A 56445-nucleotide genomic window follows, 5' to 3' on the forward strand; every position below is an offset into this window, starting at 1 on the left:
GGCGAGCGGCGCGGGCACGGGGAGGGGCGCCCCGGCCGGGGGCGTTGGGTCATGGGAGGGGGCAGGGCTCTCGCCAGGCGTCCAGCGCCCGGTCCTTGCGCATAGAGGCGAAGCCGTAGCCGACCGTGGTGACGCAAAACGTCGCCGGGTCGCCGGTGTACTCGACGTGGAAGACCGGCTTGTGCGCGTCGGCGAAGGGCAGCAGCTTGGCGCACTCGCGCCGGCGTACGCACTCCTGGTTGACGGCGAAGTCGAAGTCGGGGGCCAGCGCGGCCACCTGCGGCACGTCACCGACCAGCCCGGGGGAGAGGTCGAGCTGGCGGGCCAGGGCGGCCAGCCGCCGGTTGAACAGCAGTTGGTCGTCGAAGTCGAGTGGGAAGCCGGGCCGGTGCAGGTAGCCGTCGGCGTCGTCGAGCGCCACCGCGCCGAAGCCCTTGCCCCGGCACAGCCGGAGCCGGTCGGCGAGCACCGGCTTCAGCGTGTCCCAGCGGCGGACGTCCAGCCAACGGTGGTCCGGGCGGCCGGTGACCGGGCCGCCGCGCAGGTCCGCCGGGAAGCGGCTGGCGTCCGGGTCGCTCGGCGCGTACGTGCCGACGCTCACCTGGCAGACCAGCCGGCGGTCCCGGGCGCGCAGCGCGGCGGTCTCGGCGGAGGTGGTGCGGACCGGGTCGAGCAGGAAGACGTCCGCGTCGGCGGTCACGTCCAGCGGGCCGGTGAGCTGCCACTGCCACTGCCAGCGTCGGGCCAGCTCGGCCGGCCAGGGGGTGGGCGCTCCGGGCGGGACGAGCGGTCGCTCGCACCCGGGCACCGGGGCGAGCAGCAGCACCGCCATGACGGCCGCCACGCCCCGGCACAGCCCGCGGGGGAGGACGCGGGCTGGCCGGGTGCGCGGCGCGGCCGGCGCCGGCCGGATCCGCATCGACAGCTCCCGGGTCGCGGGCGGCACTCCGCCGCCCCCAGCCGGTACGCCGATCCGGCCGTCAGCCGGTCCGGGCGTACCTCACCCGGTCAAACGAACGCGGACCCGGTCACGACGCGCCGGTCAGCGCGGGGTGCCGAAGTCCTGGGTCCAGTAGGGCCCGTTGCTCCGCGCGACACCGACACCGATCTCGGTGAACGAGCAGTTCAGGATGTTGGCGCGGTGGCCCGGGCTGTTCATCCAGGCGTCCATCACCGCGGCCGGGGTCTGCTGGTTCCAGGCGACGTTCTCGCCGTACGCCCGCCAGGCGTAGCCGACCCGGTCGAGCCGCTGGCCGGGGTCGCTGCCGTCGCTGCCGTCGTGCGACATGGTCTTGTGGTCGGCCTGGTCCTGGCTGTGCCGCTGGGCGGCCAGCATGAGCTTGTCGTCGACGGCCAGCGCCTTGCAGCCGGCCTTGGCCCGCTCCTTGTTGACCAGGTCGACGACCTGCTGGAGCTCGGCGCTGATGCCGCTCGGCGCGGCGGCGCTGCGGGCGGCGGTGGCCGGGGGCGCGGCGCTGCGCGTCAGCTGCCGGGACGGCGCGGTGGTCCGGCTGGGCTTCGGGGCGGCCGTGCGGGTCGGGCTCGGCCGGGCACTGGTCGGGGCGGCGGTGGGGGAGGTGGGCGCCGCGAGGGCGTCGCCGGGCGCGTCCCCGGCGCTGTCCGGCACGACCGGGGCGGCGGCCACCGGCTCCTCCGCGGAGGTCGACTCGGTTCGCTGGTCACCGCCGGGCAGCAGCACGGCGGCCACGCCGAGGCTCACCACGAGGGTCGCCGCGGCGGCGGCCCCGCCGACCAGGAGGGGGCGCGGGAACCGGCGCTTCTGCCGGTGCCGGCCCGTCCCCTCGGCAGGGCTGTCGGTCACCGGCCGCCAGGCGGGCCCATCGGTGGGGTGCGGGCCAACGGCCGACACCTCCGGCTGCCAGCTGACGGTGGGTTCCTCGGTGGCGTGCCAGCCGGCGTCGGGCTCCGCTGACGGGTTCCAGGTGGCACCGGGGTCCGCTGCGGGAGGCCAGCCGGCGGCCCGCTCGAACGGGGCGGCCGGCGCGCCCGGCTCGAACGGCGGCTGCCCGCCGGTCCGGTCGGCGGCCGGGGAGTGGCCGGTCCAGGCCGGGCCGGGCAGGTAGCGCTGGTCGGTCCAGTCCGGGCCAGGCTGGGGGAGGTCACCGGTCCGGTCCGCGGCGGAGCGGAATCCGGGCCCGTCCGCCTCGGCGGGGCGGAAGCCGGTCCCGTCGGAGGTCGGCCGGGGGTCCGCCGGGGCGGCCGGCCACGGGGCGTCCGGAGCGCCGGCCGGCCAGACGCCGGTCGGCGTGTCAGCCGAGTCCGCGCCCGGCTGCTCGGGGTCGTCCCCGAACAGGTACGCCGACCGCGGCTCCGGCCGGTCGGTGAGCCAGGCCGGGCCCTCGTCGGCCGGCTGCTCGGGGCGTCGGGGAACGCCGTCCGGTTCGGTCGGGTCGGTCCAGCGATACACGCCTGTCCCCTCCACGGGTCGGTTGCGGGCCGGGCTGACGCTACGGGTGGGCCGCGACCTGCGGCAACGCGGCTAAGAAAGAGTTAAGGGGAACCCGACACGGAGGGTGAGGCGTTCACACATTTCCGGGCGTACAGTAAAGGCGTCCGGACAGAGCGTGTCCGCGCCTCACGGCAGCCCCCCGACAAGTGGACAGGTCGACGTCGAGATGATCTACGGCCTGCGAGAACTTGACGAAGGAGGGGTTTAAGGCTCAATATATAGGTGTCGCCAGTCGCGCCCAGCCATGCCCGCATTTTGCTGGCAGGGCAGCCGCGAACATCATGGGCGCGCGTTGGCCGGCCTTTCCGGCAGCGCATATCAAGGAGTCAGCATGGCGAAGGCCCTCTACGGCCACGTAGGTGCAGCGCCCGACCGGCGCATGCTCGACGAGGTCACCCGACTGCGTGCCAGGGTTCAGGCACTGGAGTTCGAGATCACGCGTCTGCGTGCCGACAATGATCGGCTCGCGGCGGCTGCGGCGGAGGCGGACGACCTCCTCCGGCTGGCCGAGCCGGCACTGACCTGATCTCGATCCGTCGGAAAACTGAATCGCACCACCCGAAAACGCGCGCCGACACCGCAGTGCCGGCGCGCAGCTTTGTGTGTGGGTTTTTGTTTTCGCGCCGCATCTTCCGAACTGGTGAGGCGCCCCGAAATTGCCGTCGGCGACCGGAGCCGCGAATACGATCTTGCAGTTTCGGGACGCCGCCGGGAACCGGACATGACCGGCGTGGGGCGGGTCGCGTACCGGGGTCTCCCCGGCCGCGGGTTAGTCTGCGGGTTCACCAGGTCCGCGCAGCCGGCGACGGTACGGCGGCCACCGGACGAGGATCGAGAAGGTGCATCTCAAGAGCCTGACGGTGAAGGGCTTCAAGTCCTTCGCCTCCGCGACGACGCTGAAGCTGGAGCCCGGGATCACCTGCGTGGTCGGCCCGAACGGCTCCGGCAAGTCCAACGTCGTCGACGCCATCGCCTGGGTGCTCGGTGAGCAGGGCGCCAAGGCGCTGCGCGGCGGCAAGATGGAGGACGTCATCTTCGCCGGCACCGCCGGCCGGGCGCCGCTGGGCCGCGCCGAGGTCACCCTCACCATCGACAACACCGACGGCGCGCTGCCGATCGAGTACACCGAGGTCTCCATCACCCGCCGGATGTTCCGCTCCGGCGAGAGCGAGTACGAGATCAACGGCGACTCCTGCCGGCTGCTCGACATCCAGGAGCTGCTGTCGGACTCCGGCATCGGCCGGGAGATGCACATCATCGTCGGCCAGGGCCGGCTCGACGGCATGCTGCACGCCAAGCCGGAGGACCGGCGGGCGTTCATCGAGGAGGCGGCCGGCGTCCTCAAGCACCGCAAGCGCAAGGAGAAGGCGCTGCGGAAGCTCGACGCGATGCAGACCAACCTCAACCGGCTCACCGACCTCACCGCCGAGCTGCGCCGCCAGCTCAAGCCGCTGGGCCGGCAGGCCGAGGTGGCCCGCCGCGCCGCCGCCATCCAGGCCAACCTGCGCGACGCCCGGCTGCGCCTGCTCGCCGACGACCTGCACACCCTGCGGACCACGCTGGATAAGGAGATCGCCGACGAGACCGCGCTGCGCGAGCGGCGGGAGCAGATCGAGGCGGAGCACACCGAGGTGCAGGCCCGGCTCGGCGAGCTGGAGAGCGCCCTCGCCGAGGACGCCCCGCTGCTCGCCGCCGCCCAGGACACCTGGTACAAGCTCTCCGCCCTCCAGGAGCGGTTCCGCTCCATCGAGCAGCTCGCCCGGGAACGGCTGCGCCACCTGAGCACCACCGGAGACGACGAGCGCCCGGGCCGCGACCCCGACCAGCTGGAGGCGGAGTCGCAGCGGGTCCGCGAGCAGGAGGAGGAGCTCCGCGCGGCGCTCACCGAGGACCAGATCCGGCTGGCCGAGGCGGTCGAGCACCGACAGGAGCTGGAACGGCAGCTCGCCGCCGCCGAGCGGGAACTGGTCGCGGCGGCCAAGGCCATCGCCGACCGCCGCGAGGGGCTGGCCCGGCTGACCGGCCAGGTCAACTCGGCCCGGGCCCGTACCACCAGTGCCGGCGAGGAGATCGAACGGCTCGCCGCCGCGCACGCCGACGCGCTGGCCCGCGCCGAGAAGGCGCAGGCGGAACTCGACGCGGTCGCCGAGCAGTCCACCGAGGCGGACCGGGACAACGCGGACCTGGACGCCCGGCACGCCGAGGCGGTGGCCGTCCACGAGCAGGCGCAGGCCGCGGTCCGCAGCCTCGCCGACGCCGAGCGGGCCGCCGAGAAGGACGCGGCCACCTGGAAGGCCCGGGAGGAGGCGCTCGCCCTCGGCCTGCGCCGCAAGGACGGCGCCGGGGCGCTGTTGGCCCGCGCCGACCAGGTGCCCGGCCTGCTGGGCAGCCTTTCCGGGCTGCTCACCGTCGCGCCCGGCCACGAGGCGGCGCTCGCCGCCGCCCTCGGCGGGCTCGCCGACGCGGTCGCCGTCAGCGGCGTGGACGAGGCCGTCGAGGCGATGCGGCTGCTCAAGATCTCCGACGCCGGGCGGGCCGGCCTGCTGGTCGGCAGCCCCGCCGGGCCCGGCATGGACGGCCCGGCCGACGCACTGCGCCCGAAGCTGCCGGACAACGCCCAATGGGCACCCGACCTGGTGGAGTGCTTCGCCGAGATCCGGCCGGCGGTGCACCGGGCCCTGCGCGACGTGGTGCTGGTCGAAGACCTGTCCGCCGCGGCCGAGCTGGTCGCCGGCAACCCGGAGCTGCGCGCGGTCACCCCGGACGGCGACGTGGTCGGCGCGTACGCGGCGGCCGGCGGGTCGGCCAAGGCGCCCAGCTACATCGAGGTGCAGGCGGCCGTCGAGGAGGCCCGGGCCAACCGGCTCACCGCCGAGCGGACCAGCGCCGAGCTCCGCGAGCAGCTCGTCGACGCGCGCGCCGAGGTGGCCGCCGCGAAGGACGCCGTCCAGCACGCGGCCGCGGCCAAGCGGGAGGCGGAGAGCCACCGCAACGCCGCCGCCCGACGGCTGGCCGAGCTGGGCGCCGCCGCGCGGTCGGCGAAGGCCGAGACCGACCGGCTCGGCGAGTCCCGGGCCCGCGCCGAGGCGGCCCGGGAACGCGACCTGCAGGCGCTGGCCGAGCTGGAGGAGCGGCTGCGGCTGGCCGAGAGCACCCCGCTCGACGCCGAACCGTCGACGGAGGAGCGCGACCAGCTCGCCGCGATGGTGCCGCAGGCCCGGCAGAACGAGATGGAGGTCCGACTCGCCGTGCGTACCGCCGAGGAGCGGGTCTCCTCGATCGCCGGCCGGGCCGACTCGCTGGCCCGGCAGGCGAACGCCGAGCGGGCCGCGCGGGAGCGCGCGGCGGCCCGGCGAGCGGCCCGCACCCGCGGCGCGGCCATCGCCCGGGCCGTGGTGGGCGGCGCCCGGGAGGCGCTGACCCGGCTCACCGTCTCCCTCGCCCGCGCCGAGGAGCAGCGCGACGCCGTGGCCCGCGACCGCGCCGCCCGCGAGGCCGAGCTGTCCGAGGTACGCGGCGCGGCCAAGCGGCTCGGCGGCGAGCTGGACCGACTGACCAGCCAGGTGCACCGGGACGAGGTGGCCCGCGCCGAGCAGCGGCTGCGCATCGAGCAGTTGGAGGCGAAGGCCGCCGAGGACTTCGGCCTCGACGTGGCGACCCTGGTCGCCGAGTACGGCCCGGACCAGCTCGTCCCGCCCACCGACGCGGACGTGGCGGCGGCGGAGAAGGAGGGCCAGCCGGTGCCCGAGCCGGTCCGCTACGAGCGGCCGGTGCAGGAGAAGCGGGCCGCCAAGGCGGAACGGGAGCTCGCCCTGCTCGGCAAGGTCAACCCGCTGGCCCTGGAGGAGTTCGCCGCGCTGGAGGAGCGCTACAAGTTCCTCTCCGAGCAGTTGGAGGACCTGAAGGCCACCCGCCGGGACCTGCTCACCGTGGTCAAGGACGTCGACGACCGGATCCTGGAGGTCTTCGCCAGCGCGTTCGAGGACACCGCGCGGGAGTTCGAGCAGGTGTTCACCGTGCTCTTCCCCGGCGGCGAGGGGCGCCTGGTGCTCACCGACCCGGAGGACCTGCTGACCACCGGCGTCGAGGTCGAGGCCCGCCCGCCGGGCAAGAAGATCAAGCGGCTGTCGCTGCTCTCCGGAGGGGAGCGGTCGCTGACCGCGGTGGCCATGTTGGTGGCGATCTTCCGCGCCCGACCCAGCCCGTTCTACATCATGGACGAGGTGGAAGCGGCCCTCGACGACGTGAACCTGGGCCGGCTGATCACGCTGCTCGCGCAGCTGCGGGAGAAGAGCCAGCTCATCGTGATCACCCACCAGAAGCGGACCATGGAGATCGCCGACGCGCTCTACGGGGTGACCATGCGCAGCGGGGTCACCCAGGTGATCAGCCAGCGGCTCAACCGGGCCGACGACGACGGGCAGGAGACAGACGAGTGAGTCGGGAACGCGCGACGGCGCTCCTGGTGGACTTCGACGGCGTGCTGCGCTGCTGGGATCCGGCGGTGGCCGCCGGCGTCGAGCAGGAGTACGGGCTCACCGAGGGCGTCCTCGGCGAGATCGCCATGTCGTGGGGGCTGCTCCAGCCGGTGCTCACCGGCCAGGTCAGCCACGCGCAGTGGATGGCCAGCGTGGCGGACGCGCTCACCCCGTCGGTGGGTGCCGAGCGGGCCCGCGCCGCGGTCGAGGAGTGGCAGCGCTACCGGGGCGAGGTCGACCTGGAGGTGCTCGCGTTCATCCGCCAGGTGCGGGAGGCGGGCGTACGGGTGGGGCTGGGCACCAACGCCACCGACCAGCTCGACGCCGACCTGGCCGCCCTGGGCCTCACCGACGACTTCGACGCGGTGGTGAACTCCTCGGTGGTCGGGGTGAGCAAGCCGGCCAAGGAGTACTTCCAGGTGGCCTGCGCGGCGCTGGAGACGTCGCCGTCGCGGGTGCTGTTCGTCGACGACGAGGACCGGTCGGTCTCCGGCGCCCGCGCGGCCGGCCTCTCCGCGCACCGCTGGACCGGCCCCGGGGACCTGCGCTACCTGCGCGCCGCGCTGGCGTTCTGAGCCGGGCTGCCTGACCTGGGCTACCGCACCACCCGCTGGAGCAGGTTCAGGGTGGCCCGGGCCAGGCGGGGATCGGCGGCCGCCGGGTCGGCGAGCACCCGGGTCCAGCCCAGCGTGCCGGCGATGAACACCCAGGCTCCGGAGGGTGCCCGGTAGAGGTGGGTGTGCTGCCGGTGCGTCTCGCCCTGCCGGGAGTAGGGGGAGTCGGCGAGCAGGGTCCGCTCCACCGCTCGGGGCTGCGGGACCCCGGGCGTCCGCTGGTCGGCCTCGCCCCACACCACCTCGGGGATCAGGTCGCCGTCCCGGAGACCGGTGCCCGCCCAGAACCAGTGGTCGCTGGCCCGGACCACCAGCGGCGCCTGGCCGTCGATCATGCTGACGTACTGGGCGCCGATCAGTTGCTGCTCCGGGTGCCCGGCCGACCGCCACTTGACCTCGGGCGGGATCGGGCCGGACGACGGCATGGAACTCTTGGCGCACCGGACCAACCGGCCGCCGGCGCCGTAGTCGATCCGCCAGTAGCAGTTGTTGGCGGCCAGGAAGACCAGGCTGGTGCCGCCGTTGCGGGCCGCGGTGACGGACCGGCGCATCGGCGCCGACCAGTACTCGTCGTGGCCGGGGAAGACGACGGCCCGGTACCGGGCCGGGTTCACCCGTCCGCTGTGCAGGTCCTCGCTGGTGGCGTACGTGACGTCGAGGCCCTGCCCCTCGACCCACTGGACGAAGTCGACTTCCTGGTTGGCGAGGTGCGGGATCCCGTTGCCGGCGTACGGCCGGTCGTGGCTGACCGCCCGGGCGCGGTGCCCGGTGGTCCAGCGCCCGGCGTCGTCGTAGCCGTAGTAGAGGTTGGCTCCGGTGCGCCCGTCCATCGGCCAGCCGTTGTACGCCTGCCAGGTGCTGGTGGGCAGGATCACCAGCCCGCCCGCCCGCTGCGCCGGGTCGCGCACCACGAAGGGGACCCACTGGTGCTGCCCGGCGGCACTGGCGAGCAGGGCGAGGTAGAGGCCGCTCACCAGGTCCGGGGTGACGGTCAGCCGCCAGCCGGTGCGCCACGCGCAGGAGACCGCGCCGGTGTCGGGGTCGACGTCCGGCGCGGCCTGCCGGAACCCGTCGAGCCACGGGCTGACGATCACCGCCCGGGCCCCGCTGCCGGCGTAGTGGCCGACCCGGAAGACGGTGATCTGGTAGCGCTGGGGGCGGGAGACCGAGACCCGGAACTCCAGCTCCTCGCCGGGCGCCACGCTGGTGGCGTGGACGTAGCCGGCGATCTCACCGCCCTTGTCGGTGGCGAACCGGTGCCCGGTCAGGCTGAAGTCGGCGGCACCGGATCGGGCGTTCTCCGCCACGACGGGCGGGCGGCCGGAGCCGGGGGCCGGGGCGGTCGTCGGCGCGGGCCCGGTCGGGTCTCCTGGATAGTGCGGGTCGGCGGGCGGGGTGGTCCGGGCCGGCTGGCCGCACGCCTCGCCACCCAGCAGCACTGCCGCCCCGACCGCCCCGAGCATGCCCAGAGTGCTTCTCCGGGTGTGCGTCGTCCATGCCCCGTCGACCATCGTCGCGCTCCCGCCTCGGCGGCCCCCGTGTCCGTCGCGGCGTCCGGAGCGGACGGGTCAGCGGCGGGGACGGGCCCGGCCACGACCCGTCCACCCGCTAGACGGGTGGCCGCCGCGCCGGGTTGCCGGTGGCGGCGGACTGTGGACGGTCGGCCAAGATCATGAGAGCTGTTCGTCCGGTGCCGCTGGCCGGTCGGGGGAAGGAGCGCGGATCAGTCGCCGGTGACGCCGTCGATCCGCTCCCGGATCAGGTCGGCGTGCCCGTTGTGCCGGGCGTACTCCTCGATCAGGTGGACGTACACCCAGCGCAGGTTGAAGGTCCGCTTTTTCGGCCCCACCTCTGTGAAGGTCTCGTCGAGTGAGCGGCCGGCCGCAGCGGCCCGGGCCAGTTGGACCTCCCGGTGGTACGTGGCGAAGTCTGCCTCGGCGTCGGCGCCGCTGACGTCGTGGTCGGCGTCCGGCGTCTCCGGCGCGAAGTAGGGGTAGTCCACCTGCTGGCCGGCGAGGTTCTCCCGGAACCACCAGGCCTCCACCTCGGTCAGGTGCCGGACGAGGCCGAGCAGGGTGAGGCCGGACGGCTCGACGCTCGGGGTCTTCAACTGCTCGGCGATCAGGCCCGCACACTTCAGCAGCAGGGTGTCGCGGTGGTAGTCGAGCCAGCCTTCGAGCATGGTGCGCTCGTCGCCGACGTAGGGCTCGTTCTTCCGGGTGATCTCCGGTGCTCTCCAGGTCATGCCCGCCATCCTGGCGAGCGCGTCCGGCACCGGCGACCCGATTACGCGGCATTGCGAAGGGGCCCCTTCACCACGCCAGGCGTAAGGAAGGGGCCTTCCGTCAGGGCACCACCACGACGGGCCAGCGGCCGGCCCGCACCAGGCGGGTGGCGACCGAGCCGACCAGGCGGTGCCCGGCCTGCTCGGACGCCCCGACCACCACCAGGTCCGCGCGGGTCTCGTCGGCCGCCGCGCAGAGTTCGGTGTACGCGTCCCCGCGCCGGCAGAGGAAGGTGACCGGCAGGCCCAGTTCCTCGGCGCCGCGGCGGCACTCGGCGCGCAGTTCGGCGGCCAGTTCGTCGTGGGTCTGCTGGACCGCCCCGGCCACCACCCCGGTCATGATCCCGGCGTACGGGACCGGGGAGCTGACGAACACCACCACCAGGCCGGAGCGCTGCCGGCGGGCCAGCCCGGCCGCGTACGCGGCGGCCCGCAGCGAGGTGCGGGTGCCGTCCACGCCGACCAGCACCACCCGGGGGCCGTCCGTGCCGCGTTCGAACGGCAGCGGCCGGGCCTCCGGGCCGTACTTCTCACGCTCGACGGATGCGCTCATGCCGTCGCCTCCCTACGGTCGGCGAAGCCATGCGGCATCGACGCGCTGAGCTGGCTGATTCGCTCGCTCCGCTCGCTCATGGGTCACTCCTGGATGCCGGTCCGGACCACCGGGGCGCCGCCGCCGGCCGCGACGGTCGACTCCCGCTCGATCTCGGCGGAGAGGGGGTCGCCGTTGTGCCGGCGCAGCGGTACTTCCTTGATGAAGACGACCGCGATCAGCGCGATCAGCCCGAACGGGGCGGCGGCCAGGAAGATGTCCCCGGCACCGTGCCCGTAGGCGGCCTCGACGACCGCCCGGATCGGGGCGGGCAGCGTGTGCACGTCGGGCAGGGTGCCGCCGCTGCCCGAGCTGGACGCCTTGATGCCGAGTCCGGCCAGCCCCTCGGCGAGGTAGTCCTTGACCTTGTGGCCGAGCACCGCGCCGAGCGCGCTCACGCCGATCGCGCCGCCGAGGCTGCGGAAGAAGGCGACCACCGAGCTGGCCGCGCCGAGTTCGTGCGTGCCGACCGTGTTCTGCACGGCGAGCACCAGGTTCTGCATGGTCATGCCCAGCCCCAGGCCGATCAGCGCCATGAAGATGGCGATCCGCCAGTACGGGGTGTCGGCCCGCAGCGTGCCCATCAGGGCGAAGCCGACGGTGAGCAGGGCGGAGCCGGCGACCAGGTAGCGCTTCCAGAGGCCGGTGTTGGTGATGATCCGGCCGACCACCGTGGAGGCGACCAGCAGACCGCCGATCATCGGCAGGGTCATCAGGCCGGACATGGTCGGGCTCTCGCCGCGGCTGATCTGGAAGTACTGGCCGAGGAAGACCGAGGCGCCGAACATGCCCACGCCGACCGCGATGCTGGCGACCACGGCGAGGCTGATGGTGCGGCTGCGGAACAGTCGCGGCGGGATCATCGGCTCGCTGGCGCGCTGCTCCACCCGGATGGCGAGCGCGCCGAGCAGCACCGCGCCGGCCACCATGACGGCGCTCTGCCAGGAGATCCAGGCGTACCGGTCGCCGGCGAGGGTGACCCAGATGAGCAGCAGCGAGACCGCTGCCGTGATGAGGGTGGCGCCCCACCAGTCGATCTTCGCCGGGCGCTTCACCACGGGCAGGTGCAGGGTCTTCTGGAGCACGATCAGGGCGAGCGCGGCGAACGGCACGCCGACGTAGAAGCACCAGCGCCAGCCGAGCCAGTCGGTGTCGACGATCACGCCACCGATGAGCGGGCCGCCGATGGTGCCGACGGCCATCACGGCGCCGAGGTAGCCGCTGTAGCGGCCGCGCTCGCGCGGGGCGATCATCGTCGCCATGATCACCTGGGCGAGGGCGGTCAGGCCGCCCGCGCCGACGCCCTGGAGCACCCGGCAGGCAATGAGCTGACCGGTGGACTGGGAGAGCCCGGCCAGCACCGAGCCCAGCACGAAGATGCCGAGGGCGAGCTGGACCAGGAGCTTCTTGCTGGTCAGGTCGGCGAGCTTGCCCCAGATCGGGGTGGTCGCGGTGGTCGCCAGCAGTGTGGAGGTGACCACCCAGGTGTACGCGGACTGGCCGCCGTGCAGCTCGGTGATGATCCGCGGCAGCGCGTTCGAGACGACCGTGGAGGAGAGGATCGCGACGAACATGCCCAGCAGCAGGCCGGAGAGTGCCTCCAGGATCTGCCGGTGGGTCATGTCGCCGGCGGTCGCCCGGGTGGGCGCTGTCGCCTGGGTCATCGTGATTGCCTCCGGAGCAGGTCGGGGGATGGGTTGCCTCAGGCAACCGTAGGACCTTGGTTGCCTCAAGCAACAACCGGGTGAGCGCCGAAGCTATTCCGGGACGCCCAGATCAGAAGGTCTCGTTGAACTTGTGCATCAGTCGGGCGAAGTCCTCGACGTCCTGTTTCGGCCAGCTTTCCATCGTACGCCGGATCTGCCCGAGTCGGGCCGCCCGCGCCGCGTCGAACCGGCGGGTGCCCTCCTCGGTGAGGCTGAGCTGGGCGGCCCGCCGGTCGGTCGGGTCCGGGTCGCGCCGGACCAGGCCCAGCCCCTCCAGGCCGTGGATCTGCCGGCTGAGCGTGCCCTTGCCGATGCCGAGCCGCGCGGCCAGATCGGTGAGCCGGATCGAGCCGCACCGGCGCAGCCAGAGCAGCAGCCCGTACGCGTTCGGCTCCAGGTTGGGGTGGACCTCCCGGGCGATCTCCCAGGACAGCGCCCGGCCGCGGCGCAGCAGCGCGGTCAGCTCGTGCTCCACCGCGCGCAGGGTCTCCGGCAGGTGATCGTCCACGGAGGAAGCGTACTCACGCCGGCTCGCTGAGCGGCTGCCGCGCCACGGTACGCAGGTGGCCGTCGCTGGTGGTGCCCTCGATCACCACCTCGGCCGACCGGCCCCGGTGGGTCAGCGTCGCCACCGCGTTGCCGAAGTACGGCCCGGCCAGCTTCCGCCACCGCACGGCCGAGCGGGGCACCCCGGCCGAGCGGGCCAGCGCGCGGGCGGCCCCGGCCGGCCCGGGATTCCAGCCGAGCCGCATCAGCGGGCGCATCCCCGCCGGCACCTGGTTGTGGATCGGGGAGCAGGTGAGCTGGTGCACCGGGGTGCGGACGCTCCGGTCGGCGAACCTGGCCCGGGCCACGTACGAGTGGTGCACGTCCCCGGAGAGCACGCTGATCGAGGCCGGCGCCGGGTACGCCGGACCGGCGCCCACCCGCGCCCCGGGCCCGGCGGGCGTCCCGCTGCCCAGCCGGGCGAACAGTTCGGCCAGGGCGTCGAAGGAACGCCGGAACGCGCCCCAGTGCTCCAGGTCACAGGCCCGCCGGATCCGCTCGGAGAGCCGCGCCACCCAGGGTCGGTGGGAGTCGGCGAGCTGCTCGTTCCACGTCTCGACGTGGTGGATGCCCGGCGGCAGCAGCCAGGGCAGCGACGCGCCGACGACGAGGTGGTCGTAGACGCCGTGCGCCCGGTCGAGGAACCAGGACCACTCGCCCGGCGGCAGCATCGCCCGGTGGCCCGACTCCAGCACCCGGCTGGAGCGGTTGTCCAGCATGACCAGCCGGGTCCGCCCCAGGTCCAGCGCGTAGCTCCACTGATACTGCACGGCCCGCCAGCGCTCGGTGTCGTGCGCGAGATCGGCCTCCTTGTCGATCCGCTCGCCGAACTCGTGCAGCACCCCGGTGGCGTCCTCCGCGGCGGTGACCTTGGCGTACACCGGGTCGGCGGCGATCTCGTCCGGGGAGAGATTGCCCAGGTGCTGGTAGACCCAGTAAGAGGCGAGCCCGCTGCGGATCCGCTCCGCCCACCACGGCTGCACGCGCACGTCCGCCCGCCACGAGGCCGAGGTGTTCCAGTCGTCGATCACCTCGTGGTCGTCGAAGATCATCACGCTGGGCACGGTGGAGAGCAGCCAACGGATCTCCGGGTCGCGCCAGGACTCCAGGTAGAGCTTCGTGTATTCGTCGAAGCTCACCACCTGGGTGGCCGGGGCGCCCGTCGGCCGGCGCCGGCGCCGCTTGAGCAGCCGGCGCACCGTCGGCGAGGTGATGTCCGCGTAGACCTGGTCGCCGAGGAGCACCAGCAGGTCGGGCCGGGCGGCGTCCGGGTCGGCCATCAGCCGCCGGGCGTACGCGTCCAGCGCGTCCGGGGGCAGCTTCCGGGCGGTCGCGTGCTGGGTGGTCTCCCGGCACGAGCCGAAGATCAGGGTCACCGGCTGGTCCCGGTCGTCCGCCGCCCGGGTACGGATCACGCTGGGCGGGAAGCCGCTCTCCGGAACCGGCCAGGCGACCTCGTCGTCGACCAGCACCTCATAGGTCGTGGCGCTGTCCGGGGTCAACCCCGCCACCACCACGATCGCGTAGTGGTGGTCGTACGCCGAAAAGGTCGGGGCGCTGCCTGTGGCGCCGTCGGCCGTGCGGACGGTGACCACCGCGGGCGCGCTGGTCTCCACCCAGACGGTCGCCCGCGTGCCGACGACCCGCCGCAGCAACGGACCGATGAGCAGGCGGGAGCTGGGCACGGGCACCTCCGAGGGGAAACGATTCACCTTCTCCTACCCGGCCGGCGGGTTCGGCACGCCTGGCTGCGGCGAGCGTACCCGCAGCTCCACCGCGTGCGGAGGCGGTGAGCGGGACGCCGCCGCCGGCATCTGACAGGATTTCGGGCATGAAGGAATACCTCCTCGTCATCATCGCCCTGCTCGGCGTGCTGATCATCGGCGGCCTCAGCCTCGTGGTGCCCCGGCTGCGCCGGCGCCCCGAGCCGCCGCTGCCGAGGACGGAGGTCGAAACCCGGGCCGAGGAGGACCTGGCTGGCCCGCCGGTCCAGGCACCCGAGGCGGAGATGTCCACCGGGGTCCTGGTCGAGCCGCCGCCGGTGGTGGAGGTGCCGCCGGTGGTCGAGGTGCCGCTCGAGGTGCCCGAGCCCACCGCCGGCCGGCTGGTCCGGCTGCGCTCCCGGCTGTCCCGCTCGCAGAACGTCTTCGGCCGGGGCCTGCTCGGCCTGCTCAGCCGGGAACGGCTGGACGAGGACGCCTGGGAGGAGATCGAGGACAGTCTGATCACCGCCGACGTCGGCATCGAGGCCACCCGGGAGATCGTCGACCGCCTCCGGGAGCGGACCCGGGTGCTCGGCACGCGGTCCACCGGGGAGTTGCGCGACCTGCTCGCCACCGAGCTGGTCACCGCCCTCGACCCGACGCTGGACCGGTCGCTGAACGCCGACCCCAAGGTGGGGATGCCTGGGGTGGTGCTGGTGGTCGGGGTCAACGGCGCCGGCAAGACCACCACCTGCGGCAAGATCGCCCGGGTGCTGATCGCCGATGGGCACACCGTGCTGCTCGGCGCGGCCGACACCTTCCGGGCCGCCGCCGCCGACCAACTGGAGACCTGGGGCAGCCGGGTCGGCGCGGAGACCGTCCGCGGGCCCGAGGCCGCCGACCCGGCCAGCGTCGCGTTCGACGCGGTCAAGCGGGGCATTGACACGCAGGTCGACACCGTGCTGATCGACACCGCCGGCCGCCTGCAGAACAAGGTCGGCCTGATGGACGAGCTGGGCAAGGTCAAGCGGGTGGTGGAGAAGCACGGCCCGATCGACGAGACCCTGCTGGTGCTCGACGCCACCACCGGCCAGAACGGCCTGGAGCAGGCCCGGGTCTTCACCGAGGTGGTGAACGTCACCGGCGTGGTGCTGACCAAGCTCGACGGGACCGCCAAGGGCGGCATCGTGATCGCCGTGCAGCGCAAGCTCGGCATCCCGGTCAAGCTGGTCGGCCTCGGCGAGGGCCCGGACGACTTGGCCCCGTTCGAGCCGGCGCAGTTCGTCGACGCGCTGCTCGGCACCGAGCCGCTCGCCCGGGACGCGTAGCCTCGACGTGACGACTGACGATCGCGCCTACGCGGGGTGGCGCGACCCCAGCCACCCGTCGCCGCGCCTCGGGAGACCGTACGTGACTTCGCAGGAGATCCCGCTGCACGGCGGGAACGTGAGCACCGTGGTCCGGGTGGGCGACACGGTCCGGCGCAACGCCGGCCCGTGGACCCCCTCGGTGCACGCCCTGCTGCGGCACCTGGAATACGTCGGCTTCACCGGCGCCCCTCGCGCCCTCGGCATGGACGAGCGGAACCGGGAGGTCCTGTCGTACCTGGAGGGGGAGTGCGGGGAGTATCCGCTCGCCCCGCACTGGGTCACCGACGAGGCCCTGGTGACCGTGGCGACCATGCTGCGGATATTCCACGACGCCCAGTACGGCTTCAACCCGCCGCCGGGGGCGGTCTGGCGCTCGTTCGGCCCGCCCCCGCCGGACACCGAGGTGATCTGCCACCACGACGCCGCCCCGCACAACGTGATCTGGCGGCCGGACGGCACGCTCGGGCTGATCGACTTCGACCTGGCCTCGCCCGGTGCCCGGATCTACGACGTGGCCTACGCGGCCTGGACCTGGGTGCCGATCTTCTCCGACCGGGACTCCATCACCCTCGGCTGGAAGCACCCCGACCGGCCCCGCCGGCTGCGGCTGTTCGCCGACGCGTACGGGCTGATCCCGCGCGATCGGCACCGGCTGATCCGCACCATCCGCAAGCGGATCGTCGACCACGTCGAGGGCATCCGGCGGATGGCCGCCGCCGGCGACCCGGCGTTCGTCCGGATCGTGCACAAGGGCCACCTCCGCCGCCCGATGCGCGACCTGCGGCTGCTCGACTACGAGCGGCACGCCCTGGAGTACGCCCTGCGCTGACCTCGCTCTCCTCGCAAAGAGTGGCCGGTTCCTCCCCGGGACGGCCACTCTTTCCGTTTCCCCCGCCATGATCGACGTTCTTCACACGCCGGAAACAACCCGTCACGCGTGCGAAATCGAGCGGTGTCGGTGCAGGAAACAGCCGCCGAGCAAGCTTCCGCGCAACCGGCTGACGGGCGACGCTGCCAGGACTCAGTCGGAGGGAGGACATCCACACCGAGAGGAGGCAGCGTGGAGATCGACACCGGCAACACCGCCTGGTTGCTCCTGTCGTCTGCGCTCGTGCTGCTCATGACGCCGGGTCTCGCCCTGTTCTACGGCGGGCTGAACCGGTCCAAGGGCGTACTCAACATGATGATGATGAGCTTCTCGTCCATCGGGCTCATCAGCATCCTGTGGCTTTTCTACGGCTTCACCGTCGCCTTCGGCGAGGGCGGCAAGTTCATCGGCGACCTGGGGCAGTACCTGGGCACCAAGACGTTCGTCGGCGAGAGCGACCTGTGGGGCGAGACCGGCATCCCGCTCTACGTCTTCATCGCCTTCCAGATGATGTTCGCCATCATCACCGTCGCCCTGATCAGCGGGGCGCTCTCCGACCGGACCAAGTTCGCCGGCTGGCTGGTGTTCGCCTTCGGCTGGGCCACCCTGGTCTACTTCCCGGTCGCGCACATGGTATGGGGCGGTGGCCTGATCGGCGGCGACATCGGCGCCCTGGACTTCGCCGGCGGTACGGCGGTGCACATCAACGCCGGTGCCGCGGCGCTCGCGCTGGTGCTGGTCCTCGGCAAGCGGGTCGGCTGGCCCCGGGAGAGCGCCAAGCCGCACAACGTCCCGCTGGTCGCGCTCGGCGCCGGGCTGCTCTGGTTCGGCTGGTTCGGCTTCAACGCCGGCTCCGAGCTGACCGCCGACGGGGTCACCGCGCTGGCCTTCATCAACACCCAGGTGGCCACCGCCGCCGCGCTGCTCGGCTGGCTCGTCGTGGAGTGGGTACGCGACGGCAAGCCGACCCTGGTCGGCGCCTCCTCCGGCGCGGTGGCCGGGCTGGTCGCAATCACCCCGGCGTGCGCGTTCATCACCCCGGCCGCGTCGGTGCTGCTGGGTCTCGTCGCCGGCGCGGTCTGCGCCCTCGCGGTGGGCCTGAAGTACCGGCTCGGCTACGACGACTCCCTCGACGTGGTCGGCGTGCACTTCGTCGGCGGGTGGATCGGCTGCCTGTGGATCGGCCTGTTCGGCACGGCCTCGGTGAGCTCCCTGGTGGCCAGCGACGGCCTGCTGGTCGGGGGCGACGCCACCCTGCTCGGCAAGCAGGCGCTGGGCGCGTTGATCGTCACGGTCTACTCCTTCGTGGTCGCCTACGCCCTCGGCTTCGTGATCGACAAGACGATCGGGTTCCGGGTCTCCGCCGAGGCGGAGGTCGAGGGCATCGACGTCGCCGAGCACGCGGAGAGCGCGTACGACCTGTCGCCCACCACCGGTGGCAGCGCCGGCGGCGCGTTCGCGATGGCCGGGATCGGCACCGCCAAGCCGGCCCCGGAGCCCGCCGAGGAGGCGGCCGAGCCCGCCGCGCCGGTCAGCGAGAAGGTCGCCGGTTAACGTTCCTGTGATGGAGGGGATGGACATGAAGCTGGTGACCGCGGTCATCAAGCCGTACCAGCTGGACGCGGTGAAGGAGGCCCTGCACGCCCTCGGCGTGGCCGGCCTGACCGTCAGCGAGGTCCAGGGCTACGGCCGGCAGAAGGGGCACACCGAGGTCTACCGGGGTGCCGAGTACACGGTCGAGTTCCTGCCCAAGATCCGGGTCGAGGTGCTCACCGACGAGATGGAGGTCGACAAGATCGTCGACGCCATCGTGGGTGCCGCCCGCACCGGCAAGATCGGCGACGGCAAGGTCTGGGTGACCGCCGTCGAGGAGGTCGTCCGGGTCCGCACCGGCGAGCGCGGCCTGGACGCCCTCTGAGGACGCCCCCGATGACCTCGTTGATCAAGGAGAACGCGTCCGGACACCCCGGGAACGGCGACGCGAACCCCTTGGTCAACGAGGTCGTCGGCGTACCCGGGGGAATCGGGGCGGAGGCGCGGGCGGCGCGGGCCGAGGCGATCGACGTCTGGTTGCGGTCGGTGTTCCCGCAGCGGGCGGGGCTCGCGCTGGTCGCGGTCGGCGGACTGGGGCGGCGGCAGTGCGCACCGTACGGCGACGTCGACCTCGTGCTGCTGCACGCCGGGGTGCCCGGCATCGACGAACTGGCCGCCTCGCTCTGGTATCCGATCTGGGACGCCGGGCTGCGGCTCGACCACTCCGTCCGCACCGTCGCCGAGGCGCTCTCCGTCGCCCAGGACGACGTCAAGGTCGCCCTCGGCCTGCTCGACGCCCGCCACGTGGCCGGCGACCCGGGCCTCGCCGACCAGCTCGTGTCCACCGCCACCGACCACTGGCGGCGTACCGCCGTCCGGCAGCTCCCGCGCCTGCGGGAGATCACCGCCGCCCGCTGGGAGACCCACGGCGAGCTGGCCTTCCTGCTGGAGGGCGACCTCAAGGAGGCCGCCGGCGGGCTGCGGGACGTGGGCATCCTGCGGGCCATCGCCACCGCCGGGGTGACCGACGCGCTGCGCCCCGCTGTGCACGCCGCCCACCGGCGGCTCCTCGACACCCGGGACGCGCTGCACCAGCAGGTCGGCCGCCGGGTCGACCGGCTCGTCGCCCAGGAACGCGACGGCGTCGCCGCGCTGCTCGGGCTGCGGCAACTCTCGCTCGACGGGTCCGGCGCGCCTGGCGGGGGTGCGGTGGCCGACGGCGACGCGTTGCTGCGCCGGGTCGCGGGGGACGCCCGTACCGTCAGCCACGCCCTCGACGACGCCTGGCGGGCCGCCGACCGGCTCCGCTCCGGCCGCCGCCGCGGTGCCGACGGCCGCCCGGTGCGCCGCCCCGTCGCCCGCGACGTCGTCGATCACGACGGCGAGTTGGTCCTCGCCCGCACCGCCATCGGCGCCCGACCCGACCCCAGCCTGTCCCTGCGGGTCGCCGCGGCGGCGGCCATCACCCGGCTGCCGATCGCCCGGGCCACCTGCGAGTGGCTGGCCGCGTACTGCCCGCCGCTGCCCGCGCCCTGGCCGCCGGCCGCCCTGGCCGCGCTGATCACCCTCCTCGGGGCCGGTCCTGGCCTGGTGCCCGCTTGGGAGACCTGCGACCGGTACGGGCTGGTCGACCGCTGGCTGCCCGAGTGGACCCGGCTGCGCAGCCTGCCCCAGCACAACCCGGTGCACCGGTTCACCCTCGACCGGCACCTGGTGCAGACCGCGTACGAGGCGAGCCGGCACACCCGCGAGGTGGACCGCCCCGACCTGCTGCTGCTCGGTGCGCTCCTGCACGACATCGGCAAGGGGTTGGGAGGCGAAGGTGCCGCCGGGCGGGCCGGCAGGCACGAGCCCGCCGGCACCTTCGTAGACCACAGCAGCGTCGGGGCGCCGATCGCCGAGGCGGTGGCCACCCGGATCGGGCTGCCCGAGGCCGAGGCCGGACTGATCGGCAACCTGGTCCGGCTGCACCTGCTGCTGCCCGACGTGGCGACGCGGCGCGACCTGTCCGACCCGAAGACCGTCGCCGGGGTCGCCGCGCAGGTCGGCGACACCACCACCCTGGAACTGCTGCACGCCCTGGTCCGGGCCGACGCCGCCGCCACCGGGCCGGCCGCCTGGTCGGACTGGAAGGGGCGGCTCGTCGCCGAGCTGGTCGCCCGGGTGCGTACCGCGCTGGACAGCGGCGTGCTGCCGGCCCCGCCCGCCCCGGACCCGGCGCTGGTCGCGGGGCCGCTGCCGGTCGTACACGTGGGGGAGGACCGGGTGTCGGTGGCCGCGGCGGACCGGCGCGGCCTGCTCGCCACGGTGGCCGGCTGCCTGGCCCTGCACCGGCTGGAGGTGATCTCCGCGGACGCCTCGACGGTCGACGGGCGAGCCCTGGTCGAGTGCCGGGTGCAGCCCCGCTACGGCCTGGCGCCCGATCCGGTCGCGCTCACCGCCGACCTGCGCCGCGCGGTCGCCGGCGACGTCTCGGTCACCCAGCGGCTGCGCGGCCGGGCCCTCGCCGCCCGCGGGCAGGGCGCCGCGCCGCGGGTGGTCTGGCACCGCACGGCGGCCACCGACGCGGTGCTGCTGGAGCTGCGCGCCGCCGACGCGGCGGGCCTGCTCTACCGGGTCACGTGCGCCCTCGACGAGGCCGGCGCCCAGGTACGGGCGGCCCGGATCTCCACCCTCGGCGCCGACGTGGTGGACGTGTTCTACCTGGTCGGCGGCGCGCCCTCGGAGTCGGACCGGGCCCGCGTCGAGGCCACCGTCCTCGCCGCCGTGTAAGGCAGGCCCCGGTTGACGCGTCACGTCGTCACGGGGCCCCTTCCCGACACCCCGATACGTCCTGGAGCGTAGGCAGGGTGCCGCTCGCGGGGCGACGCTGCGCGACCCGCTGAGCGGCACGCTCGGGGGTATGAACCTGCCAGTGCACACCGAAGGGCTCACCAAACGGTACGGGCCACTGACCGCCGTCGACGACCTCCACCTGACCGTCCACCCCGGCGAGGTGTACGGCTTCCTCGGCCCCAACGGCGCCGGCAAGACCACCACCCTGCGCATGCTGCTGGGGCTGGTCCGCCCCACCGCCGGCACGGTACGGCTGCTCGGCCGACCGCCCGGCGCCGGCCGGCTCACCGGGGTCGGGGCGCTGATCGAGGGGCCCGCCTTCTACCCGTACCTCTCCGGGCGGGACAACCTCGCGGTGCTCGCCCGCTACGCCGGGGTCGGCGCCGACCGGGTGGCGCTCGTGCTGGACCTGGTCGACCTCACCGACCGGGCCGGCGACCGGTACGCCGGCTACTCGTTGGGCATGAAGCAGCGACTCGGCGTCGCGGCCGCGCTGCTCAAGGATCCGCGCCTGCTGATCCTGGACGAGCCGACCAACGGCCTAGACCCGGCCGGTATGGCGGACATGCGCATGTTGATCCGCCGGCTCGGCGCCGGCGGCTGCACCGTCCTGGTCTCCAGCCACCTGCTCGGCGAGGTCGAGCAGGTCTGCGACCGGGTCGGGGTGATCTCCCGGGGGCGGCTGATCGCCGAGGGGAGCGTCGCCGAGCTGCGCGGCACGGCCGGGCTGCGGGTGCTCGCCGACCCGCTCGACGAGGCGGCGGCGCGGGTCCGGACGCTGGTCGGCGCGGAGCGGGTGCGGGTGGTCGACGGCGGGCTGGAGCTGGCCGTCGAGCCGGAGCGGGCCGCCTGGCTCAACGCCGAGCTGGTCGGCGCCGGGCTCGCCGTGCGCGAGCTGCGTCCCCGCGAACGGGACCTGGAGCAGGTGTTCTTCGACCTCATCGAGAAGGGAACGGCCGATGTCGCGTAGTTTCCGCGCCGAGCTGGTCAAGCTGGTCCGCCGCCCGGCGACCTGGCTGCTGCTGGCCATCACCCTGGTCCTCGCGGTGACCTTCACCTACGTCTTCCCGTACGCCAGCATCGCCGGTGGGACGAGCGGGCCGAACACCGACCGGACCCTGCCGATGCTGCTGCCCGACCGGCTGGTCGGGAACTCGCTCGGCGGCCTGCCGGTCTTCCTCGGCTCGATCGTGCTGATCCTCGGGGTGCTCACCGTCGGCGGCGAGTACGGCTGGGGCACCTGGAAGACGGTGCTCTCCCAGGGCCCGTCCCGACTGGAGGTGTACGCGGGCAAGCTGCTCGCCCTCGCCGCCGCCGCGCTGGCCGTGGTGCTCGCCGTCTTCGTGGTCGGGGCGGTGTCCAGCGTGCTGATCGCGCTCGCCGAGGGGCAGTCGGTGCACTGGCCCGCGGCCGGCGACCTGCTCACCGGGCTCGGTGCGGGGTGGCTCATCGCGACGATGTGGGCCATGCTCGGTGCCGTGCTCGCCGTCGCCCTGCGGTCGGTGGCGCTCCCGGTCGGGCTGGGGCTGGTGTGGATGCTGGCGGTGCAGAACCTGCTCGCCGCGATCGCCGCGCCGCTGCTGGACTGGGTGGCCCAGGCGCAGAAGGGGCTGCCGGGCCCGAACGCCGGGTCGCTGGCCGCGGCGCTGGGCGCGCCCGGCGACACCCCCGGCGTCGCGGCGACGGTCGGGGGCGGGCAGGCGGCGCTCGTGGTCGCGGCCTATCTGGTCGCCTTCGCGGTGGTCGGCGGGGTGCTGCTGCGCCGGCGGGACATCGGTTGAGGCTGGCGGGGAGGGACGACGTGGACCGGAACCGGAGCGGCTGGGGCGACCGGCTCTTCGACGCCCTGGTCGCCCTGGCCCTGGTCGCCTTCGGGCTGCTCGGCACCGGGCCGGCCGGCCTCAACCAGGGGATGGGCACCGGTCGGGCGACGTATCCGCTGGTCGTGGTGGCCGCGCTCGCCCTGGCCGGGTGCCGGCGATGGCCGCTGGCCGCCCTGGCGGTGGTCACCGTGGCCACCACGGCGTACCTGGTGCTCGGCTACCCGTACGGGCCGATCCTGATCTCGTTCTTCGTCGCGGTCTACACGGTGGCCGCGTACCGGCCGCTGCGGCCCGCGGCGGTGGCCTGCGGCCTCGCCCTGGCCGTGCTGCTGGTCCACGTCTTCGTGGGCGTCCGGTCGCTCGGCCTGCTCGGCCTGATGCCCGCCGCCGCCTGGGTGGTGGTGCCGTTCGCGGTCGGGACCACGGTGCGGCTGGGCCGGGAGAGCACGGCTCGCAACCGGGTGGACGAGGCCCGCCGGCTGGCCGACGCCGAACGGCTGCGGGTGGCCCGGGAGGTGCACGACGTGGTCGGGCACGGCCTCGCCGCCATCCACATGCAGGCGGAGATCGCGCTGCACCTGCTCGGCAAGCGGCCGGAGCAGGCCGAGGCGGCGCTGACCGCGATCAGCCGCACCAGCAAGGAGGCGCTGGACGAGCTGCGGGTCACCCTCACGGTCGTCCGGCGGGACGAGGCGGTCGACGAGCGGGCGCCGACCCCCGGCCTGGCCCAGCTCCCGCAGCTGCGCGAGCGGCTCGCCGGTGCCGGGGTGCCGGTGACGGTCGAGGTCGACGGGGAGCCCCGCGCGTTGCCGGTCGCGGTGGACCTGGCCGCGTACCGGGTGGTGCAGGAGGCGCTGACGAACGTGCTGCGCCACGCCGGCCCGGCCACCGCCACGGTCCGGCTCCGGTACGCGCCCACCGAGGTCACCGTCGAGGTCACCGACACCGGTCGGGGCGCCGGCGCGCCGCCGCGCGGGACCGCCGGCTACGGCCTGGCGGGCATGCGGGAGCGGGTCACCGCGCTGGGCGGGTCGTTCACCGCCGGCCCCGTCTCCGCCGGCGGCTTCCGGGTGTACGCGACACTGCCGCTGGAGGAGGCTGAATGATCAGAGTGCTGCTCGCGGACGACCAGGACCTGGTCCGGATCGGGCTGCGCGCCCTGGTGGAGAGCGAGGACGACCTCGCGGTGGTGGGGGAGGCGGCCGACGGGCTCGCCGCCGTCGAGCTGGCCCGCCGGGAACGCCCCGACGTGGTGCTGATGGACGTCCGGATGCCCGGCGTCGACGGCATCGAGGCGACCCGGCGGATCGTCGCCGACCCCGGGCTGGCGGGCACCCGGGTGGTCGTCCTGACCACCTTCGAGCTGGACGAGTACGTCTTCGACGCGCTCCGGCACGGGGCCAGCGGCTTTTTGACCAAGGACACCCGCCCGGCCGAGCTGCTCCGCGCGATCCGGCTGGTCGCCGAGGGGGAGGCGCTGCTGTCCCCGTCGGTGACCCGGCGGGTGGTCCGGGAGTTTGCCACCCGGCCGGCCCGGGTGCCCCGCCCGCACCCGCGGCTGGACACCCTCACCGACCGGGAACGGGAGGTGGTGGGGCTGGTCGGCGAGGGGCTGAGCAACGCCGAGATCGCCGAGCGGCTGGTGGTGAGCCCGGCCACCGCGCGTACCCACGTCAGCCGGGCCATGGTCAAGCTGGGCGCCCGGGACCGGGCCCAGCTGGTGGTCTTCGCGTACCAGTCGGGGCTGGTCGTGTCGTGATCGGTCGCGGATAGCCGGTTCATGTCGCTGTACGCGATTCGTATACCTCATCAAGTTCGAACGCCCTGATGGGCGGTTTCCCCGGGGGCGGCGGGCCACCGGCCGGATCCAGAGACCGGGTGGCGGGACCACGGCCTCCCCTCGGGTCGGCCGGCGGGAAGCACTGGCGAGGTGGGACCGTTACCCTTGCGGGTAGCCGGCCGTCTGCGTGCCGGCTGATTGTGCCCGCCGACGACAAACGGGATGTTCGTGTGTTTGACACCTTGAGTGACCGCCTGTCCGGGATCTTCACGAAGCTCCGCGGCAAGGGTCGGCTCACCGACGCCGACATCGACGCCACCGCGCGCGAGATCCGCATGGCGCTGCTGGAGGCCGACGTCGCCCTGCCGGTGGTCAAGGGCTTCATCGCGAACGTCAAGGAGCGGGCCCGGGGCGCGGAGGTCTCCCAGGCGCTCAACCCGGCCCAGCAGATCATCAAGATCGTCAACGAGGAGCTGATCGCCGTCCTCGGTGGCGAGGGGCGCCGGCTCCAGTTCGCCAAGCAGCCGCCGACCGTGATCATGCTGGCCGGTCTCCAGGGTTCCGGTAAGACCACCCTCGCCGGCAAGCTGGCCCGCTGGCTCAAGGCCCAGGGGCACCAGCCGCTGCTGGTCGCCGCCGACCTCCAGCGTCCCAACGCCGTCGGGCAGCTTCAGGTGCTCGGTGGCCGGGCTGGCGTCGAGGTGTACGCCCCGGAGCCGGGCAACGGCGTCGGCGACCCGGTGCAGGTGGCGCGCGCGTCGATCGAGCACGCCCGGCGGGCGGCGCGGGACATCGTCATCGTCGACACCGCCGGTCGGCTCGGTATCGACGCCGAGATGATGCAGCAGGCCGCGGACATCCGTGACGCCGTCCAGCCGGACGAGGTCATCTTCGTCATCGACGCGATGGTCGGCCAGGACGCGGTCCGCACCGCCGAGGCGTTCCGCGACGGCGTCGGCATCAGCGGCGTGGTCCTCTCCAAGCTCGACGGCGACGCCCGCGGTGGCGCCGCGCTCTCCGTCCGTGAGGTCACCGGGCAGCCGATTCTGTTCGCCTCCACCGGCGAGAAGCTGGAGGACTTCGACGTCTTCCACCCCGACCGGATGGCCAGCCGGATCCTCGGCATGGGCGACGTCCTCACGCTGATCGAGCAGGCCGAGGCGGCCTTCGACGCCGATCAGAAGGAGAAGATGACCGCCAAGCTGATGGGCGGGGAGACCTTCACCCTGGAGGACTTCCTCGATCAGCTCATCGCGGTCCGGCGGATGGGTCCGATCGCCAACGTGCTGGCCATGATGCCCGGCATGGGGCAGATGAAGGACCAGCTCGCTGAGCTGGACGACAAGCACTTCGACCGGGTCACCGCGATCATCCGGTCGATGACCCCGGCCGAGCGGGCCAACCCGAAGATCATCAACGGTTCCCGGCGGGCTCGCATCGCCAATGGCTCGGGCGTGGCCGTGATGGACGTCAACCAGCTGCTCAACCGCTTCGCCGACGCGCAGAAGATGATGAAGCAGATGGGCGGCATGATGGGCTTGCCCGGCGCCGGTCGGCGCAAGGCGACCAAGTCGCCAAAGAACAAGCGCAAGGGCGGCAAGGGCGGCGGCCGGCCGCGTACCGGGGCGGGGCTGCCGGGCGGCGGCTTCCCGGGCGGCATGCCGCAGCTCCCGCCGGGCCTGGACCCGGGCGACCTGGCGGGCGCCCAGGGCCTGCCGCCGGGCTTCAAGCTCCCGAAGATCGACTTCAACAAGCTCGGCAAGGGGGGCGACAAGCGCCCTCGCTAGCGTGTCGGTGACGGCGGGCGACATGATCAGCACCTAGGGTCATGTCGCCCCCTGGAAGGAGATGTCATGACCGCGGCGCCGATCCTGCCCGAGCGGCACGAGTGGACGGTCGACGACCTCGGCGACCTGCCGAAGGACCTTCCGTACGAACTGATCAACGGAAGGTTGATCGTGCCGGCGCCGACTGCCGTGCACTAAGAGCTTTGTGTCGAGCTGCTGCTCGCGCTTCGAGTCAACTGCCCGCCGGAGTACCTGGTCAGCATCGACCTGTCGATGCGGGTCGACCGACGCAACGAGCCGCGTCCCGACGTGGTCGTCATCCGCCGCAAGCACGCCGACCGGTCGCCCGTGCCGGTCGAGGACGCGCTGCTCGCCGTGGAGGTCGTCTCGCCGACCTCCACCTTCCGCGACATGTATGACAAGGCCAAGGTCTACGCACACGCCGGGGTCCGCTCGTACTGGGTGGTCGACCCGCTCCAGGAGCGCATCACGCTGACCGAGTACGCACTCGGCGCGGGCCGCGAGTACGACCAGCTCACCCACACCGAGTACCTGTTCGTCACCGAGCGGCCGTGGAAGGTCTCGGTCGATCTGCCCGCCCTCACCGCCCGGCGGAACGACCTGCTCGCCACCGACGAGGAGTGATCGGGTAGGACTGTGCACATGGCTCTGCATGTGCGCGGTGTGCTCCTGCCCGACGACGAGGTCCGGGACATCTGGCTGGTCGGCGACCGGGTCACCTTCGAGCCGGTGCCCGGCGCGGAGACCGTCGCCGACGGCGGCTTCGTGCTGCCCGGCCTGACCGACGCCCACTGCCACATCGGCATCGCCCGGGGCGGCGCCCCGATCACCTCCCTCGACCAGGCCCGGGAGCTGGCCCGCACCGACCGGGACGCCGGGGTGCTGGCGATCAGGGACGCCGGCTCGCCCTACCCGTACCCGGAGCTCGACGACGACCCGGAGCTGCCGCGACTGGCCCGCGCCGGCCGGCACGTCGCACCGCCGAAGCGCTACCTGCGGGACATCGGGGTGGAGGTCGGCGCGGCCGAGGTGGCCGCGACGGTGGCGGCGCAGGCCGCCGCCGGCAACGGCTGGGTCAAGCTGGTCGGCGACTGGATCGACCGCGGGGTGGGCGACCTCGCCCCGGCCTGGGACGCCGACACCATGACGGCGGCCGTCGCCGCCGCGCACGCTGCCGGGGTACGCGCCGCGGTGCACACCTTCTCCGAGTCGGCCGTGGAGATCATGGTGCGGGCCGGGGTGGACTCGGTGGAGCACGGCACCGGACTCAGCCTGGACCTGATCGACCTGATGGCCCGCCAGGGCACCGCGCTGGTCCCCACAATGATCAACATTCAGACCTTCGGTCACATCGCCGACCAGGCCCGTGCCAAGTTCCCCGGGTACGCCGACCACATGCTCGCCCTGCGCGACCGCTTTCCCGAGGTGGTCCGGGCCGCGCACGAGGCGGGCGTGCCGATCTACGTCGGCACCGACGCGGGCGGCGGCATCGACCACGGGCTGGCCGCCGAGGAGATGCTGCTGCTGCACGAGCGGGCCGGCATGTCCACCGAGGACGTCCTCGCCGCCGCCTCCTGGCGCGCCCGGGAGTGGCTCGGCTTCCCCGGCCTGGTCGAGGGGGGCCTCGCCGACCTGGTCGTCTATCCCGAGGACCCGCGACGCGACCTGCGCGTGGTCCGCACCCCGTCCCGCATCGTCCTGCGCGGTCGCGTCCTCCGCTGACCCGCCTCCGGTCGACGTCCCCGGGGTGGCCCGGCGCGACACGGCCCGTGCCGGCTCCCGGGCGCACCGACGGCGTGGGCGGAGCATAGGATGTGCCCTCATGGCACGCGTGCTCACTCCCCGTGCGGAGGACTTCCCCCGCTGGTACCAGGACCTGATCGCCAAGGCGAAGCTGGCCGACAACGGCCCGGTGCGGGGCACCATGGTCATCCGACCGGCGGGCTACGCCATCTGGGAGCGGATGCAGGCGGAGATGGACGCCCGGATCAAGGCGGCCGGCGCGGAGAACGCGTACTTCCCGCTCTTCATCCCAGAGAGCTACCTCAAGCGTGAGGCCGAGCACGTCGAGGGCTTCTCGCCGGAGCTGGCCGTGGTCACCCACGGTGGGGGCAAGCAGCTCGCCGAGCCGGTGGTGGTCCGCCCCACCAGCGAGACGGTGATCGGCGAGTTCATGGCCAAGTGGATCGACTCGTACCGGGACCTGCCGCTGCTGCTCAACCAGTGGGCGAACGTGGTCCGCTGGGAGCTGCGCCCCCGGATCTTCCTGCGCACCAGCGAGTTCCTGTGGCAGGAGGGGCACACCGCGCACGCGACCCGCGAGGACGCCCGCGCCTACGCCCGCCGGATCCTGCACGAGGCGTACGAGGACCTGATGGTCAACGTGCTCGGCATCCCGGTGGTGGTCGGCCTGAAGACCGCCCGCGAGCGCTTCGCCGGCGCGACCGCCACCTACACCTGCGAAGGCATGATGGGCGACGGCAAGGCGCTGCAGATGGGCACCAGCCACGAGCTGGGCCAGAACTTCGCCAAGGCGTTCGACATCAGCTTCTCCTCGGCCGAGGGTGGCCGGGAGCACGCCTGGACCACCTCCTGGGGCACCTCGACCCGGATGCTCGGCGGTCTGATCATGTGCCACGGCGACGACAACGGCCTGCGGGTGCCGCCGAAGCTGGCGCCGGTCCAGGCGTACGTGATGATCGTCAAGGACGGCGAGGGCGTCGGCGAGGCGGCGGCCAAGCTCCGCGACGCGCTGCGCGACGCCGGTGTCCGGGTCGCGCTGGACGACCGCACCGACACGGCCTTCGGTCGCCGGGCCGTCGACGCCGAGCTGCGTGGCTACCCGGTCCGCGTCGAGGTCGGCCCCCGTGACCTGGCCGCCGGCAACGCGGTGGTGGTCCGGCGTACGGACGGCTCGAAGGCCGCGACGCCGGTCGCCGACGTGGTCGGCGCGGTCCTCGCCGCGCTGGAGGCGGACCAGCAGGTGCTGCACGACCAGGCGCTGGCCAACCGCGAGTCCCGCACGCAGGACGTCGCCACGCTGGCCGAGGCGCTCGAGGCGGCGGCCACCGGCTGGGCCCGGGTGCCGTGGTCGGCGGTCGGCGTCCAGGGCGAGGCCGAGGCGAACGCGCAGGGCGTCACCGTCCGGTGCCTGCTGCGGGCCGACGGCTCGGTGCCGGACTCCGAGGACGAGCCGGACCTGGTCGCCATCCTCGCCCGCGCCTACTGAGGGGTAAGGAAGGGCCCCTGCGCAACGCCTGCGGTAGCGGAGGGGCCCCTGCGGACAGCCTGGGGTGGTGGCATGCGCTTCGAGCCGGGCCGGTTGATCATGCACCGGAACGTGCGGCACGGCCGGATCGGTTGGGTCCGGCCGGCGCGGGTGGTCCTCGACGACGAGCGGGGGCTGTTGCTCTGGGTCGCCCGGGACACACCGGTCGCGCACGAGGTCACCGAGGCGGGGCTGGGTATGCGGGCGGTGCCGTTCGCAGAGTGGATCACCTCGTCCTACCGGCTGGCGCAGGGGCGGTGGAACGGGCCACCGGTGCTGAAGTTCCTGCCCACCGGCGCGGCCCACTCCGTCTGGTGGTTCCGCGACGCCGGGGGCAGGTTCAGCAACTGGTACGTCAACCTGGAGGAGCCCGGCGTCCGGTGGGACGACGGCGCGGTGGCCGGGGTCGACATGACGGACCAGGACCTCGACGTGGTGGTGCACCCGGATCTCAGCTGGGAGTGGAAGGACGAGGAGGAGTTCGTCGAGCGGCTCGCCTTCCCCGAGCACTACTGGGTGCCCGACGAGAAGGCGGTCCGGGCTGAGGGGGAGCGTGTGATCGCCCTCGCCGAGGCGGGCGAGTTCCCGTTCGACGGCACCTGGTGCGACTTCACCCCGCCCGCGGAATGGGATGTACCGGACGGGCTGCCGCCCGGCTGGGACCGGCCGCCGGTGCGCTGAGGGTGTCCTACGTCACCCGGCCGTTGACTTCCGGGTTCCCGTGCGGGTCCGGGGTGAGAGATCCGGGCCGGATCTGGCAGAATGGGTCGCTGGTATCCGGCGCGCGTCCGGCGCCCTCTAACCCGGGCACGTCGCCAGTCCACCGAGCAGTCTCCGGCCCAACCCCACTGTGCCGGTCGGCGCTCACCCGCACACCGCCCGTACCGGGCCGGTGAGATCGCAACAGGAGCGAAACAACTGTGGCCGTAAAGATCCGGCTCCTGCGGATGGGTAAGATCCGCAACCCGCAGTACCGCATCGTCGTCGCCGACTCGCGCACCAAGCGTGACGGTCGCGCGATCGAGTTCGTCGGTGTGTACCAGCCGAAGGAGGACCCTTCGGTGATCGAGGTCAAGTCGGAGCGGGTCCAGTACTGGCTGTCCGTCGGCGCGCAGCCGAGCGAGGCGGTGCAGCGCCTGCTGGAGCTGACCGGTGACTGGCAGAAGTTCAAGGGCCTGCCGGCCCCGGCGCCGCTGAAGGTCGCCCCGGAGCGGGCCGACCGCAAGGCGGCGTACGAGGCCGAGGCGAAGGCCGCCGCCGGCCTGGCCGAGACCCCGGCGCCGGCCAAGAAGGCCGCCAAGGCGCAGGCTCCGGCCGAGGCGCCGCAGGCCGAGGAGCAGACCGGTGCCGAGTCCGGCGAGCAGGCCTGACATGGCGCTGCGTCCCGCCCTGGAGCACCTGGTCAAGGGGATCGTCGACCACCCGGACGACGTCCGGGTGCGGATGGTCGATTCCCGTCGGGGTAAGCGGCTCGAGGTCCGCGTGCACCCGGAGGACCTCGGCACGGTGATCGGGCGGTCCGGCCGGACCGCCAAGGCGCTGCGCCAGGTGATCGGCTCCATCGGTGGGCGCGGGGTGCGCGTCGACATCGTCGACTCGTACTGATGCTTCTCATCGTCGGCCGGATCGGCAAGCCGCACGGGATCCGCGGTGAGGTCACCGTGGAGGTGCGGACCGATGAGCCCGAAGCACGGTTCGCCCCGGGCATGGTGCTGCGCACCGAGCCCGGGGCGGTCGCGCCCGAGGCCCCCGGGGCCTACCGGGTGCCGGCGGAGTTGACCGTCGAGTCGGCGCGCTGGCACCAGGGGCGGCTGCTGGTCGCCTTCGAGGGCGTGCTGGACCGCAACGTCGCCGAGGCGCTGCGCGGCACTCTGATCGGTGTGGACAGCGCCGCCGTCGCCCCGCCGGAGGACCCGGAGGAGTTCCACGACCACCAGCTGGTCGGCCTCGCGGTGGTCAACCCGCAGGGCGAGCGGCTGGGCGAGGTGGCCCGGATCGACCACGCTCCCGCCTCCGACCTGCTGGTGCTGCGGCGTCCCGAGGGACGGACGGCGCTGATCCCGTTCGTCAAGGCGATCGTGCCCGAGGTCGACCTCGCGGGCGGGCGCGTGGTGGTCGACCCGCCCGGCGGGCTGCTCGACCTCTGACTGGAGCCACCCCTTCATGCGCGTCGACATCGTGTCGATCTTCCCGGAGTACTTCGCCCCGCTCGACCTGTCGCTGATCGGCAAGGCCCGGGCGAGCGGCACCCTGCGGCTGGCCGTGCACGATCTGCGGAACTGGACCCACGACGTGCACCGCACGGTCGACGACACGCCGTACGGCGGCGGGCCCGGCATGGTGATGCGGCCGGAGCCGTGGGGTGAGGCGCTTGACGCCCTCGTCCCCGTGGACGGCGACCCGCGGCCCCGGCTGCTGGTGCCCTCCCCGGCCGGCGTCCGGTTCACCCAGGCGATGGCGCACGAGTTGGCCGCCGAGCCGCACCTGCTCTTCGGCTGCGGCCGGTACGAGGGCATCGACCAGCGGGTGCTCGACCACGCGGCGACCCGGATGCGGGTGACCGAGGTCTCCCTCGGCGACTACGTGCTCTTCGGCGGCGAGGTGGCGGTGCTGGTCATCCTGGAGGCGGTCACCCGACTGCTGCCCGGGGTGCTCGGCAACGCCGGCTCGCTGGACGAGGAGTCGCACGCCCACGGGCTGCTGGAGGCGCCGATGTACACCAAGCCGGCGACCTGGCGCGGGCACGAGGTGCCCGAGGTGCTCCGCTCCGGCGACCACGGGCGGATCGCCCGCTGGCGGCGCGACGAGTCCCTGCTGCGTACGGCGGCCCGCCGCCCCGACATGATCGCCGCACTGCCGCCGGAGAGCCTGGACAAGCGGGACCGGGCAGCGTTGGACCGGGGCGGATTTCAGCTGCCGCCGGGGGATGTGGCAAAGTAGAGGGGTTGCCGCATCCGTCCACGCCGTGGACGGCTGCGAGGACCCTCGACCGGGGTCGGCGCCGCCGGCCACCACCCGGGGGTCAGAATCACCCATTCGCGCATCGACTGACGGTGCGCCGTGAGCCTCACGAGGACGCAGCGATGAACATCCTGGACGCCCTTGACGCCCAGTCGAAGCGCGTTGACATCCCCGACTTCCGTGCCGGTGACACCGTCAAGGTGCACGCGCGGGTTGTCGAGGGCAACCGGTCCCGGGTCCAGATCTTCCAGGGCGTCGTCATCCGTCGCCAGGGTGACGGCCTGCGCGAGACCTTCTCGGTCCGCAAGGTCAGCTTCGGCGTGGGTGTCGAGCGGACCTACCCGATCAACAGCCCGGCGATCGACCGGATCGAGGTCGTGACCCGCGGTGACGTGCGGCGCGCCAAGCTCTACTACCTGCGCGAGCTGCGTGGCAAGAAGGCCAAGATCAAGGAGCTGCGCGAGAAGCAGCCGGCGAGCTGAATTTCCGTTCGCCACGCCGCCTGACCTGCCCGTATGTCGTATCGACCGGAGTGCATTACCCTGGTCGCACGGGCGCAGGGGGGCGGCGCACCACGCGTGCTCGACGCGGTGGCACAGCGGTCCACTACCGCCCGTGGGGTCTCCCGGCGAGACCCCCGGGCGGTAGCGTCGTTTCCGCGGACCGGGGAGTGGCATGGCGCAGATGCTTGACGAGGACGGCACCGTCGATCCGTGGCGCCGGCGGTCCCGGCGCTCCCGTCGGCAGCTGCCCCTCTGGCAGGAGTTGCCCCTGCTCCTGGTGGTCGCCTTCTGCCTGGCGGTGCTGATCCGCACCTTCCTGCTCCAGGCGTTCTTCATCCCCTCCGGCTCGATGGAGAACACCCTGCTCATCGGCGACCGGGTGCTGGTCAACAAGGTCGTCTACGACGTCCGTGACCCGGCCCGGGGCGAGGTCGTGGTCTTCCGGGGCACCGACCGGTGGGTGGCCCAGGAGACCCCGGCGCCGCCGACCAACTTCGTCGGCAAGGTCGGCCGCACGCTTGGCGACCTGGTAGGGATCAGCCGGCCCGGCGAGAAGGACTTCATCAAGCGGGTCATCGGCGTCCCCGGCGACCGGATCTGGTGCTGCGACAACGGTCGGGTCGTGGTCAACGGAGTGCCGCTGGACGAGCGGGCGTACGTGTCGGAGGACTCGCCGGCCGAGCTGCCGCCGAACCCGAAGGAGTGCCGCTCCCGGCAGTTCACCGAGATGGTCGTACCCCCGGGGCAGATCTTCGTGATGGGCGACCACCGGCTGGTCTCCCAGGACGCCCGGTGCCAGGGCCCGGTGCCGATCGACAACGTGGTGGGGCGCGCCTTCATGATCGTGTGGCCGTCGCAGCGGTGGACCACCCTGCCGGTCCCGCAGACCTTCGCCGACCTGCCGCGACCCAACGCCGCGCCGGCCGGACCGGTGCCGGTCGATCCCGACCCGGTGGGGGGTGTCGTCCTGATCCTCCCGGTCACGGCCGCGCTCTCCGTTCTCGCGAGTTCAGGGCGACTGCGTCGCGCCCGGGGACGTAGGCTCCTCCCGTGATTGACGAGCAGACCGAAAAGCCGCGCAGCTCCTTTTGGAAGGAGCTGCCCATCCTCCTGGGCGTGGCGATCCTGGTCGCAGTGCTGGTACGTGCCTTCGTGCTGCAGACCTTCTTCATCCCGTCCCCGTCCATGGAGAACACCCTCAAGATCGACGATCGGGTGCTGGTCAACAAGCTGGTCTACGATTTCCGCTCACCCCACCGGGGCGAGGTGATCGTCTTCAAGGCGCCCACCGACTGGAGCGGCAACCCGCAGGGCGAGGACTTCATCAAGCGGGTGATCGGCGTCGGCGGTGACCACGTGGTCTGCTGCGACCGCAGTGGCGGCAACGAGCGGCTGGTGATCAACGGCAAGCCGCTCGACGAGCCGTACATCTTCCCCGGCAACAAACCCGCCGACCAGGACTTCGACATCACCGTGCCGGACGGCCGGCTCTGGGTGATGGGTGACCACCGGGAGGCCTCCGGCGACTCGCTGGAGCACTGGCAGCAGTCGGGCGAGGACATCAATGAGGCCACCATCCCCGAGGACCGGGTGGTCGGCCGCGCCTTCACGATCTTCTGGCCGGTCAGCCGGGCGACCTGGCTCACCGTGCCGAAGCAGTTCGACGGGATTCCCAATCCCTGACCCCGGAGGGCGTGGGCGTTCGTCGGACGCGTCTGGCAGGCTTGGGCGGTGACCGTCTACACCCCTCGTCGCGCCGCCCGGGTGCTGCTCGTCGACGCGTCCGACCGGGTGCTGCTGTTCGCCGGCACCGACCCGGGCCGACCGGGGCACGCCTACTGGTTCACCCCCGGCGGGGGGCTGGACCCGGGGGAGAGCCCGGCCGCGGGCGCGGCCCGGGAACTGGCCGAGGAGACCGGGCTGCGACTTACCCCGGCCGAGTTGGGCGCACCGGTCTGGTCGGAGACGGTCGAGTTCCCGTTCGACGGCGTCTGGTACCGCCAGCAGCAGGAGTTCTTCCTGGTCCGGGTGCCCGCCTGGGAGGTCGACACGGCGGGCTTCAACGAGGTCGAGCGGGCCAGCGTCTCCGGCCACCGCTGGTGGTCGCTGGCGGAGCTGTCCGCCACGACCGAGCGCTGTTATCCGCCGGACCTGCCGGACCGGCTCGCCGCCGCGCTGGCCGAGCACCGGCCCGCCGCCGGAGGTGGGTCGTGCTGACGCCCCCGCGCACGGTGGTGCGCCGCGAGGGCGGCCTCTACGCCCTCGAACGGGCCCTGCAACGGCGAGGCTTCCGGCACGTGGCCGGCGCCGACGAGGCCGGCCGCGGCGCCTGCGCCGGCCCTCTGGTGGCCGCCGCCGCGGTGCTGCCCGAGGGGCGGCGTGGCGAGATCGACGGGCTGGCCGACTCCAAGCTGCTCACCCCCGCCAGCCGGGAGCGGATCTACGACGAGGTGGTGGCGCGGGCCCTGGCGTACGCGGTGGTGGTCATCCCGGCCGACGAGGTCGACGCGCGCGGGCTGCACGTGTGCAACCTGGCAGCGATGCGCCGGGCGCTGGCCTCGCTCACCACCCGCCCCGAGTACGTGCTGACCGACGGGTTCGGCGTCGACGGGCTGGACGTGCCGGGGCTGGCGGTCTGGAAGGGGGACCGGGTGGCCGCCTGCGTGGCGGCGGCGAGCGTGCTGGCCAAGGTCACCCGGGACCGGATCATGGTCGAGCTGGACGAGCGGTACCCGGGCTACGGCTTCGCCGAGCACAAGGGCTACATCACTCCCGAGCACACCGCCGCGCTGCGGGAGCTCGGGCCGTGCCGGGAGCACCGCTTCTCGTACGTGAACGTGGCGGCCGTCTCCGGCCGGGACGGGCAGCCGCCCCGCTCCCGGCGGCCGGCTGCCGGTAGCCCCGGCGAGGCGCTCGTCGGCGGCCCGATCGCGGCGCTCTTCGGTGATCCGGCGGAGGCGCCCGGCGGGAGCCCGGACGAGCCGATGGAGCGCTCCGGCGCGCCAGGGGGTACCGTCGGCGTGGCGTTGGGGGAGCGGGCGCGACCTCCGGCGCCGGTGGGGGAAGATGTGGTCATGGAAGGCGGAGTGCGATGAGCGCGGAAGATCTCGAGAAGTACGAGACCGAGATGGAGCTGCAGCTCTACCGGGAGTACCGCGACATTGTCCGCCAGTTCTCCTACGTGGTGGAGACCGAGCGCCGCTTCTACCTGGCCAACCAGGTCGACCTGCACGTCCGCAACTCGGACGGCGAGGTCTACTTCGAGGTGGAGATGCACGACGCCTGGGTGTGGGACATGTACCGTCCTGCGCGATTCGTCAAGAATGTCCGGGTGATGACGTTCAAGGACGTCAATGTGGAAGAGCTCGAAAAGCCCGACATTTCGCTTCCCGCAGACTCCGGATTCGGCGGCTGACCCCGGCGGGCGGGCCGACGCACCGCCCGCCACCACGGCGGATCACTCCGCCAGCACCACCACCTCGACCCGCTGCACCAGGTTGTTGGCGAAACCACCCCGGTTCCACGGCTGCTCCACCGGCTGGGTGCGCCCGGAGGCGTCGGTCGCCCGCGCGCCCAGCGCGTAGCGCCCCGGCGTCGGGTGCCACTCGACGTGCCAGCGTCGCCACGCCCACTCACCCCCGGTCGGCCCGTCCAGGGTCGCCGGCACCCACGTCGTACCGCCGTCGAAGGTCACCTCCACCGCCGTGACCGGGGCGTGGCCCGACCAGGCCCGACCGTCCACCATGCACGGACCGGCCCGCAGCACCCGGGTGCGCGACATGAAGTCCGGGAAGCCCGGCGGGCGGACCAGAGCCCGGGGCTCGATCCGGGTCACCGGCACGCCCGGGTCGTCGGCGTCCTGCCGCAGCCGGTACGCCACGGCGTTCTGGTAGCCGTCGAACGGCTCCGTCACCACCCGCACGTTCCGCAGCCACTTCACGTGCGCCATGCCGTACCAGCCGGGCACGATCAGCCGCAGCGGCGCGCCGTGCTGGGGCAGTAGGGGAGCACCGTTCATCTCGTACGCGAGCAGCACCTCCTCGCGCAGCGCGTCCGCGACCGGCAGCGCCCGCTGGTAGTCCTGCTCAACGCCGCGCTCCACGCCGTGGTCCGCCCCGGTGAACACCACGTCCACCGCGTCGGCGGCGAGCCCGGCCTCGCGCAGCAGCGGCGCCAGCGGCGTACCGGTCCACTCCGCGTTGCCCACCGCCTCCACCAGCCACGGCTGGCTGACCGGTCGCGGGTGCAGCAACGCCCGCCCGTTGCCGGCGCACTCCAGGGTGACCCGGTGGGTGACCCGGGGCCGCTCCCGCAGCGCGGCCAGGTCCAGGGCGAGCGGCTGCCGCACCGCGCCGTCGACGGTCAACGTGTGCGCCACCGGGTCCACGTCCGGGATGTCGTAGTGGATGAGCAGGTAGTGCAAGCCGGCCGGGGTCACGTCGTAGCGGAGCGCCTCCAGCGGGATCCCGTGGTTGCGCGCGGCCAGTTGGAGTTCCTCGGCGCTGATCGCCTCGCCCGGCCCGGCCACCCGGGAAGGGCGGCTGACGTCGTCCACAGTGGTCATCTCGGCTCCCTCGGGTCGGCCAGGGACGGCTCACGCCGGTCGTGGCCGACGAACTCGAACATCCGCACGCCGGCCGCCAGCGAACGGGGCGTACCGGTGAACCGGTGCACGCCCACCCACACCCCGTCGGCGGGGCGGCTCACCGCGACCGGGGTGAACCCCGCCTCGGCGAACCAGTCGCAGATGGTGCGCACCAGATCCGGCTCCCGACGGTGCCGGGTCCAGAAGACCGTGCCGCCGGTGGCGCAGAGCGCGGCGCAGTGCCGCACCGTGGCCCGGATATCGGCGTCGACGATGTTGCCGAACACCCCGCACACCAGCACGAGGTCGGCCGGGACGAGGTCCGCGTACCGGTCGGTCAGCGCCGCGTCTCCCGCCACCACCTCCACCCCGGTGAGGCCGGCCTCGGCGACGGCTGCCCGGGCCACCGCGACGTTGCGCTGATCCAACTCGACCAGCCGGGCGATGACGTCGTCCCGCCGGGGATGGGCGGCGAGCACCGGGATCAGATCCCGCCCCTGGCCGGCGCAGAGACTGATCACCCGCAGCGGACCGGCCGGCGCAACGTCCAGCGCGTCCCGGATCCGGCCCCGCAGCTCGGCGAGACGTCGGGACAGCGCCGAGTCGGGCTGGTCGTAGTCGGCATGCCAGGCGTACCAGTCCTTCGTCACGCGGCCAGCATAGGGGCCGCCGCTTACCAGATCCGTCCCGCGCACGGGAGCCATCCACAGCTCACCCGTCGTCCACAGTCACCGCGCCCGCCGGTCGCGGCGACACCACTTGTGACGGCAGGCTGGTCGACGTGTCGAGCCTGCTACGCCGGGCCACCACGGCCCTCGGACTCCTGCTGCTGGTCGTCCCAGTCCCCGCCGGGCCGCGACCGGCCGCGGCCTCCGCCGGGGCCACGTTCGCCCCACCATCCGACCGGGCGGCGCCCCGACCGCTGCCGCCCACCGTCCCCGCCGGGGACCCTCGACCGCCGGCCGACCCGGCGTCACCCGGCCCATCCGGCGTCGCGCGATTCGGCTGGCCGCTCGCCGGCACCCCCCGACCGGTACGCCGGTTCGACCCGCCGCCGCAGCCGTGGCTGCCCGGCCACCGCGGCGTCGACCTGGCCGCCGCCCCCGGCGTCGACCTGGCCGCCGCCCCCGGCGTCGAGGTCCGCGCCGCCGGCGCCGGGATCGTGCTCTTCGCGGGCCCGGTGGCCGGGCGCCCCGTGGTCACCGTCGGGCACGCCGACGGGCTACGCACCACCTACGAACCCGTGGACCCCCGCCTCCCGGCCGGCACCCCGGTCGGTGCCGGCACGCCGATCAGCAGCCTGCGCGCCCGCCACCCCGACTGCCCGGCCGCGGCGTGCCTGCACTGGGGGCTGCGCCGGGGCGAGGAGTACCTCGACCCGCTGGCCCTGCTCGGGCTCGGCCCGGTCCGGCTGCTGCCGCTCGACGGCAGACCCTAGGCCAGGAGGGCGGGGAGACGCGCGGCCAACCGGTCGTACTCCTCGGGGGTGTTGTAGACCTGGCCGCACAGGCGCAGCCAGCCCTGACCGTGCCACGAAGCCACCGAGACCTCGGCGGCGAGCCGTTCCGCGATCCGGGCACGCAGCTCCCGGGCCGCATCGATCGTCGGGGCGGCGCCCGGCGGCAGCGGGACGAGCCGCATGGCGACCGCCGGTCCGCCGGGCTCCAGCAGGTCGGCCGGCGCCACCCCGAGCGCGTCCCCGACCACCCGTTGCCCGTACGCGGCCAGCGCGGCATTGTGCGCGCGTACCCGGTCCAGGCCCAGGGTACGCAGGGTGAACAGGCCCACCGGGGCGGCCAGCCAGGCGGTGTAGTCCAACGTCGCCTGCCACTCCACCCGAGTGGGAAAGCCGCTGTCCTGCTCCCAGGAGACCACCAACGGTTGGATCCGCTCCCGCCACCCCTCGGCCACCACCAGCGCGGCGGTGCCCCGCGGCGCGTACGCCCACTTGTGCAGGTTGCCCACCCAGAAGTCCGCACCGATCGAAGCCACACTGATCGGCAGCATGCCCGGAGCGTGCGCCCCGTCGACCAGCACCGGCACCCCGTGCTCCCGAGCCACCCCGACGATCGCCGCCGTCGGGAAGAGCCGGGCGGTGGGCGAGGTGATCTGGTCCACGATCAGCAGCTTGGTACGCCCGGGACGCAGCCCGGCCCGGATGATCTCCACCACCTCCTCGTCGGAGGCGGTCAGCGGCACCGGCAGGGTCCGGGACACCGCCCCGGTCCGCCGGCACTCCCGCGCCACCGAGAAGGCGACCGCCCCGTACCCGTGGTCGGTGGTCACCACCTCGTCGCCGGGGCGGAGGCCGAGCGACTGGAGCACCACGGCCACGCCCGTGGTGGCGTTGCCCACCAGCGCCGTACCGTCCGGGTCGGCGCCCAGGAAGGTGGCCAGATGCCGCCGGGTGTGGGCGATCCGATCGACGAGGCCCTGGGTGAAGAAGCGGAGCGGGTTGGCCTCCATCTCGTCGCGCAGGCGCTGCTGGGCCCGCTGCACGCCGATCGGCACCGCGCCGAACGACCCGTGGTTGAGATGGCTGACCGACGGATCGAGAGAGAAGAGCAGCCGAGCACCGGGGATCGGCTCGGGCGGCTGCGGGACCGTCATCCGTTGATCGTAGCCCGCCGTGGATCATCAACTCGCGGTTCGCCGCGAGGCCCTGCCGTGGTCGACCGGCGGAGCTCTCCCGCCGTCAGGCCCGCGGGTGCGCCTGCCGGTACGCCGCGCGCAGCCGCTCCACCGAGACGTGCGTGTAGATCTGGGTGCTAGCCAGCGACGAGTGACCGAGCAACTCCTGCACGGCCCGCAGGTCCGCCCCGCCCTCCAGCAGGTGGGTGGCCGCGGAGTGCCGCAACCCGTGCGGGGTGGTGCGGGGCAGGCCGGCGGCCTCGGCGTAGCCGGCGACGATCCGACGGGCGGTGGTCGGGTTGAGCCGCCCGCCACGCGCCCCGAGGAGCAGCGCGGCCCCCGAACCGGGGCCGGCCAGGGCGGGGCGGCCCTGGCTGAGCCAGGCGTCCAACGCGCGCTGCGCCGGCACCCCGTACGGCACGGCCCTTTCCCGGCCGCCCTTGCCCAGCACGCGTACCACCCGACGGGCGTGGTCGACGTCCGTGACGTCCAGGCCGCACGCCTCGCTGATCCGTACCCCTGTGCCATAGAGCAGTTCGAGCAGCACCCGGTCGCGAAGCAGCACGGCGTCGTCGCCCCCGGGACTCCCCTGGGCGGTCGCGTGGGCGGTCGCGGTGCCCTCGTCGACTCCGTCCCGGGTGGTGCCCGCTATTCGGCCGGAGCCTCCGGTCGGCCTGGCGCCGCCGGTCGTCCCAGTGTCGCCGGTCGGCCCGGCGCCGTCGGCCGGCCTGGCGGCGGTGGTCGGCCTGGCGGTGGTCCGTCCGCCGGTGGTGGCCCGGACTTCCGGGGCGCCCAGCCGGACGACGTCCTGGTCGGCGGCCCGAACATGCGGGGCGTCCATCAGAGCGGCGGCCTGGTCGGCCCGCAGGACCGTGGGCAGCTCCCGGTGGGCGCGGGGACTGGTCAGCGGGGCGGCCACGTCGGCGGTGAGCAGACCGGCCCGGTGGGCCCACCCACTGAAGGTGCGGGCGACGGCGGCCCGGCGGGCCAGCGAGGTCCGCGCCGCACCCATCGTCCGCTGCTTCGCCAACCAGCTGCGCAGCACCGCGAGGTCCAGCTCCGCCAGGTCAGCGCAGCCCATCCGTACCGCGTGGTCGAGCAGGGACACCAGGTCCGTCACGTACGCCCGCACGGTGTGCGCGGACCGGTTGCGTACCCCGGCCAGATGGTCCGCGAAGGCGTCCACGGCCTCCCGCATCTGCGGTGGCAGCGCCTCGTGCGCCGCCCGGGTGCTGTGCCGCTCGCCGCTCATCGACGCCTCCGTCCCCGCCCCGAGGTCGTCGCGGGTTCGATCAGCCGGCAGGGCGGCGCGTCGGCGTGCCACGGGATGCCTCCACGACTCCGGCGGCCCCTGCTGTCGGCGGACACCGGACCAGCCTACGGGCGCGACCGCCGGCGAGCACCCCACGCCGCCAGTCACGCCCGTCACCAACCACGGGGTGTCACGCCGCCCGCGCGGCACCATGCGGGGCGGACCGACGGGGCGGGGACGCCGCCAGCCGCAGGTCGGGGTGGCTGACCGGGGCCTGGACAGGGGAAACTGGCCATACGAAGAGGACAGTGGCAGCGCCGGCCGGGCCTTTCGGGTGGGCGTCGCTGCCGGCAGGCGCCGCCGCCAGGGCGGGCGGCCGGGGTGCCCCGTGGCGGGACAGGTCCCGGCACGGCGGCGCGGAAGGGTGACTCGCGAGTCGGATACAGGCGTCGGTCCAGGCGAGCGACGCGAGCGGGAGGAGGAACCGGGCGTGGGTGTGGATGCCGTCCTCTACCGGCTGGTGCGCGCCGGGCCCGCGCGTCACCGGCCGTCGTACGTCGCGTCGGAGGTGGTCGCAGACCCGGACGACGTGCTGCTGGACCTGCTCAAGCGGGTGCGGGGCGGGGGTCGTACGCCGCTGCTGGACCGGGTCGACCCGCTCGGCGAACTGGTGGTGGACGCCGAGGCGACCCCGCAACTGCTCGCCGAGCTGCGCTGCCTGGCCGAGGTGGCCCGGACGCCCGCGGAGGTCACGCAGATCCGCCGGTTGGCGCTGCTCGCGCGGCGTTGCCTGGAGAGGCGGGACGTCGAGATCCGCTTCGAGGGCGACTGAGCTCGGTCACGTCGGTGTGCCCGTGCTGCTGGCGGCACGGCCCGCGTTCTTGTCGGGCGGCGCCAGGGCGTAGCCGGCGTCGCGGCGTACCACCATGGCCAGCTCCTCCAACATGGACAGCTTCCGCATGGCCGTGCGGAGCCACCCCGACGCGGGCCGCGACCCTCTCCAGGCTGACCGCCTTCCGCCGGGGCAGCGCCTCCAGCACCTGGGTCGCCTCGTCGTCGAGCTGGTCCCGCAGGCGTTCGGGTGCCCGGGCCGGCGGTGCCAGGTCGTATCCGATCCGCCCACCTCCTCGAGCACGTGCGCGACCCCGGTGACCAGCCGGGCCTTGGTGTGCTCGCGCAGCAGTCAGCCCCTCCACGCGATGTCGACCGTGGACGGATCGAAGTACGAGCTGCCCGGTGTCCAGCCGGGCGGCCGGCCGTTCCGGGTGCGGTGGATCGTCACCGTCATCAGCGTGTCAACGGCCGCCCGGCGCCGGTGCAGGTCGAGCGCTTCCCACGCCTCGCCCGGGTCGGCTGCCCCGATCAGGCCGGCCAGCGTGTCGTCTCGCCCCGTGGCGGCCATCTGCTGTTCAAGCTCGGCGAGCCGGGCGCGCAGCCGCTCGGAGCCCTCGCGCAGCTGCCGGACGTCGATCGCGCCGTCGGCGTACGCGGTGGCCAGCCCGTCGAGCCGCTCGCGCAGCGCGGCGGCGTCCAGCTGCAGCGCGGCTGAGTCGGGCCGGTGCCGGCCGGCGAGCAGCTCAGCGACGTCAGGCCGGGACAGCCGCTCGACCACGATCGCGCCGACGTACGCGTCCAGCTCCGTGGCGTTCCGGCTGACGCACCGACTCGCCTTGCAGGTGTACGACGGAACGCCCCGCCGGGCGCTGTTCTGCAGCGTCGCCCGCATCGGCTCGCCGCACACGCCGCACAGCGCCAGACCGGACAGCAGCCACCGAGGCGCCCTTCAGGTGCTCGACCCGGGCCGGACCGGCGGCGGGCAGCCGGACTTCGAGGACGTCGAAGCGGATCTCGTCGGCGCTGGTGCCGGTCTCGGCCAGCCACCGGGCGGCCAGGCCGCGCAGCTGACGCGCCTTCGCCGGCACCACCGCCTCGGCCGGGCTGCCGAAGTCCTTGCTCCGGCGGGTCTTCACCTCGCAGAACGCGAGCACCTCGCCCTCCCAGGCGATGACGTCGATCTCGTCGTCGGGGCAGCGCCGGTTCCGGGCGACTGGGCGCAGCCCCACCTCGATCAGGTGCCGGACCGCGCACCGCTCGCCGTACGCGCCGACGGCGTGGTTCCGCTTCGTCATGCCGCCCACCGTGCGGCCCGGCCGTCCGGGACGCGGGTCCCGAGCCGGCCGCCTGTGGACGACGGGGCGTCCTGTGGACGGGCGGACCATCATGCCTCCGCCGTGTTAGGGAGCGTCGCCGGAATGTGTCCCGTTATGCGCTGGTATCCACCCCTGACCTGCGGAAATGTCATTCTGGCGGCCGGTGGCGTGCGGGACGCCGGGTCGCATACCGTGCCGGTCGTGGACGGACGACGGAGCTTTCCTGAAGATCAGCAGGGGCCGCGCTGGAGCGACCCCGGGTACGCCGATCCGGACTGGCGCGCCGCTGGCGAGCCGCGCTACCGGGCCGACGATGTCTCGGCCCCCGAGCAGCGCTCCGGCGGCGAGAGCCGGTACGCCGACCCGGCGCGGTTCGGTGCGGCCGACCCGCTGGGCGACGACACCGAGAGCTACCGGCGGTCGCGCCGGCTGGACGACTCGGGGGAGATCTCCGGCGGGCTGCCGGGCGGCCGACGGGCGGTCCGTGAGGCCGGCGATCCGTACGGCGGGGCGTCGCGGGACGGTGCGGGGGATCCGCTCGGGGCCGACCTGCGGCACCCCGGTCCGCTCGCCGGCTACCCGATCGTCGAGCCGGCCCGTCCGGTCGAGCCCGTGTCCGCCGGCCCGGCACCGCTCACCGTCGGGGACCGGCCGGGACACGGTGCGCCCACGCCGCTGATCGTGGGGGAGCGGCCCGTCGGGGCCGCTCCGGAGGTGGTGGGCGGGCCGGTGCCGCACCCGCTGGAGATGCCGACCGGCCCGATGCCCTCGGTGGCGCCGCGGCTGGACGGACCGCCGCCCGGCGACGGTGTCTACCGGACCCGCCGGCCGGCGCTCGCGGTGCTGCTGACGCTGCTGGTGCTGGTCCTGGAGGTTCCGGCGGTGCGGGTGCTGCTGCGGGGCGTGGTGGGTGACCCGGTCTCCACCTCGCACGTGGTGGTGGGCATGTTCCTGGTGGTCGGGCTGCCGATCTTCGGCGCCGGCCTGTACGGGCTGCGCACCGGCGGCCTGGCCCTCGCCGACGGCAGCCGTGGCTGGCTGCGGCCGCCGACGGCGTACCTGACAGTCGGGTTGGTGCTCTTCGTCGCGGCGGCGCTCGCCGCCCGCTGACCTCCCGCGCGGCAAGATCCACACCGGGTCGCCGAGCTGGCGCGATCAACTCGCGTGCCATACCCCCACCTCGGCGACCTGGAGTCGAGGGCAGGACGGGCGTTCCCGCACCCCGGGACCGGCGTACGCGGAAAGGGCGTACACTGGTCGACTGGCGACCGCCTCGCGCGGTCGACCTCGCGCGCCTTCTCCACGGACACCCTCGTGGGGCGACGGCCTCCCTGGTCCCGATCTTGATCGGGCCCGTCACGGCCGGCGACCGGGCGCCAGGACGCCCGGCCGCCGGCCGGGCGGGACAACCAGGGATCGCAAGGAGTACCCATCATGGCCGTCGTGACCATGCGTCAGCTGCTGGAGAGCGGTGTCCACTTCGGGCACCAGACCCGGCGCTGGAACCCGAAGATGAAGCGCTTCATCTTCACCGAGCGCAACGGTATCTACATCATCGACCTGCGCCAGACCCTCGACTACATCGAGAAGGCGTACGACTTCGTGCGCAACACGGTGGCCGAGGGCGGCAGCATCCTCTTCGTCGGCACCAAGAAGCAGGCTCAGGAGGCCATCGCCGAGCAGGCGACCCGGGTCGGCCAGCCGTACGTGAACCACCGTTGGCTCGGCGGCATGCTGACCAACTTCCAGACGGTGTACAAGCGGCTCCAGCGGATGAAGGAGCTGGAGGCGCTGGGTGACCTGAGCGGCACCGCCGCCGGTTACACCAAGAAGGAGACGCTGCAGCTCTCCCGCGAGAAGGACAAGCTGTCCCGCACCCTGGGTGGTCTGCGGGACATGCAGAAGCTCCCGGCCGCGGTCTGGGTGGTCGACACCAAGAAGGAGCACATCGCGGTCGACGAGGCCCGCAAGCTGGGCATCCCGGTGATCGCCGTGCTCGACACCAACTGCGACCCGGACGAGGTCGACTTCCCGATCCCGGGCAACGACGACGCCATCCGCTCGGCCGAGCTGCTGACCAAGGTCGTCGCCGCCGCGGTCGCCGACGGTCTGATCGCCCGCTCTGGCCGCCGCCGGGGCGCCGACGAGAAGCCCGAGCCGGGCCAGGTTGGTGCCGACGAGCCGCTGGCCGAGTGGGAGCGCGAGCTGCTCGAGGAGCCCAAGAAGGGCGACGAGCAGCCGGCGGCCGCCGCCGCGGAGTGATCGCGCCGTCGCGTCCCCACCGTCCGATTTTCCGGCCGGTGGGGCGCGGCGGGTACGCCGGGCACATCCGGCCCGGATCCGGGTAACCGGGACCCAGACCATCCCACCGCAGTCTCAAGACCCGAAGAGAGAGTCATGTCCAACTTCACCGCCGCGGACGTCAAGAAGCTCCGCGACCTCACCGGCGCCGGCATGATGGACTGCAAGAAGGCGCTGACCGAGGCCGAGGGCGACTTCGACAAGGCCGTCGAGATCCTGCGCGTCAAGGGTGCCAAGGACGTCGGCAAGCGGGCCGGTCGCACCGCCGCCAACGGCCTGATCGCCCACTCCGGCCAGGCGCTGCTCGAGCTCAACTGCGAGACCGACTTCGTCGCCAAGAACGACGCCTTCATCGCGCTGGCCCAGCAGCTGGTCGAGCACGGTGTGGCCAGCGGCGTCTCCTCCGCCGAGGAGCTGCTCGCCAGCACCCTCGACGGCAAGACCGTCGCCGACCTGGTCCAGGAGCAGTCCGCCAAGATCGGCGAGAAGCTGGTGCTCAACCGCTTCGCCAAGCTCGACGGCACCACCGCGGTCTACCTGCACCGCAAGAGCCAGGACCTGCCGCCGGCCGTGGGTGTGCTGGTGCAGTACGCCGGCAAGACCGACGAGGCCGCCGACGCGGACGCCCGCGGCGTGGCCATGCAGATCGCCGCGATGCGGCCGAAGTACCTGACCCGGGACGAGGTCCCGGCGGACGTCGTCGACTCCGAGCGGCGGATCGCCGAGCAGACCGCCCGCGAGGAGAACAAGCCCGAGGCGGCGCTGCCGAAGATCGTCGAGGGCCGGGTCAACGCCTTCTTCAAGGACTTCGTCCTGCTGGAGCAGGCGTCGGTCGCCGACAACAAGAAGACGGTGAAGCAGCTGCTGGCCGAGGCCGGCATCGAGGTGACCCGCTTCGTCCGGTTCGAGGTCGGCCAGGCCTGAGCCGCCGCACCGGGCGCATGCCGCGCCCGTGCGTAGGGAAGACATCGACGAGGAGGCCGCTGGTGTACGTGACAGGCACCGCGGCCTCCTCGTCACATAGGGTCGGCAGCGGCAGGTACGCGGGACGCGGCGCACGCGCGGTGCGCGACGGAAGGGGCGGGGCGGATGACGCAGGTTGTGAGTGACCGGAGCCTGGCGGCGGATGATCCGACCGCCCCACCGCCGGGCCGGGCCCGCCGGGTGGTGCTGAAGCTCTCCGGTGAGGTCTTCGGCGGCGGCGCGATCGGCGTCGACCCGGACGTCGTGCAGGGTATCGCCCGGCAGATCGCCACCGTGGTGCGCCGCGGCGTGCAGGTCTCCGTGGTGGTCGGCGGCGGCAACTTCTTCCGCGGCGCCGAGTTGCAGAAGCGCGGCATGGACCGGGCCCGCGCCGACTACATGGGCATGCTCGGCACGGTGATGAACTGCCTGGCCCTCCAGGACTTCCTAGAGAAGGAGGGCATCGAGACCCGGGTGCAGACCGCGATCACCATGGCCCAGGTCGCCGAGCCGTACATTCCGCTGCGGGCGATCCGGCACCTGGAGAAGGGCCGCGTGGTCATCTTCGGCGCCGGCGCCGGCATGCCGTACTTCTCCACCGACACGGTCGCCGCCCAGCGGGCGTTGGAGATCCGCGCCGACGTGGTGTTGATGAGCAAGAACGGCGTGGACGCGGTCTACACGGCGGACCCCCGTATCGACCCGACGGCGAGCAAGCTCGACTCGATCACCTTCTCCGAGGTGCTGCGCCGCAACCTGCGGGTGGCCGACGCCGCGGCGTTCAGCCTCTGCATGGAGAACGGCCTGCCGATGCTGGTCTTCGGCGCCGAGGGCGACGACACCATCGTGCGTGCCGTCAGCGGCGAGAAGATCGGCACCCTGATCACCGCCTGAGCGGCCTTGAGCCGGCAGCGGCCCTCCGGACACCACAGCAGCACAGCCCACGACGAGCAACAGAAGGAGGCGAGGAGACCGGTGATCGACGACACCCTCCTCGAGGCCGAGGAGAAGATGGAGCGTGCCATCGAGCACGCCAAGGAAGAGTTTGGCGGCATCCGCACCGGTCGCGCCAACGCCGCGATGTTCTCCCGGATCGTCATCGACTACTACGGCAGCCCCACGCCGCTGCCGCAGATGGCGTCCATCGCGGTCCCCGAGCCGCGCATGGTGATCATCAAGCCGTACGACAACTCGCAGCTGGGCGCCATGGAGAAGGCGATCCGCGACTCTGACCTCGGCGTGAACCCGAACAACGAGGGCAACCAGCTGCGCATCCTGCTCCCGCAGATGACCGAGGAGCGGCGCCGCGAGATGATCAAGGTGGCCCGGCACAAGGGCGAGGAGGCCAAGGTCGCCGTCCGCAACATCCGCCGCAAGGGCAAGGAAGAGCTGGACCGCCTGGTCAAGGACGGCGAGGTCGGCGAGGACGAGGGCCGGCGCGCCGAGAAGGAGCTGGACGACCTGACCCAGCGTTTCGTCGCCACGGTCGACGAGCTGGTCAAGCACAAGGAGAACGAGCTGCTCGAGGTCTGAGCGCCCCGACATCTGCCACGGCACCGGCGTGCCGTCGCCCCGCATACGACAACTCCAGCTCGGCTGGCGGCCATGATTCGGCCCCCGCGCCGCTCGGCGGCGCTCCGGACCGAATGAAGGCCGGTCTGACGCCGCGCCGCTGCGACGACTTCTGCTCGGCGCGTCTGACGCCGCGCCGCTACGACGACTTCAGTTCGGCGCGTCTGACGCCGCGCCACGATCTGAAGCCATCGCTGAAGCCGGCGCTGGAGCTGTCGCGGGCGGCGGGCCCGGTGCCGTTGCCGTGGTGGGCCATCGTCCGCCGTACCGGCCCCCTGGGTGCAGTAGGCTCGGCACGATTCCCGCCACCACCGGGTGAACAGCGGGGATCGACCGGCGAACGGGTCGGTCAACCGAAACAGTCGCGCGTGTAGGGGATGATTTTGATCTTGCGTCATGTGGTGGCTCCCGTACCGCTTTCGCTCGGTACGTGATGTCCCACCTCGACCCCTACGGCGCCGCCGAGCCGCGTGGCTGGGACCGGCCGGGCTCGCTGCCCTGGCCGGAGGCCGACCTCGAGCCGGGGCCGTGGCGACGGCCCGGCGCCCCTGAGGCGTACGCCGAGGCGCACGGCCGTCCCCATCCCGTCGCCGATCCGTACGCCCCGCCGGTCGACGGGTACGACGGGCCGCCCGGCCGCCGGCCGTACGAGGAACACCCGGTCCGGGACCGCGACGAGCGCGGCTACCGGGACGACCAGGGCTGGCACGACGCGCAGGACTGGCGCGACCGCGGCCGGGGCCACCGGGAGCCGTACCCGGAGGACCCCCGGGACCTGGGCCCCGTCCCGCGGCATCACGGCGACCGGGGCGAGCCCGGCCCCGACCCGCGCGACCGGGGCTACGACGGGTCTCCGGCTGGGCGACCCGGCGTGCCGCACGACGAGTACCCCACCGCCCAGATCGCCCCGGTGGGCGACGACTCGACCGCCCAGTTCGCGGCGGTACGCGATGAACCGAACACCCAGCTCGCGGCGGTCGGGGACGAGCCGGCGCCGCCGGCCGGTCGGCGCCCGCGGGGCCGCCGGCGGGCCAGCGCCGATCGGCCCGCGACCGCCCAGTCGAAGTCGGGCCGGGCGGGCCGTAACCTGCCGGCCGCGATCGGCGTCGGGCTGGCTCTCGGCGCGGCGATCGTGGTGCCGCTCTTCTTCTACCTGCCGGCGTTCCTCGCCGTGATCGCCGCGGCGGTCGGGATCGGCAGTTGGGAGATGGCCCGGGCGGTTCGTCACAGCGGGGCGCACCCGCCGCTGGTGCCGCTGATCGCCGGGGGCGTGATCACCGTCGGGCTGGCCTGGTTCGCCGGCCCGGACGCGCTGAGTCTCGGCCTGCTGGTCACCGTGCTCGGCACGATGATCTGGCGGTTGGGTGACGGCCCCGGCAACTATCAGCGGGACCTGACCGCGGCCACCCTGATCGCGGTGTACGTGCCGTTCCTCGGCGGCTTCGCCGCGATGCTGGCGGCCGCCCCCGGTGACGGGCACCTGCGGGTGCTGGTCACCCTGGTCGCCGTGGTGCTCTCCGACACCGGCGGGTACGCGGCTGGCGTCGCCTTCGGCAAGCATCCGATGGCCCCGACGATCAGCCCGAAGAAGTCCTGGGAGGGCTTCGCCGGCTCGGTGACCGCGGCCGCGGCCGGCAGTGCCGTGCTGCTCTGGTTGCTCTTCGACGTGGCGCCCTGGTGGGGCGCGCTGTTCGGGGTGGCGATCTCCTGCGCGGCGGTCCTCGGTGACCTCGCCGAGTCGATGATCAAGCGGGATCTCGGCGTCAAGGACATGAGCAATCTGCTCCCCGGGCACGGCGGCCTGATGGACCGGCTCGACTCGATCTTGTTCGCGGTGCCGACGGCCTACCTCCTGCTGGTGATCTTCGTACCGGTGGTGGGCTGAGGGATGAGTCACGTGGGTGGGCGCGCATCCACCGGCCGGTCAGGGCCGATTCGGCCCCTACGGACGGGTGCGCCCCGCTCCGGGCGTGTCAGACTGGACGCGCCATGACGAGTCTCCCCCTGATCTCCGTAGACCCCGACGCTCGCGGCCGCCGCCCGGCGATGCCGCCCCGCCACCTCGCCGACCTGGACCTGCCGGGCCGGCAGGCGCTCGTCGCCGAGCTGGGGGAGCCGGCGTTCCGCGCCAAGCAGGTGTCGAACCACTACTTCGGCCGCCTGGTCCGCGACCCCGCGCAGATGACTGACCTGCCGGCGGCCACCCGGGAGCGGCTGGCCACCACGCTGCTGCCCACCCTGCTCACCCCGGTACGCGAGTTGGCCTGCGACGACGGCGCGACCCGCAAGGCACTCTGGCGGCTGCACGACGGTTCGCTGGTGGAGAGCGTGCTGATGGGCTACCCGGACCGGGTCACCGTCTGCATCTCCAGCCAGGCTGGCTGCGGCATGGCTTGCCCGTTCTGCGCCACCGGCCAGGCCGGGCTGACCCGCAACCTCTCCACCGCCGAGATCGTCGACCAGGCGGTCTACCTCGCCGGGGTGGCTGCCTCGGGGGCGGTGGCCGGCTCGCCGCCGCGCCTGTCGCACGTCGTCTTCATGGGCATGGGCGAGCCGCTGGCCAACTACTCCCGGGTGGTGGCGGCGATCCGGCGGCTGGTCGCGCCGGCCCCGGAGGGGCTCGGCCTGTCCCAGCGGCACATCACCGTTTCCACGGTCGGGCTGGTCCCGGCCATCCGCCGACTGGCCAGCGAAGACCTCTCGGTGACTCTTGCGTTGTCGCTGCACGCCCCCGATGATGAGCTGCGCGACGAACTAGTCCCGGTCAACCAGCGCTGGAAGGTGTCCGAGGTGCTGGACGCGGCTTGGGAATACGCGGCCACGACGGGGCGTCGCGTGTCCATCGAGTACGCGATGATCAAGGACGTGAACGACCAGCCGTGGAGAGCCGATCTGCTCGGCCGGCTGCTGACCGGCAAGCTGGCCCACGTGAACCTCATCCCGCTCAACCCGACGCCGGGCAGTCGCTGGGACGCCAGCCCGAAGCCGGTCGAGCGGGAGTTCGTCCGGCGGTTGCGCGACGCCGGGGTGTCGACCACAGTGCGGGACACCCGGGGGCGCGAGATCGACGGCGCGTGTGGGCAGCTGGCCGCCGCCGAGGACAGGGACACCGACCCACCGGGCAGAGCAACGGTGTGACCGGGCGTAGCGAACGAGACCAGGAGACATAGTGGCGAGTCAGGGTCAGCGTTTCCGGCGTAAGGCGCTCCGCCGGGGTTACAAGGTCGACGAGGTGGACGCCTTCCTGGACCGGGTGGAGGCGACGCTCGCCGGCCAGCCGGTCGGCGCGCCCGTGGCTTCCCAGGAGGTCCACGACGTCGTCTTCCGGGTCCGGTTCAACGGCTACGACGAGTGGCAGGTCGACCTGCACCTCGACCGGGTGGAGCGGCAGTTGGCCGAGCTGGAGGAGCGCGGCGGCACCCCGGGCGGGCGCGTCCCTGACCCCCGAATGGCTGACCGGCTCGGCCCGCCGATGCGCGACGACCGGGGCCTGTCGCCGGTGCCGCAGCCGCCGATGCCGCCCCGAGGGATGCCCGCCCAGCCCGGCCCGCCCGACCGCTACGGCAGCCGCTACGACGAGCCCGTCGGGGGCGGCCGCTACGACGAGCCCGTCGGGGGCGGCCGGTACGACGAGCCCGTCGGGGGCGGCCGCTACGACGAGCCCGTCGGCGGCGGCCGCTACGACGAACCGACCGGCGGCGGCCGCTACGACGAACCGACCGGCGCCTTCGCCGGCGGTTACGACGGCCCGCGCGGGTACGACGCCCCGCGTGGTCCGGCCGGCCCCGGACCGATGGGTCCCAACGCCCCGATGGGGCACGGCGGCCCGCCCTCCCGTGGGCTGCCCCCAGGCCCCGGCGGGTACGGCCCGGACGACCGGTTCGACGGTTTCGAGGCCGGCCGGCGCGGCCGCCCCGACATGACCGCCGAGATCCGGATGCCTGACCGGGACCTGCGTGACCCGCGCGGCCGCGGCCCGGCCGGCCCGCCGCCCGTGCCCCAGCAGGGCTTCGGGGGTGGCCCGGCGATGTCCGGCCCGCCGATGGCCGGTCCGCCCGTGGCGGGGCCGCCGATGGTCGGCCCGCCGATGGCCGGCCCGCCCGGCAGTGAGCTCTACCGGGTGGACCAGATCCGCCGCAGCTTCCAGGTGCGCCGCTTCGGCAGCGGGTACGACCCGGACCAGGTCGACCGGTTCTTCGAGACCCTGCTCGGTGGCATGCAGGGCCGCAACCCGATGCCGGTGAACCCGAATGACCTGGACACCCTGCGCTTCGGGCTGGTGCCGGGCGGCTACTTCGAGGCCGAGGTCGACGCCGCCCTCAAGGACGTGCAGGACATCCTGCTCGGCCGCTGATCCGCAGACGACGACGAGGGCCCGCCCCGGTTGGGGGCGGGCCCTCGGGCGTATCGGTCGAGCGCGAGCGCCGGGTCAGGACCGCAGGCCGCTGCGGCGCAGCACCGCGTCGCCGAGCACGATGGCCAGCAGCAGCGCGGCGATCCCGAGCAGCCAGATGTCCTCGACCTTGCCCTCGTGGTTGCCGCAGAGCGCCATGATCACCAGCACCACCGCCGACAGCACCGCCCCGATCCGGCCGGCCTTGCGGTGTCCGGGCTTGTGCTGATCTGGAGCGGTTACCGGCTCGCTTCCTGCCACTGTCGGTCCTTCCCTCGCGATCGGATCTCCGGTTAGTCTGGCACGCCCCGTACCGGGGCTGGCGCAGGGTCCGACCTGATGGGGGACACATGGCCCGCGAGGACGACCGCGAGCTGTACAAGCGGGCGCAGCAGGCCTGGGAAGCGGAGGACTGGCCGCGCGCCGCGGAGCTGTGGGAGCGCCTGGCGCGCCGGTATCCGGACATCCCGACGGGACCGGTACGGGGCTGAACCGCCCGGGCCGGTGGACCCGCCGCACGGGGCGGAAGGGCTCTACCGGCGTCGCGGGACGGGGACCACACTGCCTCCGGTAGCGTCGTTACGTACACCTGATTGCCTTTCGAGGGGGACTGCGGTGCGAGTTACCGGTACGGGACATGCCAGCATGCGGATCGACACGGCCGCGGGCAGCATCCTGTGCGACCCGTGGGTCAATCCGGCCTATTTCGCCTCTTGGTTCCCTTTCCCGGACAATTCGCAGCTCGACTGGGAGTCCCTCGGTCAGGTCGACTACCTCTACGTGTCGCACCTGCACCGGGACCACTTCGACGTGAAGCACCTGCGCGACCGCATCTCGAAGGACGCGACCGTCCTGCTGCCCGAGTTCCCCACCTCCGAGATGGAGGACGAGCTGCGGGCGCTGGGCTTCACCAAGTTCCTCAAGGCGCCGAACGAGCAGGTCGTGGAGCTGCCCGGCGGCCTGAAGATCATGATCCAGGCGCTCACCAGCCCGACCGACGGCCCGATCGGCGACTCCTCGCTCTGGGTCGAGTACGACGGGGTGCGGCTGCTCAACCAGAACGACGCCCGCCCGGCCGACCTGAGCGTCTTCGCCGAGTTGGGCCACGTGCACGCGCACCTGCTGCAGTTCTCCGGCGCGATCTGGTACCCGATGGTCTACGAGCTGCCGCAGGCGGCGAAGACCGCGTTCGGCAAGCAGAAGCGGGACCGGCAGTTCGACCGCACCTGGCGCTACATCAACGACCTGAACGCCGACCACGTCTTCCCGATCGCCGGCCCGCCCTGCTTCCTCGACGACACGCTGTGGCAGTTCAACGACATCTTCGGCGACGAGGGCAACATCTTCCCCGACCAGTCGGTCTTCCTCGAGGAGTACGCGAAGGTCGGCGGCACCAACGGCATCGTGCTGCTGCCGGGCAGCGTCGCCGAGGTCACCACCGAGGGCGCGACCACCACCCACCCGGTGCCGGTGGCCGAGTTCTTCGCCAACAAGGTGGCCCACCTGGAGGAGATGCGGGAGCGCAAGCGCCCGATCATCGAGGCGGAGAAGCTGTCCTGGCGGCACCCCGAGGTCGACGTGCTCGGCGAGATGAAGCGCCGGATCGAGCCGCTGCTGGACGAGTCGATCTACCTGGCCAAGGGCGTCGGCGGCCCGGTCCGCTTCGACCTGGTCGGTTACGACGGGGAGAGCGTCGAATCCATCGTGGTGGACTTCCCGGGCAAGGAGGTCCGGCCCTACGCGGACGAGAAGGTCCGCTACCGGTTCCGTACCGAGCGGGCGCTGATCGAGCACCTGCTGCACATCGGCGAGGTGGACTGGGTCAACTCGCTCTTCCTGTCCTGCCGCTTCTCGGCGGCCCGGATCGGCCAGTACAACGAGTTCGTCTACGCGTTCTTCAAGTGCCTGTCCGAGGAGCGCCTCCAGTACGCGGAGGGCTGGTACGACGAGCACGAGCGGGCCGTCGACGCGGAGGACATCACGCTGGACGGCTGGGTGGTGCAGCGGCGCTGCCCGCACCTGAAGGCGGACCTGAGCCGGTTCGGCATCGTCGACGGTGACCAGCTCACCTGCCAGCTGCACGGCTGGCGGTTCGACCTGGCCAGCGGCCGCTGCCTGACCAGCGTCGGCCACAAGATCCGCGCACACCGCGCCGACGCCGACACCCCGGCCCCCGCCGGCGAGGCGATCAGCTGACCCCCGCCTGGCGTTGAGCAGGGGCCTTGAAGGCCCCTGCTCACCTCAGCGGCCCAGGTCGGCGAGGATGCGCTGGGCGGCGTTGTGGCCGGCCGCGCCGATCACGCTGCCGGCGGGGTGGCAGCCGGCACTGCCCGCGTACACCCCGTCGACGCCGGTGGCGTACGGCATCCGGTCGGTGAACGAGACGGTGTTGTCGACGTGGTGGATGTGACCGCCGGTGATGCCGAAGTGCGCCTCGATGCCGGGCGGGGGCAGCGGCACCGCGTCGGCGATCAGGTCGCCGGTGCCGGGCGCGTACCGCTCGCAGACCGCCACCAGCTTGTCGACGTAACCGGGCAGCGCCTCGTCCCAGGTGGTGCCGGCCAGCTCGTACGGGACCGACTGCACGAACAGGGCCGAGGAGTGGTGCCCGGCGTCGTCGGCCAGCGACGGGTCGACCGTGGTGTGCAGGTACCACTCGATGGTCGGCTCCTCCGGCAGCCGCCCGGCCTGCACGTCCGCCCACATGGCGCGCAGCGCGGCCATCGGCGACTCGCCGCCCTGGCCGACCAGCGATGCCGAGCCGGGGAGTAGGTGGATGGTGGAGCCGAACGGGTTGGGCGCGTCGGTCGGCAGGCAGGAGAACCGGGGCAGGCCGCGCAGTGCCAGGTTGAGCTTGAGCGTGGTGCCGGGACGGCGGACCGCCGCCATCCGCGCGGCCAGCGGCGCCGGGAGCGCGCCGTCGGGCAGCAGCTGAATCAACCGGTACGGGTCGCAGGCCCCGAGCACCACCGCGGCGGTCACCTCCCGCCCGTCGGCGAGGACCACACCGGACGCCGCGCCGCCGGCCAGCGTGATCCCGGTGACCGGCGTACCGGTCCGGATGCGGGCCCCGGCGGCGCGGGCGGCCTCGGCGAAGGTCCGGGAGACGGTGCCCATGCCGCCCTGGGCGATCATCCAGGTGCCACCCGACCCGGGCAGCCGGCACATGTTGTGCACCAGGAAGTTGTGCCCGGTGCCGGGGTCGTCCGGGCCGGCGTTGAGGCCGGAGAGGCCGTCGGTGACCGCGTACATGCTGACCAGCAGCTCGGAGTGGAAGTCGAAGCGGGCCAGGTAGTCGGCGACCGAGCCGCGGACCAGGTCGACGAAGGCCTGCCGCAGGGCTGGTCGGACGTACCGCTCGGCGGTCTCCTCCACGGGTAGCGGCTCGGTCAGCCAGGCCGGCGCCAGGTCCTCGCGGAGCTGGGCCAGCTCGGCCTGGAGCGCGTCGTCGGCGGC

At 73.3% G+C, this 56445-nt stretch carries 56 protein-coding genes and 3 pseudogenes (1 of these 59 only partly in view); 42 read left to right on the forward strand and 17 right to left on the reverse strand.

All coding sequences use genetic code 11. The features are described from left to right. Positions 1–49: 49 nt before the first annotated feature. The gene (locus tag FXF52_RS07620) at positions 50–919 is read right to left on the reverse strand and encodes an endo alpha-1,4 polygalactosaminidase (protein WP_148794831.1); all 870 of its coding nucleotides are present in this window, start codon (positions 917–919) and stop codon (positions 50–52) included. A gap of 123 nt (positions 920–1042) precedes the next feature. Continuing rightward, positions 1043–2428, reverse strand: a complete 1386-nt coding sequence (locus FXF52_RS07625; protein WP_148794833.1) for a CAP domain-containing protein — start codon at positions 2426–2428, stop codon at positions 1043–1045. 373 nt (positions 2429–2801) lie between these two features. Between FXF52_RS07625 and FXF52_RS07630 the strand changes: the two genes are divergently transcribed. The 3 genes from FXF52_RS07630 (at position 2802) to FXF52_RS07640 (ending at position 7523) form a co-directional block, all read left to right on the forward strand. Then, a complete protein-coding gene (locus tag FXF52_RS07630; protein WP_073832502.1) occupies positions 2802–2996 on the forward strand; it encodes a hypothetical protein in 195 nt (64 codons plus the stop codon). 313 nt (positions 2997–3309) lie between these two features. Further along, positions 3310–6909 (forward strand): chromosome segregation protein SMC, encoded by a 3600-nt coding sequence (smc, locus tag FXF52_RS07635; protein WP_148794835.1) that lies wholly within the window; start codon positions 3310–3312, stop codon positions 6907–6909. Continuing rightward, positions 6906–7523 carry an HAD family hydrolase gene (locus FXF52_RS07640; protein ID WP_148794837.1) on the forward strand — a complete coding sequence of 206 codons (618 nt, stop codon included), beginning with the start codon at positions 6906–6908 and terminating at the stop codon, positions 7521–7523. The genes smc and FXF52_RS07640 overlap by 4 nt, the downstream gene beginning before the upstream one ends. A 20-nt stretch (positions 7524–7543) precedes the next feature. On the opposite strand, the gene FXF52_RS07645 is transcribed toward FXF52_RS07640, so the two are convergent. From FXF52_RS07645 to FXF52_RS07670, 6 genes are all read right to left on the reverse strand, one after another. Next, positions 7544–9073: a N,N-dimethylformamidase beta subunit family domain-containing protein gene (locus FXF52_RS07645; RefSeq protein WP_148794840.1), complete on the reverse strand. Its 1530-nt coding sequence runs from the start codon at positions 9071–9073 to the stop codon at positions 7544–7546. A gap of 212 nt (positions 9074–9285) precedes the next feature. Beyond that, positions 9286–9807 carry a DinB family protein gene (locus tag FXF52_RS07650; protein WP_148794843.1) on the reverse strand — a complete coding sequence of 174 codons (522 nt, stop codon included), beginning with the start codon at positions 9805–9807 and terminating at the stop codon, positions 9286–9288. A gap of 100 nt (positions 9808–9907) precedes the next feature. Next, complete coding sequence (locus FXF52_RS07655) at positions 9908–10399, reverse strand: universal stress protein (RefSeq protein ID WP_148794845.1); 492 nt, start codon at positions 10397–10399, stop codon at positions 9908–9910. An 83-nt stretch (positions 10400–10482) separates the two neighbouring features. Further along, positions 10483–12102 carry an MDR family MFS transporter gene (locus tag FXF52_RS07660; protein WP_148794847.1) on the reverse strand — a complete coding sequence of 540 codons (1620 nt, stop codon included), beginning with the start codon at positions 12100–12102 and terminating at the stop codon, positions 10483–10485. A gap of 112 nt (positions 12103–12214) precedes the next feature. Continuing rightward, positions 12215–12652: a MarR family winged helix-turn-helix transcriptional regulator gene (locus tag FXF52_RS07665; RefSeq protein ID WP_255471799.1), complete on the reverse strand. Its 438-nt coding sequence runs from the start codon at positions 12650–12652 to the stop codon at positions 12215–12217. Between the two features lie 13 nt (positions 12653–12665). Then, entirely contained in the window at positions 12666–14375 is a 1710-nt protein-coding gene (locus FXF52_RS07670; RefSeq protein ID WP_148794849.1) for an alkaline phosphatase D family protein, read from the reverse strand. Here FXF52_RS07670 and FXF52_RS41535 point away from each other — a divergent pair. From FXF52_RS41535 to FXF52_RS07790, 26 genes and pseudogenes are all read left to right on the forward strand, one after another. Then, positions 14353–14508: a hypothetical protein gene (locus FXF52_RS41535; RefSeq protein WP_187413375.1), complete on the forward strand. Its 156-nt coding sequence runs from the start codon at positions 14353–14355 to the stop codon at positions 14506–14508. The genes FXF52_RS07670 and FXF52_RS41535 overlap by 23 nt on opposite strands. 13 nt (positions 14509–14521) lie before the next feature. After that, the gene (gene ftsY / locus FXF52_RS07675; RefSeq protein ID WP_148794851.1) at positions 14522–15721 is read left to right on the forward strand and encodes a signal recognition particle-docking protein FtsY; all 1200 of its coding nucleotides are present in this window, start codon (positions 14522–14524) and stop codon (positions 15719–15721) included. Between the two features lie 7 nt (positions 15722–15728). Then, entirely contained in the window at positions 15729–16592 is an 864-nt protein-coding gene (locus FXF52_RS07680) for an aminoglycoside phosphotransferase family protein (RefSeq protein WP_187413376.1), read from the forward strand. A 231-nt stretch (positions 16593–16823) separates the two neighbouring features. Beyond that, positions 16824–18185 carry an ammonium transporter gene (locus FXF52_RS07685; protein ID WP_148794856.1) on the forward strand — a complete coding sequence of 454 codons (1362 nt, stop codon included), beginning with the start codon at positions 16824–16826 and terminating at the stop codon, positions 18183–18185. Between the two features lie 25 nt (positions 18186–18210). After that, positions 18211–18549 (forward strand): P-II family nitrogen regulator, encoded by a 339-nt coding sequence (locus FXF52_RS07690; RefSeq protein ID WP_187413387.1) that lies wholly within the window; start codon positions 18211–18213, stop codon positions 18547–18549. A gap of 11 nt (positions 18550–18560) precedes the next feature. Continuing rightward, on the forward strand, positions 18561–20936 hold the full coding sequence (locus tag FXF52_RS07695) for a [protein-PII] uridylyltransferase (protein WP_148794860.1): 2376 nt from the start codon (positions 18561–18563) through the stop codon (positions 20934–20936). Positions 20937–21066: 130 nt separating this feature from the next. Further along, a complete protein-coding gene (locus FXF52_RS07700; RefSeq protein WP_148794862.1) occupies positions 21067–21969 on the forward strand; it encodes an ABC transporter ATP-binding protein in 903 nt (300 codons plus the stop codon). Then, positions 21959–22780 carry an ABC transporter permease subunit gene (locus FXF52_RS07705; RefSeq protein ID WP_148794864.1) on the forward strand — a complete coding sequence of 274 codons (822 nt, stop codon included), beginning with the start codon at positions 21959–21961 and terminating at the stop codon, positions 22778–22780. The genes FXF52_RS07700 and FXF52_RS07705 overlap by 11 nt, the downstream gene beginning before the upstream one ends. A 20-nt stretch (positions 22781–22800) precedes the next feature. Then, complete coding sequence (locus FXF52_RS07710; protein ID WP_255471800.1) at positions 22801–23928, forward strand: sensor histidine kinase; 1128 nt, start codon at positions 22801–22803, stop codon at positions 23926–23928. Next, the gene (locus tag FXF52_RS07715) at positions 23925–24581 is read left to right on the forward strand and encodes a response regulator transcription factor (protein WP_148794865.1); all 657 of its coding nucleotides are present in this window, start codon (positions 23925–23927) and stop codon (positions 24579–24581) included. The genes FXF52_RS07710 and FXF52_RS07715 overlap by 4 nt, the downstream gene beginning before the upstream one ends. Before the next feature lie 251 nt (positions 24582–24832). Continuing rightward, the gene (gene ffh / locus FXF52_RS07720; RefSeq protein ID WP_148794867.1) at positions 24833–26389 is read left to right on the forward strand and encodes a signal recognition particle protein; all 1557 of its coding nucleotides are present in this window, start codon (positions 24833–24835) and stop codon (positions 26387–26389) included. A 66-nt stretch (positions 26390–26455) separates the two neighbouring features. Then, the gene (locus FXF52_RS42920; protein ID WP_255471801.1) at positions 26456–26587 is read left to right on the forward strand and encodes a hypothetical protein; all 132 of its coding nucleotides are present in this window, start codon (positions 26456–26458) and stop codon (positions 26585–26587) included. Between the two features lie 18 nt (positions 26588–26605). After that, positions 26606–27034 (forward strand): Uma2 family endonuclease, encoded by a 429-nt coding sequence (locus tag FXF52_RS07725; protein ID WP_255471809.1) that lies wholly within the window; start codon positions 26606–26608, stop codon positions 27032–27034. A gap of 18 nt (positions 27035–27052) precedes the next feature. Beyond that, positions 27053–28132 (forward strand): amidohydrolase family protein, encoded by a 1080-nt coding sequence (locus tag FXF52_RS07730; protein WP_148794869.1) that lies wholly within the window; start codon positions 27053–27055, stop codon positions 28130–28132. Positions 28133–28232: 100 nt separating this feature from the next. After that, entirely contained in the window at positions 28233–29639 is a 1407-nt protein-coding gene (proS, locus tag FXF52_RS07735; RefSeq protein WP_148794871.1) for a proline--tRNA ligase, read from the forward strand. A gap of 72 nt (positions 29640–29711) precedes the next feature. After that, a complete protein-coding gene (locus FXF52_RS07740) occupies positions 29712–30359 on the forward strand; it encodes a DUF402 domain-containing protein (protein ID WP_148794873.1) in 648 nt (215 codons plus the stop codon). 239 nt (positions 30360–30598) lie between these two features. Beyond that, the gene (rpsP, locus tag FXF52_RS07745; protein WP_148794875.1) at positions 30599–31048 is read left to right on the forward strand and encodes a 30S ribosomal protein S16; all 450 of its coding nucleotides are present in this window, start codon (positions 30599–30601) and stop codon (positions 31046–31048) included. Continuing rightward, a complete protein-coding gene (locus tag FXF52_RS07750; RefSeq protein ID WP_030500803.1) occupies positions 31023–31283 on the forward strand; it encodes an RNA-binding protein in 261 nt (86 codons plus the stop codon). Before rpsP ends, FXF52_RS07750 begins: the two co-directional genes overlap by 26 nt. Then, positions 31283–31825, forward strand: coding sequence for a ribosome maturation factor RimM (rimM, locus tag FXF52_RS07755; protein ID WP_148794877.1), 543 nt, complete (start codon positions 31283–31285; stop codon positions 31823–31825). Before FXF52_RS07750 ends, rimM begins: the two co-directional genes overlap by 1 nt. Positions 31826–31841: 16 nt before the next feature. Then, positions 31842–32618 carry a tRNA (guanosine(37)-N1)-methyltransferase TrmD gene (gene trmD / locus FXF52_RS07760; protein WP_148794879.1) on the forward strand — a complete coding sequence of 259 codons (777 nt, stop codon included), beginning with the start codon at positions 31842–31844 and terminating at the stop codon, positions 32616–32618. A gap of 143 nt (positions 32619–32761) precedes the next feature. Continuing rightward, entirely contained in the window at positions 32762–33121 is a 360-nt protein-coding gene (gene rplS, locus FXF52_RS07765) for a 50S ribosomal protein L19 (protein ID WP_073832528.1), read from the forward strand. 193 nt (positions 33122–33314) lie between these two features. Next, a pseudogene (gene lepB, locus FXF52_RS07770) lies at positions 33315–34183 on the forward strand (signal peptidase I). Positions 34184–34192: 9 nt separating this feature from the next. Further along, on the forward strand, positions 34193–34825 hold the full coding sequence (gene lepB, locus FXF52_RS07775; RefSeq protein ID WP_148794883.1) for a signal peptidase I: 633 nt from the start codon (positions 34193–34195) through the stop codon (positions 34823–34825). A 48-nt stretch (positions 34826–34873) separates the two neighbouring features. Further along, the gene (locus tag FXF52_RS07780; RefSeq protein WP_148794886.1) at positions 34874–35359 is read left to right on the forward strand and encodes an NUDIX hydrolase; all 486 of its coding nucleotides are present in this window, start codon (positions 34874–34876) and stop codon (positions 35357–35359) included. After that, complete coding sequence (locus FXF52_RS07785) at positions 35353–36237, forward strand: ribonuclease HII (RefSeq protein ID WP_148794888.1); 885 nt, start codon at positions 35353–35355, stop codon at positions 36235–36237. The genes FXF52_RS07780 and FXF52_RS07785 overlap by 7 nt, the downstream gene beginning before the upstream one ends. Next, positions 36234–36557, forward strand: coding sequence for a DUF2469 domain-containing protein (locus FXF52_RS07790; protein WP_007075222.1), 324 nt, complete (start codon positions 36234–36236; stop codon positions 36555–36557). The genes FXF52_RS07785 and FXF52_RS07790 overlap by 4 nt, the downstream gene beginning before the upstream one ends. A gap of 42 nt (positions 36558–36599) precedes the next feature. Here FXF52_RS07790 and FXF52_RS07795 read toward each other — a convergent pair whose 3' ends face one another. Next, positions 36600–37706: a sulfite oxidase gene (locus FXF52_RS07795; RefSeq protein ID WP_148794890.1), complete on the reverse strand. Its 1107-nt coding sequence runs from the start codon at positions 37704–37706 to the stop codon at positions 36600–36602. After that, on the reverse strand, positions 37703–38377 hold the full coding sequence (locus FXF52_RS07800) for a class I SAM-dependent methyltransferase family protein (RefSeq protein ID WP_148794892.1): 675 nt from the start codon (positions 38375–38377) through the stop codon (positions 37703–37705). Before FXF52_RS07800 ends, FXF52_RS07795 begins: the two co-directional genes overlap by 4 nt. Before the next feature lie 173 nt (positions 38378–38550). Between FXF52_RS07800 and FXF52_RS07805 the strand changes: the two genes are divergently transcribed. Further along, positions 38551–39165: a murein hydrolase activator EnvC gene (locus FXF52_RS07805; protein ID WP_370517896.1), complete on the forward strand. Its 615-nt coding sequence runs from the start codon at positions 38551–38553 to the stop codon at positions 39163–39165. Here the strand turns inward: FXF52_RS07805 and FXF52_RS07810 are convergent. Both FXF52_RS07810 and FXF52_RS07815 read right to left on the reverse strand, forming a co-directional pair. Beyond that, positions 39162–40337, reverse strand: coding sequence for an aminotransferase class V-fold PLP-dependent enzyme (locus tag FXF52_RS07810; RefSeq protein ID WP_148794894.1), 1176 nt, complete (start codon positions 40335–40337; stop codon positions 39162–39164). The genes FXF52_RS07805 and FXF52_RS07810 overlap by 4 nt on opposite strands. An 85-nt stretch (positions 40338–40422) precedes the next feature. Next, positions 40423–41610 carry a tyrosine recombinase XerC gene (locus tag FXF52_RS07815; RefSeq protein WP_148795149.1) on the reverse strand — a complete coding sequence of 396 codons (1188 nt, stop codon included), beginning with the start codon at positions 41608–41610 and terminating at the stop codon, positions 40423–40425. A 490-nt stretch (positions 41611–42100) separates the two neighbouring features. On the opposite strand from FXF52_RS07815, the gene FXF52_RS07820 reads away from it, so the two are divergent. Then, a complete protein-coding gene (locus tag FXF52_RS07820) occupies positions 42101–42442 on the forward strand; it encodes a hypothetical protein (RefSeq protein WP_148794896.1) in 342 nt (113 codons plus the stop codon). 6 nt (positions 42443–42448) lie between these two features. Here FXF52_RS07820 and FXF52_RS07825 read toward each other — a convergent pair. The 3 genes and pseudogenes from FXF52_RS07825 to FXF52_RS07835 all read right to left on the reverse strand — a co-directional run. Continuing rightward, positions 42449–42793: pseudogene (locus FXF52_RS07825) on the reverse strand (DNA processing protein DprA); the annotation flags it as partial. Further along, positions 42794–43222 (reverse strand): hypothetical protein, encoded by a 429-nt coding sequence (locus FXF52_RS07830; RefSeq protein WP_255471803.1) that lies wholly within the window; start codon positions 43220–43222, stop codon positions 42794–42796. Positions 43223–43385: 163 nt separating this feature from the next. Continuing rightward, a pseudogene (locus tag FXF52_RS07835) lies at positions 43386–43739 on the reverse strand (YraN family protein); the annotation flags it as partial. A gap of 213 nt (positions 43740–43952) precedes the next feature. Here FXF52_RS07835 and FXF52_RS07840 point away from each other — a divergent pair. From FXF52_RS07840 to FXF52_RS07880, 9 genes are all read left to right on the forward strand, one after another. Continuing rightward, positions 43953–44870 (forward strand): hypothetical protein, encoded by a 918-nt coding sequence (locus tag FXF52_RS07840; protein WP_148794900.1) that lies wholly within the window; start codon positions 43953–43955, stop codon positions 44868–44870. Positions 44871–45194: 324 nt separating this feature from the next. Continuing rightward, positions 45195–46022: a 30S ribosomal protein S2 gene (rpsB, locus tag FXF52_RS07845; protein WP_148794902.1), complete on the forward strand. Its 828-nt coding sequence runs from the start codon at positions 45195–45197 to the stop codon at positions 46020–46022. A 135-nt stretch (positions 46023–46157) separates the two neighbouring features. After that, entirely contained in the window at positions 46158–46985 is an 828-nt protein-coding gene (tsf, locus tag FXF52_RS07850; protein ID WP_148794904.1) for a translation elongation factor Ts, read from the forward strand. A gap of 165 nt (positions 46986–47150) precedes the next feature. Beyond that, positions 47151–47918: a UMP kinase gene (gene pyrH, locus FXF52_RS07855; RefSeq protein ID WP_073832711.1), complete on the forward strand. Its 768-nt coding sequence runs from the start codon at positions 47151–47153 to the stop codon at positions 47916–47918. Between the two features lie 81 nt (positions 47919–47999). Continuing rightward, positions 48000–48557 (forward strand): ribosome recycling factor, encoded by a 558-nt coding sequence (gene frr / locus FXF52_RS07860; protein WP_148794906.1) that lies wholly within the window; start codon positions 48000–48002, stop codon positions 48555–48557. Between the two features lie 113 nt (positions 48558–48670). Next, positions 48671–48970: a hypothetical protein gene (locus FXF52_RS07865; protein ID WP_148794908.1), complete on the forward strand. Its 300-nt coding sequence runs from the start codon at positions 48671–48673 to the stop codon at positions 48968–48970. A gap of 59 nt (positions 48971–49029) precedes the next feature. Beyond that, on the forward strand, positions 49030–50481 hold the full coding sequence (locus FXF52_RS07870; protein WP_148795151.1) for a phosphatidate cytidylyltransferase: 1452 nt from the start codon (positions 49030–49032) through the stop codon (positions 50479–50481). Between the two features lie 104 nt (positions 50482–50585). Further along, entirely contained in the window at positions 50586–51734 is a 1149-nt protein-coding gene (gene rlmN / locus FXF52_RS07875) for a 23S rRNA (adenine(2503)-C(2))-methyltransferase RlmN (RefSeq protein WP_148794910.1), read from the forward strand. Positions 51735–51765: 31 nt separating this feature from the next. Next, positions 51766–52950 (forward strand): DivIVA domain-containing protein, encoded by a 1185-nt coding sequence (locus FXF52_RS07880; RefSeq protein ID WP_148794911.1) that lies wholly within the window; start codon positions 51766–51768, stop codon positions 52948–52950. A 75-nt stretch (positions 52951–53025) separates the two neighbouring features. Here the strand turns inward: FXF52_RS07880 and FXF52_RS07885 are convergent, their stop codons facing one another. Continuing rightward, positions 53026–53250 (reverse strand): DUF2631 domain-containing protein, encoded by a 225-nt coding sequence (locus tag FXF52_RS07885; RefSeq protein WP_148794914.1) that lies wholly within the window; start codon positions 53248–53250, stop codon positions 53026–53028. A gap of 89 nt (positions 53251–53339) precedes the next feature. Here FXF52_RS07885 and FXF52_RS41540 point away from each other — a divergent pair, with 89 nt between their 5' ends. After that, positions 53340–53480 (forward strand): hypothetical protein, encoded by a 141-nt coding sequence (locus tag FXF52_RS41540; protein WP_187413378.1) that lies wholly within the window; start codon positions 53340–53342, stop codon positions 53478–53480. A 124-nt stretch (positions 53481–53604) separates the two neighbouring features. After that, on the forward strand, positions 53605–55185 hold the full coding sequence (locus FXF52_RS07890; RefSeq protein WP_148794916.1) for a Rieske 2Fe-2S domain-containing protein: 1581 nt from the start codon (positions 53605–53607) through the stop codon (positions 55183–55185). A gap of 45 nt (positions 55186–55230) precedes the next feature. On the opposite strand, the gene FXF52_RS07895 is transcribed toward FXF52_RS07890, so the two are convergent. Beyond that, positions 55231–56445, reverse strand: partial view of an NAD(P)/FAD-dependent oxidoreductase gene (locus tag FXF52_RS07895; RefSeq protein ID WP_148794918.1) — the 3' portion only. The gene runs 384 nt beyond the window's last position; 1215 of the gene's 1599 nt are visible here — the last part of the coding sequence; its start codon lies beyond the right edge, outside the window — the gene reads right to left on this strand; its stop codon occupies positions 55231–55233.

This window comes from Micromonospora sp. MP36 (assembly GCF_008119785.1).
In the GTDB taxonomy this organism is placed as follows: domain Bacteria; phylum Actinomycetota; class Actinomycetes; order Mycobacteriales; family Micromonosporaceae; genus Micromonospora.

Excerpts from the sequence above, each read along its gene's own strand:
- rlmN (WP_148794910.1), top strand. The coding sequence starts at position 50,586 with ATGACGAGTCTCCCCCTGATCTCCGTAGACCCCGACGCTCGCGGCCGC.
- FXF52_RS07650 (WP_148794843.1), bottom strand. The coding sequence starts at position 9,807 with ATGACCTGGAGAGCACCGGAGATCACCCGGAAGAACGAGCCCTACGTC.
- FXF52_RS07790 (WP_007075222.1), top strand. The coding sequence starts at position 36,234 with ATGAGCGCGGAAGATCTCGAGAAGTACGAGACCGAGATGGAGCTGCAG.
- trmD (WP_148794879.1), top strand. The coding sequence starts at position 31,842 with ATGCGCGTCGACATCGTGTCGATCTTCCCGGAGTACTTCGCCCCGCTC.
- FXF52_RS07620 (WP_148794831.1), bottom strand. The coding sequence starts at position 919 with ATGCGGATCCGGCCGGCGCCGGCCGCGCCGCGCACCCGGCCAGCCCGC.
- FXF52_RS07740 (WP_148794873.1), top strand. The coding sequence starts at position 29,712 with ATGCGCTTCGAGCCGGGCCGGTTGATCATGCACCGGAACGTGCGGCAC.
- FXF52_RS07715 (WP_148794865.1), top strand. The coding sequence starts at position 23,925 with ATGATCAGAGTGCTGCTCGCGGACGACCAGGACCTGGTCCGGATCGGG.
- rimM (WP_148794877.1), top strand. The coding sequence starts at position 31,283 with ATGCTTCTCATCGTCGGCCGGATCGGCAAGCCGCACGGGATCCGCGGT.
- FXF52_RS42920 (WP_255471801.1), top strand. The coding sequence starts at position 26,456 with ATGACCGCGGCGCCGATCCTGCCCGAGCGGCACGAGTGGACGGTCGAC.
- FXF52_RS07645 (WP_148794840.1), bottom strand. The coding sequence starts at position 9,073 with ATGGTCGACGGGGCATGGACGACGCACACCCGGAGAAGCACTCTGGGC.
- FXF52_RS07705 (WP_148794864.1), top strand. The coding sequence starts at position 21,959 with ATGTCGCGTAGTTTCCGCGCCGAGCTGGTCAAGCTGGTCCGCCGCCCG.
- FXF52_RS07730 (WP_148794869.1), top strand. The coding sequence starts at position 27,053 with ATGGCTCTGCATGTGCGCGGTGTGCTCCTGCCCGACGACGAGGTCCGG.
- tsf (WP_148794904.1), top strand. The coding sequence starts at position 46,158 with ATGTCCAACTTCACCGCCGCGGACGTCAAGAAGCTCCGCGACCTCACC.
- FXF52_RS07655 (WP_148794845.1), bottom strand. The coding sequence starts at position 10,399 with ATGAGCGCATCCGTCGAGCGTGAGAAGTACGGCCCGGAGGCCCGGCCG.
- FXF52_RS07795 (WP_148794890.1), bottom strand. The coding sequence starts at position 37,706 with ATGACCACTGTGGACGACGTCAGCCGCCCTTCCCGGGTGGCCGGGCCG.
- ftsY (WP_148794851.1), top strand. The coding sequence starts at position 14,522 with ATGAAGGAATACCTCCTCGTCATCATCGCCCTGCTCGGCGTGCTGATC.
- FXF52_RS07660 (WP_148794847.1), bottom strand. The coding sequence starts at position 12,102 with ATGACCCAGGCGACAGCGCCCACCCGGGCGACCGCCGGCGACATGACC.
- FXF52_RS07700 (WP_148794862.1), top strand. The coding sequence starts at position 21,067 with ATGAACCTGCCAGTGCACACCGAAGGGCTCACCAAACGGTACGGGCCA.
- FXF52_RS07865 (WP_148794908.1), top strand. The coding sequence starts at position 48,671 with ATGAAGGCCGGTCTGACGCCGCGCCGCTGCGACGACTTCTGCTCGGCG.
- FXF52_RS41540 (WP_187413378.1), top strand. The coding sequence starts at position 53,340 with ATGGCCCGCGAGGACGACCGCGAGCTGTACAAGCGGGCGCAGCAGGCC.
- FXF52_RS07870 (WP_148795151.1), top strand. The coding sequence starts at position 49,030 with ATGTCCCACCTCGACCCCTACGGCGCCGCCGAGCCGCGTGGCTGGGAC.
- pyrH (WP_073832711.1), top strand. The coding sequence starts at position 47,151 with ATGACGCAGGTTGTGAGTGACCGGAGCCTGGCGGCGGATGATCCGACC.
- rplS (WP_073832528.1), top strand. The coding sequence starts at position 32,762 with ATGAACATCCTGGACGCCCTTGACGCCCAGTCGAAGCGCGTTGACATC.
- rpsB (WP_148794902.1), top strand. The coding sequence starts at position 45,195 with ATGGCCGTCGTGACCATGCGTCAGCTGCTGGAGAGCGGTGTCCACTTC.
- proS (WP_148794871.1), top strand. The coding sequence starts at position 28,233 with ATGGCACGCGTGCTCACTCCCCGTGCGGAGGACTTCCCCCGCTGGTAC.
- FXF52_RS07695 (WP_148794860.1), top strand. The coding sequence starts at position 18,561 with ATGACCTCGTTGATCAAGGAGAACGCGTCCGGACACCCCGGGAACGGC.
- FXF52_RS07690 (WP_187413387.1), top strand. The coding sequence starts at position 18,211 with ATGAAGCTGGTGACCGCGGTCATCAAGCCGTACCAGCTGGACGCGGTG.
- FXF52_RS07630 (WP_073832502.1), top strand. The coding sequence starts at position 2,802 with ATGGCGAAGGCCCTCTACGGCCACGTAGGTGCAGCGCCCGACCGGCGC.
- FXF52_RS07815 (WP_148795149.1), bottom strand. The coding sequence starts at position 41,610 with ATGAGCGGCGAGCGGCACAGCACCCGGGCGGCGCACGAGGCGCTGCCA.
- FXF52_RS41535 (WP_187413375.1), top strand. The coding sequence starts at position 14,353 with ATGAGCAGGCGGGAGCTGGGCACGGGCACCTCCGAGGGGAAACGATTC.
- FXF52_RS07810 (WP_148794894.1), bottom strand. The coding sequence starts at position 40,337 with ATGACGGTCCCGCAGCCGCCCGAGCCGATCCCCGGTGCTCGGCTGCTC.